Here is a 57,671-nt window from a genome sequence, read left to right on the forward strand (position 1 = left end):
TTCCTTCTCTCGTCTTTGACGTAAGTGCAGGCGCCTAGCGGCGCTTGCCCTTACGGTCGTCCTTGACATGGCCGCGGAATGTCCGCGTGGGAGCGAATTCGCCGAGCTTGTGCCCGACCATCGACTCGGTGACAAACACCGGGATGTGCTTGCGTCCGTCGTGCACGGCGATCGTGTGGCCGAGCATGTCGGGGACGATCATCGAACGGCGGGACCAGGTCTTGATGACGTTCTTGGTGCCCTTTTCGTTTTCCCTGGCTACCTTCACAAAGAGGTGCTGGTCAACGAAAGGACCTTTTTTCAGGCTGCGTGGCATGTGTCCAGGCTCCTATCGCTTGTTCTTGCCAGTACGACGGCGACGAACAATAAGCTTGTCGCTCTCTTTGTTGGGACGGCGGGTGCGGCCTTCGCGCTTACCGTTCGGGTTCACGGGGTGACGTCCACCGGACGTCTTACCCTCACCACCACCGTGCGGGTGGTCAACCGGGTTCATCGCGACACCACGGACGGTCGGGCGAACGCCCTTCCAGCGCATGCGGCCGGCCTTGCCCCAGTTGATGTTCGACTGCTCGGCGTTGCCGACCTCGCCGATCGTTGCGCGGCAGCGCACGTCAACGTTGCGGATTTCGCCGGAAGGCAGACGCAGCTGGGCGAAGCGGCCTTCCTTGGCAACGAGCTGGATCGATGCGCCGGCGGAGCGGCCCATCTTGGCGCCGCCACCCGGACGCAGTTCAACTGCGTGGATAACGGTACCCACCGGGATGTTGCGCAGGGGCAGGTTGTTGCCAGGCTTGATGTCAGCGTTGGCACCGGCCTCTACGAAGTCACCCTGGGACAGCTTGTTCGGGGCGATGATGTAACGCTTGGTGCCATCAACGTAGTGCAGGAGGGCGATGCGAGCCGTACGGTTCGGATCGTACTCAATTTCGGCAACGCGGGCGTCAACGCCGTCTTTGTCGTGGCGACGGAAGTCGATCAGACGGTACTGGCGCTTGTGTCCACCACCCTTGTGACGGGTCGTGATCTTACCGGTGTTGTTACGGCCGCCCTTTTTGGGCAGCGGACGTACCAACGACTTTTCCGGCGTCGACCGCGTGATTTCAGTGAAGTCCGCTACGCTCGAGCCACGACGGCCCGGGGTAGTCGGCTTGTATTTACGGATTCCCATAATTCATTTCCTCGTTAAAGTGGTCTCCGCTACGCGAGCGGACCGCCGAAGATGTCGATAGTGCCTTCTTTGAGGGTCACAATCGCACGCTTGGTGTTCTTGCGGGTTCCCCAGCCGAATTTGGTGCGCTTGCGCTTACCGGCACGGTTGATGGTGTTGATCGATTCGACCTTGACGGAGAAGATCTTCTCCACGGCCAGCTTGATCTCGGTCTTGTTCGAGCGGGGGTCCACCAGGAAGGTGTACTTTCCCTCATCGATCAGGCCGTAGCTCTTTTCCGATACGACGGGTGCAAGCACAACGTCGCGCGGGTCCTTGATGGTGGCTGCACTCACTTGGCATCCTCCTCGTTCTTTGCCTTGGCGGCAACGAATGCCTCGTAGGCAGCCTTGGTGAAGACTACGTCGTCAGAGACGAGCACGTCGTAGGTGTTCAGCTGGTCTGCGTACAGAACGTGAACATCTGCGAGGTTGCGCACGGACAGTGCTGCAACGTCGTTGGCGCGCTCGATGACAACGAGCAGGTTCTTGCGCTCGGACACGCCGCGCAGCGTTGCCAGTGCTTCCTTGGCGGACGGCTTGGTGCCGGCTACCAGTTCAGCAACAACGTGGATGCGGCCGTTACGGGCGCGGTCAGACAATGCGCCGCGCAGTGCAGCAGCAATCATCTTCTTGGGGGTCCGCTGGCTGTAGTCACGCGGGGTCGGGCCGTGGACAACGCCACCACCGGTCATGTGCGGAGCACGGATTGAACCCTGACGGGCGCGGCCGGTGCCCTTCTGCTTGAACGGCTTGCGGCCTGCACCGGAAACTTCAGCGCGGGTCTTGGTCTTGTGGGTACCCTGGCGAGCAGCGGCGAGCTGTGCAACGACGACCTGGTGCAGCAGCGGCACGTTGGTCTGTACGTCGAAGATCTCTGCAGGCAGGTCAACCTGGACAGTGTTAGCCATTGAACTAGGCTCCCTTCACGGCGGTGCGTACGAGGACGACCTGGCCGCGGGCGCCGGGAACGGCGCCCTTGATGAGGAGCAGCGACTTCTCGACGTCAACTGCGTGAACCGTGAGGTTCAGCGTGGTGTGACGAACGGCGCCCATGCGGCCGGCCATTTTCATGCCCTTGAAGACGCGGCTCGGGGTGGATGCGCCACCGATTGAACCGGGCTTACGGTGGTTCTTGTGTGCACCGTGGGAAGCTCCAACGCCGTGGAAGCCGTGACGCTTCATAACACCGGCGAAGCCCTTACCCTTGGTGGTGCCAACGACGTCGATCTTCTGGCCGGCTTCGAAGACCTCAACAGAGAGCTCCTGGCCCAGCTCGTACTCAGCAGCATCTGCGGTACGGAGTTCGACAACGTGGCGGCGAGGCGTGACGCCTGCCTTCTCAAAGTGACCAGCCAGCGGCTTGGTGACCTTGCGGGGATCGATCTGGCCGTAGCCGATCTGAACGGCGACGTAGCCATCAGCTTCTGCATTGCGCAGCTGGGTGATGACGTTTGAGTCAGCCTGGACAACAGTGACGGGGATGAGCTTGTTGTTCTCGTCCCAGACCTGGGTCATGCCGAGCTTCGTGCCCAGCAGGCCCTTTACGTTACGGGTTGCGGTCATAGTCTCTCAGCACCTCCCTACAGCTTGATTTCGATGTTCACGTCGGCCGGCAGGTCGAGACGCATGAGCGAGTCAACAGCCTTGGGCGTGGGGTCGATGATGTCGATCAGACGCTTGTGCGTGCGCATTTCGAAGTGCTCGCGGCTGTCCTTGTACTTGTGCGGAGAGCGGATAACGCAGTACACGTTCTTCTCCGTCGGAAGCGGCACGGGGCCAACTACCGTTGCGCCTGCGCGCGTGACCGTCTCAACGATCTTCCGTGCTGAAACGTCAATGACCTCGTGGTCGTATGACTTCAGCCGGATGCGGATTTTTTGTCCCGCCATGTCGCCTGACTCTCTTTCAGTCTGTGCTTCCCCTGATTGGGGCTGCCCTGTTCACTTACCTGTTGTATGGCTGCCGAAGCATTTGAAGTCGTAACTACCACCCGCCGCACAAGCTGAATCCGGAAGAATCCGGGTTCCTCAACCTGCCGGCGCAACCGACCCCCGCGGTCGGGCGTGTCGCGTAATGCACGCGTACTCGTCCGCAATTCCATGGGGAGTGGGTTATGTTTGGTCTCCTACCTGGACCCTGACACCCGGCATTATCCGGATCGGGACGCGAAGGAGCGCTTGAACAACTCATCTAGTATGCCGGATTTTGCGGGCAGAAGCGAATCAGGGCAAACCGGGTCATTGCCCTCAGCAACTGCCGAATGGATGATAGGGGCATGACAGTGCAGAACTCTGCGGCGCTGCAGAGCCTGGCCGAGCGACTGGACCCGGAATTCACCCTGGGTGTAGCCGCTGCCGCGTTCCAGATCGAAGGATCACTGAAGGCCGACGGACGCGGCCCCTCCGGCTGGGATGCCTTTGCCGAGAAGCCCGGCAGCATCCTGGATGGGCACTCCCCCGCAGTGGCCTGCGACCACTATAACCGCTCCGGCGAAGATGTTGCCCTGATGCGCGAGCTGGGGGTGGACTCCTACCGGTTTTCCATCTCCTGGCCCCGGATCCAGCCGGACGGCCGCGGCCCGTTCAACAGCCAGGGCCTGGATTTCTATGACCGGCTGATAGACCAGCTCCTCGCCGCCGGCATCTCACCAATGGCGACCCTATACCACTGGGACACTCCCCTACCGCTCGAGCAGGGCGGCGGCTGGATGAACCGGTCCACGGCCGACCGTTTCGCCGAATACAGCGCAGCCGCGGGAAAGCGCTACGGCGACCGCATTGTCCAGTGGGTCACCCTGAACGAGCCGGTTTCGGTAACCCTCAACGGATACGCCCTGGGCGTCCATGCGCCGGGCCACGATCTGCTGTTCAATGCCCTGCCATCAATCCACCACCAGCTGCTGGGGCACGGCCTCGCGGTCCAGGCCCTGCGGGGCGAAGGCGTCACCGGTGGCATCGGCGTCACCAATCTCCACTCCCCTGTCCGGCCGGCAACCGGCAAGCCGGGCGACAGGATGGTGGCCCGGATTTTCGACATTCTGATGAACCGTGTCTACGCTGACCCCGTGCTGCTGGGCCGCTACCCGAAGCTTCCGCTGGTGGTGCGGCCGTGGTTCCGTTCCATGGGCCGGATCTCCGACGCCGACCTCCGCACCATCCACCAGCCTTTGGACTTCTATGGGCTCAACTACTACTACCCGGTGAAGGTGGCCATGGGCCGGGGAACGGTCAGCATACCGGCGAACAATTCCGCAGTGGTTGCCCGCTTGCCGTTCCACGAAGTGGGCTATCCGGAGTACGAGACCACCGGGTTCGGCTGGCCCGTGGCCCCCGAACACCTCAGCATCCTGCTGCGCGAAATGAAGGACCGGTACGGCGATGCGCTGCCGCCGGTGTACATCACCGAGAGCGGGGCGAGCTTCCCCGAACCCGAGCACGTGACCGGCCCCATTGCCGACACGAAGAGAATTGAGTATCTGGCAAGCCACCTGGGCCACGCGCTGGCCGCGACGTCACCGGGCGGAGTGGCGGAGGACGTCAAACTCCTGGGGTATTACGTCTGGACGCTGCTGGACAACTTCGAGTGGGCAGCGGGGTATTCGCAGCGCTTCGGGCTGATCCATGTGGACTTCGAGACGCTGGAACGCACCCCCAAGGAATCGTTCTACTGGTTCCAGGCGTTGAGCAGGGCACGTTCCAGGCGTTGAGCAGGGCGCGGAAAGCCTGACGCCCGCTCTCTGTTACCGGCTCTTGTGGCTACTGGTTCTTGTTGGTTCGGTTGATGCGCTTGGCGCGGTCGATCTCGTGACGGAAATGCTTCTTGGCCCAAAAGACGCCGGCGACGACGGCCACGGCAACCAAGAGGAAAATGATCCAGCCCATGATGCTGTCCTTTCGTTGTCAGCAACCTTACCAAGGCTTCAGTACAAATGATCTTGCCGGCCGTCCGGGGCCGGCTGCCGTTCGGGCAGCGGTCCGCCCCCATCCGGTGCCGCCGGCTTGGCGCGTGCCAGCTTCCACAGGGCAAAGGCAATGAGCCCGACTGCTATCAAAGCCAGCAGCGCGAACGTGTAGGACCGAAGGGCCCACATCAGGCACAGTGCCACTCCGGCCGCACCCCACCAAACGAACATCCGCTCTCCGATGAGCAGTCCGGCAAGCAACAGCGCAGCGTGAAGGACCAGGACCCACAATTGTTGGCTTCCGGATCCGCCGAACAGTATGCCCAGGCCGCTCAGCCCAAGCAGTGCGGCCCCGGAGCCGAGAAGTGTGCGGCCCGCTGTCCTGAAGCCTGCGATGTATCGCAGCGCGGCCAGAACCGCGGCCAGCAGGACGTACCATTGCAGCGCCCAGAACGTGGCGTGCAGCTCGCCGTCCGTGAAAAGCACCGCCCGCTGCACCGCAATCGTCACCAGGAACGCGCCGGCTTCGAGGGTCAGTCTGCATATGCCGCGGGGCACCTCCCTCGCAACCAGGGCGACGGTCATGGCCACCAGCACGGCGGCCGTCTGGGAAGTGGCATCGTTCGGCGTTCCGGCGATGGCAGCAGCTGCCAGCCCAAGCGCCCCTGCACCGGCCAGTGTCCGCTGCCGCATGCCGTCATTCGTTTTGAGGACGAAGCTGCCACAGTAGAGGACCGACCCGCCGAGTCCGCAGCCGGCCAGCCACGGCAGATAGGCGCCCCAAACCCCCTCGGCGTCGCGGAACAGGGCGGCCGTGACCAGCGTGCTGCCCGCCAGGACCAGTACTGCCGCTGGCGGATACAGCATCGGCAAGCGTTCGACATGTGATGCGGTAAAGCCGGTTGCGGCCAGGACAAGGAGTGTGGCGCCGGTGATCCAGTCCGCAGCTTGGCCGGCTGTCAGCCCCGCCACAAAAGAGGGAACCACCGCTCCGGCCAGCCAGAACCACGCGTCCGCGCCGGCCACACGCACGCCGTCGGGGCGCCGTCGTCGTACGATCCCCGAGACGTTGAAGGCAAGTGATGCCGCGAGCAGCGTCAGGGGGACGCCGTCCCGACTGAGAAGCGGCTCGGCCAAAAGAGTGCCGGCGCCGAACTGTAAGGCCGGTCCCGACGCGACAACGCCGAATACGCCGGCGTACAAACACAGATAAATCGCGCCCCCCACTGCGAACAGCCGATGGGCTGCGAGTGCACCAAGAAGCAGCAACAGCAGCTCCACCAATACAACGCCACGGCCGCCCTCGCCAGGCAGGGTGGCGGACACGCCTCCGGCTTGAACGAGGTACAGGGCGGGCAGCAGCGCCTGCGCCCCCAGCGTGACCCAGACTGCGGCGTCCTGGAAGGGCACTTGCTCCAGCCGGTGGCGCATGGCCCAGCGGACAACGTGCTGGAAGGCCAATACGCCGGCGAACGTCAGCGATACCACCGTGACGGAGGTCGTGACGTCATAGCTGAGGACTATTGCCAACGCCGCGGTCAGCAAGCGTGCGGCGGCGAAGTACGTGCCCTTCAGCAGCGGCGGGTCCGCAGCGACAACCATGACGGCACTATAGACAGCGAAGATTCCCAGCAGGAGCTCGACGTCGGACAGGCGGCCGCCGCTGCTGACCAGCAGGACTGCGAGCATGGACGGCGCGAATGCTGCCGCCGCTGACAAGTCCCGGAAAACGTAACCGCAGGCCGCAGCGCTGAGTGCCATCACCGTGACAACGACAGTTCGCTGCCACTCCCCCGGCCCCGCTTCCATCGCCGCGGACGGGATGACCATGGACAGCGCCAGGGTGACGGTCTGCACCGCCAGGACCAGGGCGACGTCGGAAACCACGGCGTCCGGGGCGCGATCCCGGACTGCGGCGACCAGCGGGAAAACCAGCTGCAATCCCAGAACGGCGATCAGGACGGTGGCCACGGAGAGTTCTTCGCCGGCGAACATCAACGGACCGGAGACCTCCTGGAGCTGCACGTAAGCCATCACCAGCAGCAATGTTGCTGCGGCCCGGGCCATCCACCAGTATGCCCACCGGCGGGCGACGGCGGCGGACCGAAGCGCCGACGAACCCAGGTACAGGACCACCAGCAGCAGGAGCCCGTTGGCCAGACCCCGTGAAACGCCGGAGTAGGCAGTCAGGACAGCTGCGGCCGAGACTCCCAGCGGCAGAGCCTCGGCGACCGTAGGGCGCCAGGAAGTACCCGGGTCATCATCCGGGCCCGACTTAGGCAGCAGCAGGGTGCCAATCGCGAGCGAGGCCACAAGCTGAGCCGGCAGGGCTATGGTCGACAACAGGCTACCGGCCGTGGAGTCCGTGACGGACAGGGCCAGCAAGCACGCCGCCCCGGCGGCAGTGAACCCCGCCAGGGTGGGCACGGGGACCATGGCCATGGCGCCCATGCGCTCCGCCGCTGCCGACGCCAGCTGCTGCAGCACCAGGGCGAGCGAGAAAGCGAAGATGGCCGCGGCAAGCACTCCGTCGCTCGAGTCCATGATGGCAGCGGTCAGCGCCGGTACCGCCAACGTGCCAGCCAGCCGCCCGGCAAGGATAAAGTGCGGACGCAGGGGGGAACGGGGGTCCGCCAAACGCACGGCCCAAAAGAGTGTAGCCGCCGCCAGGATGTTAAAGACCAGCCACGGACCCAGAGTTGAGCCGGCAATCAGGCCTGTAGCCAGTGCTGCCGGAAGTGCCCATTCGGCCGTTTCACCGGCCGCCACAGCAATGATCATGCCCGTCGCTACGCTGGCAAGAACCGAAGTCAGCAGCAGATCTTCCCGGCCTCCGGATGCAGGAAGGAGCATGACCAAGATCAGTATCAGCTGCGCCCCCAAGGAGACGAACGAGTCCAGCGTCCAGTGCTGCCGTCCGCCCGGGGCGGGACACCAGCGCTGTAACCTGTCCGCCGTTGCGGCCACGGCAGCGGCCTGAATTGCGAGCAGGACCCCGGCCGTGAACAGGGCCCAGGTGACATTCCCGGTCAGATGCCACGCCCAAGCCGAGGCAGCCACTGTCAACGACAGCCGCGCGCCGTAGATCTTCAGGAGGCGGTGGCCGGCTCCCGGCGCTGCGGCTGCCAGACCCAAGTACGCTCCGCAGAGGGCCAGGATCAGCGCGAACTCGCCGCGGTCCAAACGGAGCGGCAAAACCGTTGCCGCAACAGCCACAGCGGGGACCACGATCGGATCCAGGACCATGATGGGACGCAGGAACAACGGTGCAACCCAGCCCGGCTTGGCCAGCGTCACCAGCGTCATCGCCACAGCGAAGCCGATCACCACCGCGAAGTACCAGACAAGGGAAGCACCCAACAGGGAGACGCCGGACCACGCCGTCGAAACCATAAAGGTGAAGGACAGGTACACCAGAACCCGGCTTTCGAGCCGTACCGCGGCCACGACGTATGCGAGCGTTCCAAAGACAGAAGTCAGGAGCCAGGCGAGTGGCCCGTCCTGCACGGCAAAGTTATACATGGCCAGGCCGGCGACGGGAACCAGTGCCAGTCCTGTTCCGGCGAATGCAACGGCGGCGGGCCGGAGCTTCGGCGCCTTGGCGTGCAGTGCCAATCCGGTTCCGTAGAACAGGGCAGTGATAAGGCAGACGCCGGCAAAACGCAGCACAGCCGGCAGCGCGGTCCCTACGAAGAGTGCGGCCGCTGCCACCAGCAAAAGACTGGCCACATAAAGAGTGACGTTGATGTTCTGGCGTTCGCGTCTCTCCTTGCGTGCCAGGAGTTCGGCCGGTGACTCCTTGTGGAGGGATCCGTAGCTGGGCGCCACGACGGGCGCGGGTGGTCCAATCCTGGTCCCGGAAAACTCCGTTCCGGCGAACCCGACCCGGGCCGGCTGCACTGGCGCGGGAAGGGTGGTGTCCAGCACGGCGGGGGCACCACTGTTGGGGGTCCGTTGCCCCGAGGCCGCGGCCACCGCGTCATGCCATCCCTGGACATGGCCGGCGTTGAAACCGGCCCGGTAGGCTTCGCCGGCTGTCGCTTTCAGCTGGCGGATGGAATTCCGGGAGCCTGCCAACAGCACCGCGGTGATGATGAGCAGAAGTGTGATGAAGGCAGGCCACATCTTGTTTCCTTTCGGTGTCATCGCCGCGGATCGGAGCCGTAAGCTACTTATCCAGCGATTGGATAAATAGTAGCCAAAAAACAGCCCCGCTGCGACATGCGCAGCGGGGCTGTTGATCAGTATCAGATGGCCGTCAGACGGCCAGCCGATTCTTCATCAAAACAGTTCAGCAAGTATTACTTGTTGATCTTGGTGACGCGTCCCGAACCAACGGTGCGGCCGCCTTCGCGGATTGCGAAGCCGAGGCCCTCTTCCATGGCGATGGGCTGGATGAGCGCAACGGTCATCTCAGTGTTGTCGCCAGGCATAACCATTTCCGTGCCTTCCGGCAGGGTGATAACGCCGGTTACGTCCGTGGTACGGAAGTAGAACTGCGGGCGGTAGTTGGAGTAGAACGGGTTGTGACGTCCGCCTTCGTCCTTGGAGAGGATGTAGACGTTAGCCTCGAAGTCGGTGTGCGGGGTGATGGAACCCGGCTTGACTACAACCTGGCCACGCTCTACGTCATCGCGCTTCAGACCGCGGAGCAGGAGACCACAGTTCTCGCCGGCCCATGCTTCGTCGAGCTGCTTGTGGAACATCTCGATACCGGTAACCGTGGTCTTCTGGACCGGGCGGATGCCGACGATCTCGACCTCAGAGTTGATCGCGAGGGTTCCACGCTCGGCGCGGCCCGTAACAACGGTGCCACGGCCGGTGATCGTGAAGACGTCTTCGATCGGCATCAGGAACGGCTTGTCGCGGTCACGTACGGGGTCCGGAACGGACTCGTCGACAGCAGCCATCAGGTCCTCAACGGACTTGACCCACTCCGGGTCGCCTTCCAGTGCCTTCAGGCCGGAAACGCGAACAACGGGTGCTTCGTCACCGTCGAAGCCCTGGGAGCTCAGGAGCTCACGAACTTCCATTTCAACGAGGTCGAGGAGTTCCTCGTCATCGACCATGTCAGCCTTGTTCAGTGCGACCAGCAGGTAGGGAACGCCAACCTGGCGGGCGAGCAGAACGTGCTCACGGGTCTGTGCCATCGGGCCGTCAGTAGCGGCAACCACGAGGATTGCACCGTCCATCTGAGCTGCACCGGTGATCATGTTCTTGATGTAGTCAGCGTGACCCGGAGCGTCTACGTGTGCGTAGTGGCGCTTCTCGGTCTGGTACTCAACGTGGGAGATGTTGATGGTAATGCCGCGCTGACGCTCTTCGGGAGCAGAGTCAATCGACGCGAAGTCACGCTTCTCGTTGAGAGTCGGGTACTTGTCGTACAGCACCTTGGAAATGGCGGCCGTCAACGTCGTCTTACCGTGGTCAACGTGACCAATGGTACCGATGTTAACGTGCGGCTTAGTCCGCTCGAACTTTGCCTTTGCCACAGGTTCCTCCTAGAACGTTTTCAAATGACTTACTCTCCGGCCGCGCTTGTCGCGGCAGAAACTCCAGTAAGTCTACTTGGGGGGCTTTGGATTGGTGAAATTGCAGATTCAGGAACTAATACTAGTCCCTCGAGCCTGTTCGTGCAGATGGCCGGCATCCGGGCTGGCCTGCTACCGGCCACCTGCACCGGGCTAGTTTCCGAATTCGGAAACGCACCCGAGTTTGTCGCTTTGAAAGTCCGGTGGACTACTCGCCGCGGGTCTTCTGGATGATCTCGTCGGCAAATGCCTTCGGGACCTCGGCGTAGCTGTGGAACGTCATGGAGTACACAGCGCGGCCCTGCGTCTTTGAACGCAGGTCGCCGATGTAGCCGAACATGCCGGACAGCGGGACGTGTGCGCGGATAACCTTGACGCCCTGGGCGTCCTCCATGGACTGCATCTGGCCACGACGGGAGTTGAGGTCACCGATAACTTCACCCATGTATTCCTCAGGGGTGCGGACCTCGACATCCATCAGCGGTTCGAGCAGGATGGGATTCGCCTTGCGTGCGGCTTCCTTGAAAGCCATACGGCCGGCGATCTTGAACGCCATTTCCGAGGAGTCAACATCGTGGTACGCGCCGTCGATCAGCGTGGCCTTGATACCAACAACCGGGTAGCCGGCCAGGACGCCGTCGTTCAGTGCATCCTGGATACCTGCATCAACAGACGGAATGTATTCGCGCGGGATACGGCCGCCAGTGACCTTGTTCTCGAACTCGTACAACTCGCCGTCGGAAGTGTCCAATGGCGCGATGGCGATCTGGATCTTTGCAAACTGACCCGAACCACCGGTCTGCTTCTTGTGCGTGTAGTCATGACGCTCTACACCACGCTTGATGGTTTCGCGGTAAGCAACCTGGGGCTTGCCCACGTTTGCCTCAACCTTGAATTCGCGGCGCATGCGGTCCACCAGGATGTCCAGGTGGAGCTCGCCCATGCCGGCGATAATCGTCTGGCCGGTGTCTTCGTTGAGGGAGACCTGGAAGGTCGGGTCCTCAGCGGAGAGCTTCTGGATGGCCGTGGAGAGCTTCTCCTGGTCACCCTTGGTGTTCGGCTCGATGGCAACCGAGATCACGGGCTCCGGGAAGCTCATGGACTCGAGGACAATCTGGTTGCTGGAGTCGCACAGGGTGTCGCCCGTGGTGGTGTCCTTCAGCCCGATCGCTGCGTAGATGTGGCCGGCGGTAGCGCCGTCGACGGGCATTTCCTTGTTGGCGTGCATCTGGAACAGCTTGCCGATGCGCTCCTTCTTACCCTTGGTGGAGTTGACCACCTGGGCACCTGCTTCGACGTGACCGGAGTACACACGGATGAAGGTGAGCTGGCCGAAGAACGGGTGGGCAGCGATCTTGAACGCCAGGGCCGAGAACGGCTCTTCGGAAGACGGCTTGCGCGTCAGTTCCTTCTCTTCGTCGCGGGGATCGTGACCGATCATCGGAGGGACGTCGAGCGGGTTCGGCAGGTAGTCGACAACGGCATCCAGCATCGGCTGCACGCCGCGGTTCTTGAAGGCGGAACCGCAGAAGACCGGGTAGATCTCGGAGTTGATCGTCATCTTGCGGATGCCGGCCTTGAGCTCGTCGATTGAGATCTCTTCGCCCTCAAGGTACTTCTCCATGAGTTCTTCGGAGGCCTCGGCAACGGCCTCAATGAGGGTTGCACGGTACTCTTCAGCCTTCGCCTGGAGGTCAGCCGGGATCTCCTGGACCTCGTACTTGGCCCCCATGGTGACGTCACCCTTGGCATCGCCGGGCCAGACCAGTGCACGCATGTACAGGAGGTCGACGACGCCGATGAAGTCGTTCTCGGCGCCGATCGGCAGCTGCATAACGAGCGGCTTGGCACCGAGGCGGCTGATGATGGTGTCGACGGTGAAGTAGAAGTCAGCGCCCAGCTTGTCCATCTTGTTGACGAAGCAGATACGCGGAACGTTGTACTTGTCAGCCTGGCGCCAAACAGTCTCGGACTGCGGCTCCACGCCTTCCTTGCCATCGAACACGGCAACTGCACCGTCGAGGACGCGCAGGGAGCGCTCAACCTCAACCGTGAAGTCTACGTGGCCGGGGGTGTCGATGATGTTGATCTGGTTGTTTTCCCAGAAGCAGGTCACGGCGGCAGACGTGATGGTGATGCCGCGTTCCTTTTCCTGTTCCATCCAGTCGGTGGTCGAAGCGCCGTCGTGCGTTTCGCCGATCTTGTGGTTCACACCTGTGTAGAACAGAATGCGCTCGGTGGTGGTGGTCTTGCCGGCATCAATGTGGGCCATGATGCCGATATTGCGGACCTTACTAAGGTCGGTAAGCACGTCCTGTGCCACGGTGTCTCCCTTTCGGATGGACTGCACGTTCGCCGCCGGCTCATCTGAGCCGGCGGCGTCCGGGAAGTATTACCAGCGGTAGTGTGCGAAGGCCTTGTTGGACTCGGCCATCTTGTGGGTGTCTTCGCGACGCTTCACAGCGGCACCCAGACCGTTGGAGGCATCCAGGATTTCGTTCTGGAGGCGCTCGGTCATCGTCTTTTCGCGGCGGGCCTTGGAGTAACCGACCAGCCAGCGCAGGGCGAGGGCGGTGGACCGGCCCGGCTTGACCTCAACCGGAACCTGGTAGGTGGCGCCACCGACACGGCGGGAGCGGACCTCAAGGGAAGGCTTGACGTTCTCCATGGCCTTCTTGAGGGCTGCAACGGGGTCGCCGCCGGACTTGGCGCGGGCGCCTTCGAGGGCACCGTAAACGATGCGCTCAGCGGTGGACTTCTTGCCGTCTACCAGCACCTTGTTGATGAGCTGGGTGACCAGCGGGGAGCCGTATACGGGATCTAGTACTAGCGGCCGCTTGGGGGCCGGACCCTTGCGAGGCATATTACTTCTTCTCCATCTTTGCGCCGTAGCGGCTGCGGGCCTGCTTACGGTTCTTCACACCCTGGGTATCGAGGGCGCCACGGACGATCTTGTAGCGGACACCCGGAAGGTCCTTCACACGACCGCCACGGACGAGCACAATGGAGTGCTCCTGGAGGTTGTGGCCTACACCGGGGATGTAGGCAGTGACTTCAACGCCACCGTTAAGGCGCACACGTGCAACCTTACGCAGAGCCGAGTTCGGCTTCTTCGGGGTGGTGGTGTAGACGCGGGTGCAGACACCGCGGCGCATCGGGCTGCCGTTAAGCGCGGGAGCCTTGGTCTTTTTGACCTTAGGCGTGCGGCCCTTACGGACCAGCTGGTTAATCGTAGGCACTCTCGTGTTCTCCGTTTTATCCGGAGCGGCCGCTGACAGCCGCTCTCCTTTTGCTTTGCCCCGCCGCCCGAGCTTTGAAGAATCTCCAGAGCAGCTGAGGCGAAGCCTTAATAGTCGGATCGCACACCGGGACTCTGACTTGCGTCATCATTGGCCCCTAGGCATGCAAAAATGTGGCACACGTTGCACAAGAACCCTGCAAACCGGAAACGTCGCTCTGGCCTAGCTTTTCAGCTCAGCCGGCGCACTCATCCACTGCCACAATAACAATTGGTATCCAGTCTAACATGGACGGCCGTCAGGCCTTAATCGGCGGTTAAACGGGGAGGGTCCCCCACCTTGCGGTGCGGGACCCTCCCTTGTCAGACTCTGCGGTTAGCGGAAGTCGCTGCCGAGATCGTAGTCATCCAGCGGGATGGCATGGAACTCGGGAGCTCCGTCGCCGCCCAGGGTGTCGTAGGAGAAGTCGCTGAATGCGCTGGGACCTGTGAACAGGTTGGCCTTTGCTTCTTCAGTCGGCTCCACCGTGACCTCCGTGTAGCGCGGGAGACCCGTGCCGGCCGGGATGAGCTTACCGATGATGACGTTTTCCTTGAGGCCGAGCAGCGGGTCGCTCTTGCCTTCCATGGCCGCCTGCGTCAGGACGCGGGTGGTCTCCTGGAAGGAAGCTGCGGACAGCCAGGACTCGGTGGCCAGGGACGCCTTGGTGATACCCATGAGCTCAGGACGTCCGGAAGCCGGAGTCTTGCCCTCGGACACTACACGGCGGTTGGCGTCTTCGAAGCGGCTGCGCTCGGCCAGCTCACCGGGGAGCAGGTCGGATTCACCCGATTCGATGACCGTCACGCGGCGCAGCATCTGGCGGACGATAACCTCGACGTGCTTGTCGTGGATACCGATGCCCTGGCTGCGGTACACGCCCTGGACCTCGTCCACCAGGAACTTCTGTGCAGCACGGGGGCCCATGATGCGCAGAACCTGCTTGGGGTCGACCGGACCGTTGATGAGCTTCTGGCCCACCGCGACGTGCTGGCCGTCTTCAATCAGGAGGCGTGAACGGCGCAGGACCGGGTAAGCGATCTCTTCGCTGCCATCGTCCGGGGTGATGACCAGGCGCATCTGACGCTCGGACTCTTCGATGGCGATGCGGCCGGCTGCTTCTGCAATCGGTGCGACACCCTTCGGAGTACGTGCTTCGAAAAGCTCCTGGATACGGGGCAGACCCTGGGTGATGTCTTCGCCACCGCTGGCGGAAACAGCACCACCGGTGTGGAACGTACGCATGGTCAGCTGGGTACCGGGCTCACCGATGGACTGTGCGGCGATGATGCCCACGGCCTCACCGATGTCCACGGTCTTGCCGGTTGCCAGTGAACGGCCGTAGCACAGGGCGCAGGTGCCGACGCTGGACTCACAGGTGAGTACGGAGCGGACCTTGACCTCGGTGATGCCGGCTGCGAACAGTTCGGCAATGACCACGTCGCCGCAGTCGGTGCCGGCCGGCGCCAGGACCTTGCCCGCGGAGTCAACGACATCCACGGCCAGGGTACGGGCGTACGCGCTGTTCTCGACATTCTCATCCAGCACCAGCTCGCCGTTGGCATCAGCCACGGCAATCGGAGTGACGAGGCCGCGCTCGGTGCCGCAGTCCTCTTCACGGACAATGACGTCCTGCGAGACGTCCACCAGACGACGGGTCAGGTAACCCGAGTTGGCGGTACGCAGGGCGGTGTCAGCCAGACCCTTACGGGCACCGTGCGTGGCGATGAAGTACTCCAGCACCGACAGGCCCTCACGGTAGGAGGACTTGATCGGACGCGGGATGATTTCACCCTTCGGGTTGGCCACCAGGCCACGGATACCCGCGATCTGACGGACCTGCATCCAGTTACCACGTGCACCGGAGGACACCATGCGGTTGATGGTGTTCATCGGCGAGAGGCTGTCGCGCATGACCTGGGCGATCTCGTTGGTCGCCTTGTTCCAGATCTCGATGAGTTCCTGGCGACGCTCGTCGTCGTCGATCAGGCCCTTGTCGTACTGGCCCTGGATCTTTGCGGCGCGCTCTTCGTAACCGGCAAGGATGACCGGCTTCTCGACCGGAACCTCGATGTCGGAGATGGCAACGGTGACGCCCGAGCGGGTGGCCCAGTAGAAACCGGCATCCTTCAGGTTGTCCAGCGTTGCCGCGGTAACAACCTTCGGGTAGCGCTCTGCCAGGTCGTTGACGATGCGGGACAGTTCGCCCTTATCGGCAACAGCCTCAACCCACGGGTAGTCCTCAGGCAGGGTCTGGTTGAAGATGACCTGGCCCAGGGAGGTTTCAACGAGAGCCGGCTGACCCTGCTCCCAGCCTTCCGGAGCTTCCCAGCCGGCGTAAGGGACAAAGCCCTCAAGCCGGATTTTGACCTGGGAGTTCAGGTGCAGCTCGTGCAGATCGAACGCCATGATGGCTTCCGAAACCGAGGAGAAGATCCGGCCTTCGCCAGCTGAACCGACACGCTTGGTGGTCAGGTGGTAGAGGCCGATGATCATATCCTGCGAAGGAAGCGTCACCGGGCGGCCGTCGGACGGCTTCAGGATGTTGTTCGAGGACAGCATCAGGATGCGTGCTTCAGCCTGGGCCTCGGGGCTCAGCGGCAGGTGGACTGCCATCTGGTCACCGTCGAAGTCAGCGTTGAAGGCGCCACAAACCAGCGGGTGCAGCTGGATTGCCTTACCTTCAACAAGCTGGGGCTCGAACGCCTGGATGCCGAGGCGGTGCAGGGTAGGTGCACGGTTCAGCAGCACGGGGTGTTCGGTGATGATCTCTTCGAGAACGTCCCAGACCTGCGGACGGTAACGCTCAACCATGCGCTTGGCCGACTTGATGTTCTGGGCGTGGTTGAGGTCAACCAGGCGCTTCATCACGAACGGCTTGAAGAGCTCCAGCGCCATCTGCTTGGGCAGGCCGCACTGGTGCAGCTTCAGCTGCGGACCGACGACGATAACCGAACGGCCCGAGTAGTCAACACGCTTACCGAGGAGGTTCTGGCGGAAGCGGCCCTGCTTGCCCTTGAGCATGTCGCTCAGGGACTTCAGCGGACGGTTGCCCGGCCCGGTGACCGGACGGCCGCGGCGGCCGTTGTCAAAGAGGCTGTCAACAGCTTCCTGAAGCATGCGCTTCTCGTTGTTGACGATGATCTCCGGAGCACCCAGGTCAAGCAGTCGCTTGAGGCGGTTGTTGCGGTTGATCACGCGGCGGTACAGGTCGTTGAGGTCGGAGGTCGCGAAGCGGCCACCGTCCAGCTGGACCATCGGGCGCAGTTCCGGCGGGATCACCGGGACGGCGTCCAGCACCATACCGAGGGGGCTGTTGTTGGTGGTCAGGAACGCGTTGACAACCTTGAGCCGCTTCAGGGCCCGGGTCTTGCGCTGGCCCTTGCCGTTGGCGATGATGTCGCGCAGTGAGTCCGACTCGGCCTGCATGTCGAAGCTCTCAAGACGCTTCTTGATGGCTTCGGCACCCATGGAGCCTTCGAAGTACATGCCGTAGCGGTCACGCAGTTCGCGGTAGAGGCCTTCATCACCCTCAAGGTCAGCGACCTTCAGGTTCTTGAAGCGGTCCCAGACCTGCTCAAGGCGCTCGATGTCGGCGTCGGCACGCTTACGCACGTTGGCCATCTGACGGTCCGCGGAATCACGGGCCTTCTTCTTGTCGGCAGCCTTGGCGCCTTCGCCCTCGAGACGGGCAAGCTCGTTCTCAAGGTCGCGGGCGATCGTGGCGATGTCGGAGTCGCGGTTGTCGACCAGCTGCTTCTTTTCGATGTCGTGCTCAACCTGCAGGTTGGGCAGTTCCTCGTGGCGGCTTTCGGTGTCGACGCTGGTGATCATGTAGGCAGCGAAGTAGATGACCTTTTCGAGGTCCTTCGGAGCCAGGTCAAGGAGGTAGCCCAGGCGGGACGGAACACCCTTGAAGTACCAGATGTGCGTTACCGGCGCAGCCAGTTCGATGTGGCCCATGCGCTCACGGCGCACCTTGGCGCGGGTGACTTCAACGCCACACCGCTCGCAGATGATGCCCTTGAAGCGCACGCGCTTGTACTTGCCGCAGTAGCATTCCCAGTCGCGGGACGGGCCAAAGATCTTCTCGCAGAAGAGGCCGTCCTTCTCGGGCTTGAGCGTGCGGTAGTTGATGGTTTCCGGCTTCTTAACCTCGCCGTAAGACCAGCCACGGATGTCTTCCGCGGTGGCGAGGCCGATCTGCATGAGGCCGAAGGAGGATTCGCTGGACATATGGTCCCTGTTCTCTCTTGTTCTCTAAATTCTGAAGTCTTGGGTTACGGGAAGAGGGAGGTGGGTACGACGGCGGGTGGTCACCCGCCGTCGTACCTCACCTGGCTAAACCTCTTCTACGGAACTGGGCTCTGCACGAGACAGATCGATGCCCAGTTCTTCCGCAGCCGTGAAGACTGCGTCATCAGAGTCACGCATTTCAATTGTGGTTCCGTCCGTGGAAAGCACTTCCACGTTCAGGCACAGCGACTGCATTTCCTTGATCAAGACCTTGAAGGACTCAGGAACACCCGGCTCCGGGATGTTCTCGCCCTTGACGATGGCTTCATAGACCTTCACGCGACCGTGGATATCATCCGACTTGATCGTGAGGAGTTCCTGGAGCGTGTAAGCGGCGCCGTATGCTTCGAGCGCCCACACTTCCATTTCACCGAAGCGCTGACCACCGAACTGGGCCTTACCACCCAGCGGCTGCTGCGTGATCATGGAGTACGGGCCGGTGGAGCGAGCGTGGATCTTGTCGTCCACCAAGTGGTGGAGCTTCAGGATGTACATGTAGCCGACCGAGATCGGATCCGGGAACGGTTCGCCGGAGCGGCCGTCGAACAGGCGGGTCTTGCCCGAGGAGTTGATCAGGCGGTCACCGTCGCGGGTCACGTTGGTTGAGTCGAGCAGGCCCGTGATTTCTTCTTCACGCGCACCGTCGAAGACCGGCGTTGCAACAGTGGTCTGGCCACTCTCGCGCGGCAGGTTCGGCAGCTGCTTGACCCACTCGGGCTCGCCTTCGATCTTCCAACCGGTTTTGGCAACCCAGCCGAGGTGCGTTTCGAGCACCTGGCCGACGTTCATACGGCCCGGAACACCCAGCGGGTTCAGGACGATATCAACGGGGGTACCGTCGGCAAGGAAGGGCATGTCCTCGATCGGAAGGATCTTGGAGATAACACCCTTGTTGCCGTGGCGGCCGGCGAGCTTGTCGCCGTCGGTGATCTTACGCTTGGCGGCCACGTAAACGCGGACCAGCTGGTTGACGCCCGGGGGCAGCTCGTCGTCGTTGTCGCGGTCGAAGACGCGGACGCCGATGACGGTGCCGGACTCGCCGTGCGGAACCTTCAGGGAGGTGTCGCGCACTTCGCGGGACTTCTCGCCGAAGATGGCGCGCAGCAGGCGCTCTTCCGGGGTCAGTTCGGTTTCACCCTTCGGGGTGACCTTTCCGACCAGGATGTCGCCGGCTTCAACCTCGGCACCGATGTGGATGATGCCGCGCTCGTCCAGGCCGGCCAGGACTTCCTCGGACACGTTGGGGATGTCACGGGTGATTTCCTCGGCACCAAGCTTGGTGTCGCGGGCATCGATCTCGTGCTCCTCGATGTGGATGGAGGAAAGAACGTCCTCGGCAACAATGCGCTGCGAGAGGATGATGGCGTCCTCGAAGTTGTGGCCTTCCCATGACATGAATGCCACGAGCAGGTTCTTACCGAGGGCGAGTTCACCCTGGTCCGTTGCCGGGCCGTCAGCGATGATGCCGCCGACCTCCAGGCGCTGGCCTTCGCTGACCAGGACACGGTGGTTGTAGCAGTTGCCCTGGTTGGAGCGGGCGAACTTGTTGATGCGGTAGTTGGTTTCCGTGCCGTCGTCGTTGAGCATGATGACGAGTTCAGCGGACACCTCGGTGACCACACCGGCCTTCTTCGCGATGACAACGTCACCGGCGTCGACTGCTGCGGCGCGCTCCATGCCGGTACCAACGAACGGTGCCTCGGAGCGGACCAGCGGCACGGCCTGACGCTGCATGTTGGCACCCATGAGTGCGCGGTTAGCATCGTCATGCTCGAGGAACGGGATCAGGGCCGTAGCCACGGACACCATCTGGCGCGGGGAAACGTCCATGAACTCGACCTCGGCGGCGGGAACCAGCACGGGCTCGCCTCCACCACCACGGGCGCGGACCAGGACGGTGTCCTCGGCGAACTTCTTGTTCTCGTCCAGCGGAGCGTTGGCCTGTGCGATCAGGACCTCTGCTTCGTCGTCGGCCGTCAGGTACTGGACGTCGTCGGAAACGACGCCGTCCTTCACGAGGCGGTACGGGGTTTCGATGAAGCCGAACGGGTTGATGCGGCCGTAGGATGCCAGCGAACCGATCAGACCAATGTTCGGGCCTTCAGGGGTTTCGATGGGGCACATACGTCCGTAGTGGGACGGGTGAACGTCTCGGACTTCCATGCCTGCACGGTCACGGGACAGACCACCCGGGCCAAGCGCGGACAGACGGCGCTTGTGAGTCAGACCCGACAGCGGGTTGTTCTGGTCCATGAACTGCGACAGCTGGGAGGTTCCGAAGAACTCCTTGATGGCTGCCACGACCGGGCGGATGTTGATCAGCGTCTGCGGCGTGATGGCCTCGACGTCCTGCGTGGTCATACGCTCGCGGACAACGCGCTCCATACGGGAGAGGCCGGTGCGGACCTGGTTCTCGATGAGCTCGCCGACGGCGCGGATGCGGCGGTTGCCGAAGTGGTCGATGTCATCGATCTCGACGCGCAGTTCGTGGTCCTGGCCGTCGCGCTTGCCCGTGAGGGTCTTCTCGCCGGCGTGCAGGGCAACCAGGAACTTGATCATGGCAACGATGTCTTCAACGTGCAGGACCGAGGCTTCCTTGTCGCCAAGGGAGCGGTCGATGCCAAGCTTGCGGTTGATCTTGTAACGGCCAACCTTGGCCAGATCGTAGCGCTTGGAGTTGAAGTACAGGTTGTCCAGCAGGGACTGGGCAGCCTCGACTGTGGGCGGCTCGCCCGGGCGCAGCTTCCGGTAGATGTCCAGCAAGGCGTCTTCGCGGGTTTCGGTGGCGTCCTTCTCCAGCGTTGCGCGCATGGAGTCGTACTGGCCGAACTCTTCGAGGATCTGGCCTTCGGTCCAGCCGAGGGCCTTCAGCAGCACCGTGACGGACTGCTTGCGCTTGCGGTCAAGGCGGACGCCGACCTGGTCGCGCTTGTCGATCTCGAGCTCGAACCAGGCGCCGCGGGACGGGATGATCTTCGCAGTGAAGATGTCCTTGTCGCTGGTCTTGTCGGCAGTGCGCTCAAAGTAGGCACCCGGGGAACGGACCAGCTGGGAAACAACGACACGCTCGGTGCCGTTGACGACGAAGGTGCCCTTCTCGGTCATCAGCGGGAAGTCACCCATGAACACGGTCTGCTGCTTGATTTCGCCCGTATTGTTGTTCATGAATTCGGCTTTAACGTACAGCGGAGCCGAGTACGTAGCGTCCCGGTCCTTGCACTCGGCCATGGTGTACTTGGGGTCAGCGAACTCCGGATCGGAGAAGCTCAGGGACATGGTGCCCTGGAAATCCTCGATCGGGGAGATCTCTTCGAAGATGTCGGACAGACCGGAGCTAGTGGCGACGCTGAGGTCACCTTCTTCGACGGCTTTCGCAACACGTGCCTGCCAGCGTTCGTTTCCGACCAGCCAGTCGAAGCTGTCCGTCTGGAGGGCAAGCAGATTCGGAACGTCAAGGGGTTCGTGAATCTTTGCGAATGAGAGCCGGCGAGTGGCACCATCGGTGCTGTCGGCATTGATAGCGGTAGCGTTGTTTACATTAGAGGTGCTCGAGGCGACCAAGAGGGATCCTTCCACAGACCTTCAGGCGTTTTCAGATCTCCCCCGTTGAAAGCCCTGCAGAATGACTCCGCAGCGCTACCAGTCCGGTTCCGCTATATGACCCGGGACCCACGCTGTCCATGGCGTTGCCCGTCCGGGACGGCACGTTGATGGAACAGCTGCTAGGCAAAGCCCACCGCTATATGAAGGCTGAAGGTAAACAGGGAAGACGCAAATATCTACGATACGGCAAAACTGCGCACGTGTCTACCCCACTTCCCCGCTTATTGCAAGCACTGTTGCCGAAGGCACCTAGTTACAGTCTTAAGGTCACACCTTCGGCCGTGCAGGTGCCGGCGTTGGCGAACACTGCGTCACGCACAGCATCCTTGGATTCCTGCTCCACTTCCCCACCGGATTCGACCGCCGCCGAGCGGTCGATGGCGAGCAGGCTCAGTGCGGAAAACAGGCCCTCGAGATCACCGGACACAGTCTCCTTGGCGTCTTCGGCCCGAAGGTAGATGTCCTCGTAGGCATTCGCGTCGGTGCCCGCGACAGCCTTATATTCAGCGAACAGGGTGTTGAACTTTTCGCATGCTTCCTTCGCACCGAGCGTTCCCGCCGCGTCCGCCGCCGCATCCGCGGTCGAGGCCGCCGACGAGGCCGACGTCGCATCCGCGGTTGCGGAGTCCGAGGCCGACGGCGAACCTGCCGGCGCGCTGGACGCCTCCATGGTGGGTGCACCGGTTTCGGCACCGGGACCCGCGGTGCCGGCGCAGCCCGTGAGCCCGGCCAGGCCGGCGAGTGCCAGGGCGGCAATTATCTTCTTCAACTGAACTCCTGCTTCCCCACGACGCATCTGCCCCGCGGCCGTGATTCCACCCCTACCGAAACCAGCCGTTCCCTTCGCCGCACGCCGAAACGATGGGTAGTTCTATCCGCCCATGCCGGAATGGACGCCGCCCCGCCAACGTTTGAATGGATAGGTGATTCGGCTCACGATAGCCTTGGCTTACATCGTCACTGATCGGAAGAGATAACCATGAGCAACTCGATAGACGACAACGATGTTGTCATCCTTGCTGCGGCCCGGACGCCGCAGGGCCGCCTCAATGGGCAGTTGGCGAGCTTCACCGCCGTCGAACTCGGGGCGCATGCGATCAAGGCGGCCCTCGCGGCGAGCGGCGTCGACGCCCATGAGGTGGACACGGTAATCATGGGTCAGGTGCTGCAGGCCGGAGCGGGGCAGAACCCTGCCCGGCAGAGCGCCATTGGCGCCGGCATCGGCTGGAGCGTCCCCACTGTCACCATCAACAAAGTGTGTCTTTCCGGCCTCACAGCCGTGATCGACGCCGCCCGCATGATCCGCAGCGGTGATGCCGCCGTCGTCGTCGCCGGTGGCCAGGAATCCATGACGCGCGCGCCGCACATCCTGCCGGGTTCCCGGCAGGGGTGGAATTACGGGGCCGTCCAGGCACTGGATGTCGCCGCGCATGACGGGCTGACCGACGCGTTCGACGGCCATTCGATGGGGCTTTCGACGGAAAGCAAAAACCTGGTCCTTGGCATCGACCGGACCTCCCAGGACGAGGTCGCGGCGATGTCCCACCAGCGCGCCGCCGCTGCAGCCGAGAGCGGAATTTTCGACGACGAGATCGCCCCCATCAGCGTCAAGCAGCGCAAGGGCGACCCGGTTGTGGCAGCTACGGATGAAGGCGTCCGTCCGGGGACAACGGTGGAATCGCTCGCCGGGCTGCGGGCTGCCTTTGTCAGTGACGGCACCATCACCGCGGGCAACTCCTCGCCACTGTCCGACGGCGCCTCCGCGCTGGTCCTGACCACCAGGAAATACGCGGAGGACAACGGGTTGGAATACCTTGCGGTTGTGGGAAAACCGGGCCAGGTGGCCGGCCCGGACAATTCTCTCCACTCGCAGCCGTCCAACGCGATCAAGAATGCCCTCGACCGCGCGGGCTGGACAACCGAGGATCTCGACTTCATCGAGATCAACGAGGCTTTCGGCTCTGTGGCGGTCCAGTCGCTCAAAGACCTGAAATACCCGCTGGACAAATGCAACATCCACGGCGGTGCCATCGCACTGGGGCACCCGATCGGTGCGTCCGGGGCGCGCCTGGCCGGGCACGCTGCCCACGAGCTGAAGCGGCGCGGCACCGGTAAAGCCGCCGTCGCCCTGTGCGGCGGAGGCGGCCAGGGCGAGGCCCTCCTCCTGTACCGGGACTGACGGATGGCTCGGAACGCCGACGGCGGCACGCCCGGCAACGGCGGCACCGGCGACGGCAGGGAGCGCTTCCTTGCCGACGCCGCCGCCCGCGGGCTGGAGGTCCAGCTCGTGGAGCGCCTCGCGGCGAAAAGCCTTGAGGACGCCGCGCGGATTCTGGGCATCACGCCGGCGGACATCGTGAAGTCCCTGGTGGTCAAGCACAAGGACGGCAGCTTCCTGTTTGCCCTGGTTCCGGGTGACCGCCAGATTTCCTGGCCGAAGCTCCGCTCCCTGCTCGGTGTCAACAAGCTCTCGCTGCCACCGGCCGACGTCGCACTGGAGGCTACGGGCTACGAACGGGGCACCATCACGCCGCTCGGCAGCAGCAATCCGTGGCCTGTTTATGCAGACATGGCAATCACAGGCCGACGCATCTCCATGGGGGCCGGCCAGCACGGCTACAGCGCCTTCGTGGATGCCGATGCCCTGACCACCGCGCTGGACGCCGTGGTGGCGGACATCAGCGATCCCGGGTAGAACGCAGGAAACCCCGCCCACCGGAGTGGACGGGGTTTCCCGGAGCAGGATGGAAAGCTAAAAGCCTTCCGGAGCTGCGAGTGTTACTTGAGGGTAACGGTGGCGCCGGCAGCCTCGAGCTGCTCCTTGGCCTTCTCTGCAGCTTCCTTGGTGGCGCCTTCGAGGACAGCCTTGGGAGCGCTGTCAACCAGGTCCTTGGCTTCCTTGAGGCCGAGGGAGGTGATGGCGCGGACTTCCTTGATCACTGCGATCTTCTTGTCGCCAGCAGCTTCGAGGACGACGTCGAAGTCGGTCTTCTCTTCAGCTTCTTCAGCGGCTGCGCCACCGGCGGGGCCGGCAACAGCAACAGCAGCTGCGGTAACTTCGAAGGTCTCTTCGAAGAGCTTGACGAACTCGGAGAGCTCGATGATGGTCAGTTCCTTGAAAGCTTCAATGAGCTCTTCGTTGCTGAGCTTCGCCATGGTGTGGCGTCCTTCCTATAGGTGGTGCTTGGCGGCCGGGGCCGTTGCCTCACACCGGAGTCTGGTTTGAAAGAGAGTTAGTTCTCTTCGGTGGCTGCGGCTTCGGCCGGAGCTTCGGTCTCTGCTGCTTCTGCGGCCGGGGCTTCTTCAGCGGCGGGAGCTTCGGCAGCTGCCGGTGCACCGTTCTCTTCTTCAAGCTTGATGCGCAGGGCGTCGATGATGCGTGCGGCAGCGGCAGCAGGAGCCTTGAGGATGCCTGCAACCTTGGCGAGCTGCAGCTCGCGGGACTCGAGTGCTGCCAGGGCAGCAACTTCGCTGGCGTTCAATGCCTTGCCCTCGAAGTAACCGGTCTTGATAACCAGCTGCTTGTTGGTCTTGGCAAAATCCGTCAGGCTCTTGGCAGCTGCAACTGCGTCACCCTTGATGAACGCGATTGCAGTGGGGCCGGCGAGCTGACCGTCGAATGCTTCGACACCAGCTTCCTTGGCTGCAATTGCGGTCAGGGTGTTCTTGACGACCGCGAACTTGGTGTCCTGGCCGAGAGAAACACGCAGCTGCTTGAGCTGTGCAACGGTGAGCCCACGGTATTCGGTCAGGACAGCGGCGTTCGATTCCTTGAAATCGTTAGTGATCTCAGCTACTGCTGAAACCTTGGTAGGCGTTGCCATAACCCTCCTTCCGGGGATAGTGCCGGTATTCCGGGTCCCCGCTCAGGTGAGCTAAAACTAAAAACGCCCCGCGCAGATGCACGGGGCTTGGCTCGACACGGTCCATGACTGTGGAGCCTTACTTCGTTCACCTGCGCTGGCCGCCCTATGTTCAGGGTCCTTCGTCCGGAAACCCACTGGCTCTCCCGCGCACAACTGCAGTATTGAGCAATGCCCTGGAGAGTGGATTTCCAACAACCGACGGTCTTTGGTAGTTCAAGCTTACGGGGAACGCCGCCCGTACTCCAAATCGGAGGCCTTAGCTGCTGCTCGGCCCGAGGTCCGGGAGATCCTTCTGCCAGATTCCCGTCACACCTGCCGTGGTGAACCCCAGCTGCTGGTTCACCTTGAGCAGGTACCTGTTCTCCGGGGCGTTCCACGTATAGATGACCCTGGCATCGGGGAACTGTTCGGTCAGGCGCTCCATGTTGGCCACCTTGATCAGCAGGCCAAGCTTGTTGCCCCGGTGTTCCTGCATCACCACGGTGTCGTCCTGGAACACCACGTCCTGCCGCTGGGACAGGACGCTGATGGTGGTCAGGCCCACCAGCGTTCCGGTGGCGATATGTTCGACGGCGGTGACCACCGTCCGCCGGCCCTGCGCGATGGTGGCCTCTTCCGCCTCCCTGATCATGGCGCCGTCGAACACCATCTGTTCTTCGGTACTCGAAGCCGGAACGGTGTCCTCGCCGGCCTGGTTTTCCAGCGCGGCCACTGCTTCGAGCCACCGGTCCGGGCACCTGTCCGTCCAGTGGTGCAGGCGGTAGCGGCCCGCGTTGGCTTGTTCAGCTTCGTCCGTGAGCTCCGCGACCAGCTTGGTGTCCAGCGGCAGCAGGCATGAGCTGAACTGCTCGATGTGCTGCAGCGTGTAGCCGGTCTTGCGGGCAAACTCCACTTCGCGGCTTCCCATCGGAACGAAACCCAGCCCGGAGCCGGGGACCAGCTGGTCGTCCAGGACGCTGCTCAGCGAGACTCCGGGATGGTTGGTGTCCACCAGGATCATGCTCCGGCCTTCGCCGCGGGCAAACTGCTCGGCCGCTTCCAGCAGCTGGCGGCCCACGCCCTGGCGCTGGAATTCCGGCAGGATGTCCAGCGTGAATTCGGCGAGGTCCAGGTTGTCAGCCAGGGGCAGTGCGATGTCCGCCGTGCCCACGATTTCGCCGTCCACCCTGGCCACGAGGATCACCTGGCGTTCGTAGGGATCGGCAAGTTCCAGGAGCTTCTCCAGCGGCGTGTACGCAAGATCGTCACTCCCCCACGTCTGCATCCGAACTTTCCGGCCCACTTCGACGGCGGCCAGGAAATCGGCGCTGTCCGGCCCGTCGAGGGAATCGGGAATCCAGAGTTGTTCGATCCGTACGTCTTGTGCCATAGAGGGCGTCATTCCAGTCGTTTCTGCCACTCACCTTCAAAGCCGGCGGGCTTGAATCCAAGCGAAATATTTATCGCCAGCATATGCCGGTTTTCGCTGGCATTCCATGTGATGACGGACGCGGCCGCTGGCCAGATCTCTTGGGCGCGCCGGATGTTTGCGATTTTGACCAGCAGGCCAAGGCGGTGCCCGCGGTGGGGTCCTGCCACAAGCGTGTCCTCCTGGATCAGCACGTGGGGCCGCTCCGGCCGGTAGCTGAGCACCGTGTACGCTGCCAGCTCCCCCGTGCCTGCATGCTGGACCGCCGCCACCAAGGGTATTACCCCGCTGCGCGCCCAGCGTTGTTCCTCGTCGCGCACCCTCGCTGCGTCCCACTCTTCGATCTCTGCTTCCAGCCCCGCTGTTGGCACGTCGGCACTCATCCGCCCCTTCAGGACTGCGTAGGCGTCCACCAGCGGCGCCGGACAGCTGCCTTCCCAGCCCACCACCCGGTATCCTCTGGCGTGTACCAGGGCGCCGGCCTCCAGCGTGGCCAGCAGTCCGGGGTCGACGGGCAGGGCAAGCCTGCTGGACCTTTCCACCTGCTCCAGTTCGTAACCGCAGGCCAGGGCGAAGCGGGTGGAGGCAAGGTTCAAGGGCACGCCGCCACTCCCCGATTTCGCCGGCAGTTCTTCATGGTCCGGCCCCACCAGCTCATCCCACGGCTGGACCGGCTCCTCACAATAGCCTTCAAAAACCTTGCGTTCGCGGCCGCGCCCCTTCTCCTCGGCAACCGCCAGCAAGCGCCGACCGATGCCCTGCCGCCGGAACCGGGCATCAACCAGCACTTCGATCCAGGCCACGCCAGTGTTCTCCTTGAGCGGCAGCACCACTGAGCAGGTTCCCGCCGGGACGCCATCCAGCCTGGCCAGGAACTGCAGGCGTTCCTCGTACTCCGTACCCCGCCAATACTCCTGGTCCTCCCGGAGGGTGGATCCTCGGTCCAGGTTTCCCCACTTGGCCAGATGGTGCGCATCGCGGAGGTCGCGGCAGGCACGCAGGTCCGCGCCACGTTCGGTCCCCTCGTCCCCGGGCTCGTGGACGGCGACGGCGGTGATCGCCAAGCCCTTCACACTGACTTCTGCCATTCGCCGTCGTACCCAGCGGGCCGGAATCCGAGCGCCACGTTGATGGAGAGCATGTGATCGTTTTCGGCGGCGTTGAAAGTAGTGATGCGCTCGACGTCCGGATAGCCGGCCAGCAGCCGGCGCAGGTTCAGGATTTTCACCAGCATGCCCAGCCGGTGCCCGCGGTGATAGCTGGCCACGAGGGTATCGTCCTGATTGGCTATCCAAGGCTTGGCCGGGGAAACCTGCAGCACTGAGTACGCGGCCAACTCGCCGGTTTCACGGTGCCGTGCACAGGCCACCAAGGAGTCCTGTCCGGCCTTCTTCCACTTGTTCTCCACGTGCCTGACCCTGGCAGCATCCCAGGCCTCTTCGTCGTAACTGAGGCCGCCGGCAGGTGAATCGGTGATCATCCGCGACATGAGGACCGCGAGCTGGTCCACGTATTCGTCCGGGCACGTGTCCGTCCAATGGAGGAGTTCATAGCGCTCCCCTGCCCGCTCGGCCGCCTCCTGCTCAAGCCGGTCCAGGGCGTCACCGTCCGGCGGCAGTGTAAGTGAACTGAACCGCGATACCTGTTCGAGCCGATAACCCGCCTTTAACGCGAACCGGACGCTGCGGGCATCCGAGGGCAGGACGCCGCTTCCTGTGCCGGGGCGGAGCAAGCCCGGACCGTCCGCGGCAAAATCGGCCGGGTGCTCCGTAAAGCTCTGCAATGTAGTACGGCCACGTGCTGCAGCGACTTCCTCGGCATGTGCGAGCAGCGTGCGGCCGATACCGCGGCCGCTGTAGGCCTTCAGGACGTCCACTCGAAGGATCGCAGTATGGACGTTGTCCTGGAGTGCGAGCCGGATCCAGGACCTGGCAACCATACGGCCGTCCTGCCGCACGTAGAAGAGCCGAAGCTGGCTGTATGGGCTCTCCCGCCAGTACTCCAGCCGGGCGCCTGGCGGTGAAGTGCGGTCAGGATTGCTCCAGGTCTCAAGCACCAGGGCATCGCTGAGCGCCCCGAATTCCAGGAACTCACCGGCGTCCGGTGCATCGATGGCGACGGGCAGGACGAGTGGTTCTATGACGTAGGGCGCTGTAGGCACGGGGACAGCCTAGCCGCCTGCCGGGCTCCTGCAAACGAGAGAAGTGCAGACGCAGAAAGACCGCCCCGCAGAAGCGGGACGGTCTTTCTGTTGTCCTGTGGACCTGGTGAGGATTAGACCTCGGTCAGGACCTTGGTGACGTTCGGGTCAACGGAGATGCCCGGACCGAACGTGGTGGCCACGGTGGCCTTCTGGATGTAGCGGCCCTTGGAAGCGGACGGCTTCAGGCGAAGAACCTCTTCCAGTGCTGCTGCGTAGTTCTCGGCCAGCTTGACGGCGTCGAAGGAAACCTTGCCGATGATGAAGTGCAGGTTCGAGTGCTTGTCGACGCGGAAGTCGATCTTGCCGCCCTTGATGTCGTTGACAGCCTTGGTGACGTCAGGGGTCACGGTGCCGGTCTTCGGGTTCGGCATCAGGTTACGCGGACCCAGGACCTTACCGAGGCGGCCAACCTTGCCCATGAGGTCAGGGGTGGCGACGGCGGCGTCGAAGTCGGTCCAGCCGGCTGCGATCTTTTCGATCAGATCATCGGAACCAACGAAGTCGGCGCCGGCAGCGATTGCTGCCTCAGCCTTGTCGCCCGTTGCGAAAACGAGGACGCGGGCAACCTTACCGGTGCCGTGCGGCAGGTTAACGGTGCCGCGGACCATCTGGTCAGCCTTACGCGGGTCTACACCCAAACGGAAAGCGACCTCAATGGTGGCGTCGAACTTGGACGGGTTGGTGTCCTTGGCGAGCGTCACTGCCTCGAACGGCGCGTAGGACTTCTCCGCGTCGATCTTGGCGGCGGCTGCCTCATATGCTTTGCTGCGCTTTGCCATGCTGCTTATTCTCCTTGTGCAGTTGTGGTCTGCGGACCGCGCTGGGCCCTGCCACAGTTGGTTTATCCGGCTGGTTTATCCGGACCGGAATTCCAACATTTCAATGTTTCTATGGTGCCGGTCTCCCGGCGGTGCCGTCCGGCGTCGTGATCGGTTGCTTATTTGTCCGATTCCCGAGCCGCATCAGCGATGGGGAATTAACCCTCGACGGTGATACCCATGGAGCGGGCGGTGCCGGCGATGATCTTCGCTGCGCCTTCGAGGCTCGTGGCGTTGAGGTCTTCCATCTTGGTGGAGGCGATCTCGTTGACCTGGGCCTGGGTCAGCTTGGCAACCTTGACGGTGTGCGGGGTAGCTGAACCCTTGGCAACGCCTGCAGCCTTCTTGATGAGCTCTGCAGCCGGCGGGGTCTTGGTGATGAACGTGAATGAACGGTCTTCGTAGACGGTGATTTCAACCGGAATAACGTTGCCGCGCTGGGCTTCCGTCGCAGCGTTGTACGCCTTGCAGAATTCCATGATGTTGACACCGTGCTGGCCAAGCGCAGGACCGATCGGCGGGGCCGGGTTGGCGGCACCTGCCTGGATCTGCAGCTTGATGAGGCCGGTGACCTTCTTCTTGGGAGCCAATGTAGGGTCCTTCTCTCAATTACGTCCTGGGACACAGGAGCGTGCCTCAGGTTGGTGGCCGCCATGGCGAGGCGGCCGGCCGCTTCGTGGCTGCTAAGCGGGCAGCCCCGGAGCGAATTCTGTGGGTGTTGCTAGATCTTGGTGACCTGGTTGAACGCCAGGGTGACCGGGGTCTCGCGTTCGAAGATGGAAACCAACACCACGAGTGTCTGGGAATCGACCTTGATCTCGGAGATCGTGGCGGGAAGGGTCTCGAACGGGCCTTCCTTGACGATGACGGACTCGCCAACTTCGAAGTCGACGTCCACGGGAGCCTGGTGCTGCTTGTTGACCGGCTTGCCCTTCTCGGCCTGCTCTTCTTCGAAGACCGGGGCGAGCATGGAGAAGACCTCGTCGAGGCGCAGCGGCACGGGGTTGTGGGCGTTGCCCACGAAGCCGGTGACACCGGGGGTGTGGCGAACGGCGCCCCAGGATGCATCCGTCAGGTCCATGCGGACGAGGACATAACCGGGGATGCGGACGCGGTTGATGACCTTGCGCTGGGCGTTCTTGATCTCCACGACTTCTTCCATGGGGACCTGGATTTCGAAGATGTAATCTTCCATGTCCAGGGTCTGGATGCGGGTTTCAAGGTTTGCCTTGACGCGGTTTTCGTAACCTGCGTAGGAGTGGATGACATACCAGTCACCTTCCTGGCGGCGCAGCTTGGCCTTGAATTCCTCAGCCGGATCGACGTCGGCCTTGGCGGCCGCTGCGGCCAGGACATCGCCCTGCTCTTCGTCGGAGTCGTCCTCGGACGCCTCGGCGGTCGCATCAGCGTCGTCATCAGCATCAGCTTCAGCATCAGCGTCGTCTTCGGCGTCGTCATCAGCGTCGGCTTCGGAGGAATCGTCGATGGAATCGGGCGCAGCAGAATCAGCCTCGGACTCTTCCCCGGCTACCGCCGCGGCGTCAGCTGCGCTGTCCGTGGACCCATCCAGCTCAGTCTCAGTTACCTCGAGCTCCTGCTCAGACACTTGGTCTCCTGCTTCCTCATTGCCTAACATGCCTATTTAAATGGCTCAATTCCGCACACCCCGTGAAAACCTCCGGATCACCGGAAAATCCACGCGGTCTGCGGACGGATCGCCTTAGCGGTCCGTGGGGCCTGTGCCGCCGAAGACCCAGCTCACTCCGGTCCCGAAAGCCAGGTCCAGGACGGTAACGATGAGCATCATAATGGTCACGAACACCAGCACCACGAGCGTGTAGTTGATCAGTTCTTTGCGGGTGGGTGCGACGACCTTCTTCAGTTCGCCGATGACCTGGCGGAAGAAAAGTGCGATGCGAGCGAAGAAGCCTGCCTTTGCGGCGTTCTTAGCGGGGCGGCCCTTGGAGCTGCTTGCAGCCGTTTCGGTCACCTGGTCCTCACTCATCCTCGCAAATCTCGGATACCCGGCTCTGAACTGAACCATGGTTGCTGCGCCGGCTCCGGCTAACCGCCGGAACCGCTTGCGCAGGGCAGACAGGACTCGAACCTGCAACCTGCGGTTTTGGAGACCGCTGCGCTACCAATTGCGCCACTACCCTATGGATCGAAAACCAACGGCACCACACTTCCCGCAGACTCCACGGGGCGCAGACCATCATCGTGTTTTCAACACCGGAGAACTAGTCTACGCAACAACTGCGCTTACGTCGAACCAGCCTCATTTTCGGACTTTCATTGCGGCTGCCGGGACTGCCTACCGGGACACGGTCACATTCCTGGCCATCACGCTGAACGATCCGCTGAACAGCATAGAGTAGATCTCGTCGAATCCCACATCCAGCCATCGAGCTGCAAGCGAAGAATGGACCCCGCCATGCCTGCCGCCCGCGTTTCCCAACGCATTTCCGCTATCGCCGAATCCGCCACCCTGGCAGTTGATGCCAAGGCCAAGGCACTCAAGGCAGCCGGACGGCCGGTCATCGGCTTCGGTGCCGGGGAACCCGATTTCCCGACGCCCGGCTACATCGTCCAGGCCGCCATTGATGCCGCCAGCCAGCCCAAGTACCACCGCTACTCCCCCGCGGCCGGGCTGCCGGAGCTCAAGCAGGCCATCGCGGACAAGACGTTCCGGGATTCCGGCTACAAGGCCGAGGCATCACAGGTTCTGGTGACGAACGGCGGCAAGCAGGCCGTCTACAACACCTTCGCCACGCTGGTTGATCCGGGCGACGAAGTCATTGTTCCCACACCCTTCTGGACCACCTATCCCGAAGCCATCCGGCTGGCCGGCGGTGTGCCGGTAGAAGTTTTCGCCGGCCCGGAGCAGGAATACCTCGTCACCGTGGAGCAGCTTGAAGCCGCCCTCACCGAGCGCACCAAGATCCTGCTGTTCGTCTCGCCGTCCAACCCCACGGGGTCCGTGTACTCTCCCGAACAGGTCCGCGAGATCGGCCTCTGGGCTGCCTCAAAGGGCCTGTGGGTTGTCACTGACGAAATCTACGAGCACCTGACCTACGACGACGTTCCGTTCACGTCCATTGCGACGGCGGTTCCCGAACTCGGCGACAAGGTGGTCATCCTCAACGGCGTTGCCAAGACCTACGCCATGACCGGATGGCGCGTGGGCTGGATGATCGGCCCGGCGGACGTCATCAAGGCGGCCACCAACCTGCAGTCGCACGCCACCTCCAACGTTTCCAACATTCCCCAGATCGCCGCCCTAGCTGCCGTGTCCGGCCCGCTCACCGCAGTGGACGAGATGAAGGTGGCCTTCGACCGCCGCCGGAAGGCTATCGTTGCCGGCCTGAACGCCATCGACGGGGTGGAATGCCCGACGCCGAAGGGCGCCTTCTACGTCTACGCGGATGTCCGCGGCCTGCTGGGCAAGGAGTTCGAGACGGAGAACGGAACGGTCCGTCCGCAGACTTCCGCTGAGCTCGCCGCGCTCATCCTCGACGAGGTGGAGGTTGCGGTTGTTCCGGGCGAGGCCTTCGGCCCGTCAGGCTACCTGCGTCTCTCCTACGCCCTTGGCGACGACGACCTTGCCACCGGCGTCGCGCGGCTCCAGGGCTTCCTCGGCAAGGCCAAATAGGCACGCTCTCTCACTTCCTGCAGGAAATACCCAAACGCTCTCTCACCCGGTGAGAGAGCGTTTGTGGTTAAGCGGCAGGAAGTGAGAGAGCATCCGGGGCGGGTTAGAGGAGCCGGCGCTCGGCCGCCCACTTGGTCAGTTCGTGGCGGCTGGAGAGCTGCAGCTTGCGCAGCACGGCCGAGACGTGGGTCTCCACGGTCTTGATGGAGATGAAGAGCTCCTTGGCCACTTCCTTGTAGCTGTAGCCCCTCGCAATGAGCCGCATGACCTCCAGTTCGCGGGCCGAGAGGCGGTCGAGTTCGTCGTCGGCGATGTCCGCCGGCGCAGTGCCGAAAGCGTCCAGGACGAACCCGGCGAGCCGCGGCGAAAAGACGGCGTCGCCGCCGGCCACGCGCAGCACGGCGTCGGTTATTTCGGCTCCGGAGATGCTTTTGGTCACATAGCCCCGGGCCCCCGCGCGGATGACGGAAACCACATCTTCTGCGGCATCCGAGACGCTCAACGCGAGGAACCTGGTGCTTGCCAGCAGGGCAGCAGATCCGGAAATTACTTCGCGTCCTCCGCCGCCCAATCCGCCCGGGAGGTGCACGTCCAGGAGCACCACCTGGGGCCGCGTCTGCGCGATCACGGCGATGGCCTGCTCGACTGTCCCGGCCTCCCCCACCACGGTGACCCGGTCGTCGAGGTCCGCTTTGAGCCCCGAACGGAAGATGGCATGGTCGTCCACGATGACCACGCGGATGGCTGGAACGCCTCCTGCATGCGCGTCCCCTGTGCCGATGTTGTTCACGACTTTCCCTCTCCGTTGTCCGCGGCGTCGGACGGCAGCCTGAGCCGCACTTCCGTCCCGTCCGCACTGCTGCTGATAACTGCGCTGCCGCCGTGGCGCTTCATCCGTCCGACGATCGATTCCCTGACCCCCATCCGGTCGGCAGGAACCGACTGCGGATCGAAGCCCGGGCCGCGGTCCTTAACAAAAACTTCGACGCCGCCGTCGGCCACTTCCAGGTAGACCGATACTGTGCAGCCGCCGTGACGGGAGGCGTTCACCATGGCCTCGCGGCTGGCTTGCACCAGTGCCTCGTGGCGCTCGGTCATGGCGGTGTCACCCACGGTGACCACGTCCACAGCGTTGCCCAGTGAGTCCTCAACTTCGGCAGCTGCTGCCTTGATGCGTTCCGAAAGCTGCCCGGCTTCCTTGCCGGGGTCCCGGTACAGCCAGCCCCGCAGCTCACGCTCCTGCGCGCGGGCCAGCCGCACGACGTCGTGCTCGTTGCCGGCGCGGCGCTGGATCAGCGCAAGTGTCTGCAGCACGGAATCGTGGAGGTGCGCGGCGATCTCGGCGCGCTCGGTGGCGCGGACCCGGCCCGCGCGTTCGGCCTCCAGGTCCCGCCAGAACTTCAGGCCCCACGGGAGCAGCACCAGCGCCACGCCGCCGAGGACCGCCACGGAGGCCAGGAGGGCCAGCCACGTCTGCTCCCAGGAGCCGGATCCGGACACCATCACGAGCACCCCGGCCACCACGAGAGCCAGCCCAGCGGCAAGCCTGGCCCAGCCGCCGGCCTGGTCCGCCTTCGTCTTGTCCACAAGGCCGGCACGGCGGGTTTCATCCAGCTGCATCCAGGCAATGGCTGCCCCGCCGAGAATCGCCGCGGCCGGGATCAGGGTGCCCAGCGGAACGTCCACTCCCAGCATCCGCGCGGTCAGGATGCCGCCGGCCAGCAACAGGCCGGCGCCCAGCAGGATTTCCTTGGCGAACGGCATGCGGCGGAAACGGAACCAGGCCGGGTTCGTCGGCGCCGTTCCCTGTGATGTGCCGCTTCCCGCGGGCAGTGGCTGTCCGACGTCCGCGAGGCCGTCCCGGCCGTCGGCAGGACGGGAGACGGGTTCCGCTAGACCGGCGGCGGGCGCCGGACCGGCGATAAAGCCGGGCGGTACCGGCAGCGGGCCGGGGGCGCTCACTGCCGGGGCAATGGGCGACGCCGGGCGCCGCGCGTTCCGCTTTGCGTTCTCGTCCGCGGTGGGAACCATGATCCAGAGCCATGCATAGAACGCCAGCCCGGCCCCGCCGGCGAATGCGGCCACCACCATGCCGATGCGGACCATCCGCACCGGCCAGCCCAAGTGGGCGGCAAGGCCCGCGCAGACACCGGCAATCATGCGGTCGCTGCTGCGGACCAGCGGAGGGCGGGAAAGGGCGGTTGTCATGTGTCAATCCAAACACGGATCAGGGTTACCGACGCCTGGTTTCGCAACGAACCGGGGGTCACTCAGGGATAGCTCAGGGTGTTCCCCAATAGAGCGCGCAGGCAACAAACGGGAGGATCGAAGTATGAACCAGCACAATGCACACCCCGACGAAGATCCACTCCCCGCCAGCCGTCCGGATCCCGGTTCCGCCGGCCCGGCGGAAGGCGCATCCGCGGACAGCACCGCCTCGGTCCAGGATGACTCCGGCACCACGCAGGGCAGCTTCCCGGGCGGCCCGCCGCCGCTTTACCCGAACGCCCAGGTCCCCGGCGACCAGATCCCCACTGACCACTCCGGGAGTTCCCGGTACGCCTACCCCCAGCCCCAGCCGCAGAACTTCTTCGACTGGATCCGGGGCCATGGCATCCAGCGCGGCCGGGACCGCTGGATCGGCGGCGTCGCCAGCGGCATCGCGCACCGGCTGGGCATCGACCCGCTGATCGTGCGCGGCATCTTCATTGTCCTCGCTATTTTCGCCGGCATCGGAGTGCTGCTCTACGGCATCGCCTGGGCATTCCTCCCCGAGCCCGACGGCCGCATCCACGTCCAGGAAGCAGGCGCCGGACGATGGTCCACCGGCATGACCGGTGCCCTCATCACCACCGTGATCGGCTTCCCCAGCCTGGGCAGCGGCTTCTGGGGCTGGGAGCGGAACGGTTTCGGCGGCTTCTTCTGGACAGTCTTCTGGATCGCCGGCGCCATCTACTTCATCTACTACCTCTCGCAGCGCAACAAGGCCCGGAACGGAGCCCCCATCATGAACACCAGCACGGATGCCGGCTCCGCAGCCGGCGGGACCGCCTTCGCAGCCACCGCGCCGGCCGGCACAGCCTTCCCGGCATCCGGCGCGCCGTATGAGTCCGGCCCCTTCACAGGAAACACCTACACAGGCGGCCCGTACGACGGCGGCGCCCCCGGCGGTTACGGCCCCACCCCGCCCTATGGCGGCGCTTCCGGCCCCGGCGGCTATGGCGGGCACGGCCCGTTGGCTCCCGCACCGAAGGCGCCTAACCTTGGCCCGGGAGCCCCCGCAGTCGCGGTAACGGCCGGCCTGGCCCTGCTGGTAGGCGGCGGTATCAAAGCCTTGGAGGCCCTCAACGTCATCAACCTCGGTGACGCGGTCAACGCGGTGGTCTGGGCCAGCGGCGCTGCCGTCCTCGGCCTCGGCATCCTGATTCTGGGCCTCAGGGGCCGGACCTCGGGAATCCTCGGTTTCTTTGCCGTGGTGGCGCTCATCATCGGCGGCATCTTCAACGTGGTTCCCAACGGTGACCGGTTCCGCTTCCAGGAAGCCAACTGGAACCCGGCCACTATCCAGCAGGCCGGCGAAGGCTTCGACATCACCGGAGGCAGCGGCACCGCTGACCTGACGAAACTGAACCTGACACCGCCTCTCAGTACCGACGTCGTGATTCCCCTGGATATCACGGCAAGCAACCTGACCGTCATCATCCCGGACACCGTTCCCGTGGAAATCAAGGCCGACATGACCATGGGCAACCTCAACGAAGGCGGCCAGCACCACGGCGGCATGAGCTCCCAGCAGAGCAGTTACAACACCGACAAGCCCGGCGCCGCGCTCATCCTCGAGATCGACGGAACGATGAGCAACATCACCATCCAGGAAGGAAACTGACATGAGCAGCTACGAACCCGATCCGGACACTGCGCCGCAGGCAAAGGCGCAGGCAAAGGCCCCGGCAAAAGCGCACCCGGCGGCCTCGACAACGGAACCGGCACCCGGCGCGGCGGCACGGCACGGCGGACCATTGTCGGCACGGGTCGGCACGGTGGTCTGGGGGCTCATCATCCTGGCACTGGCAGCGTTGATCATCATCGGACAGCTCGGCATCGTGGCGCTGAACGGGACCTACGTACTGATCGGCCTGATGCTCGGTGCGGGCGCCGCACTCGTGGTGGGCGGGCTGCTCTCGGCCCGCGGACGTGACAAAGAATCCACAACAGGGAAGTCTTGAAGCATGGATAAGTTCTACAGCATCGTTAGGGGCCTTGGCCTGAAGCGCGGACCGCAGCGGTGGTTGGGTGGCGTGTGCGGAGGCATCGCCGCAAAGCTCAATGTGGACGTCGCCTTCGTCCGGATCGCGTTCCTGCTCTTCAGCCTCCTGCCCGGCCCGGCCTTCGTGTTCTACCTGGCAGCATGGCTGGTCCTTCCGGACCAGCGGAACGCCATCATCCTCCAGTCCTTCCTGGACAAACGGTCAATCAACGGATCTTGACCACACGAATCCCAAGGCCCCTGCTCTCCGGAGCGGGGGCCTTTTCGTTCGCCATCCCGGCTGAGATTAAAGGGGCACCGTGTAACCAGTTTGTGTCGTAACCCACACTCACCACTAGAATCTAGGTGAGCTCAGCGTGGCGCTCTGCCAGAACACCCTCTCACCAGGATTTGAGCCGAGACATGAAAATTGGAATTCTCACCAGCGGTGGCGACTGCCCCGGACTGAACGCCGTTATCCGCGGCGCCGTCCTCAAAGGGATTGCCATCCACGGCCACGAATTCGTAGGATTCCTTGACGGCTGGCGCGGCGTCGTCGAAGGCGACATCATTGACGTTCCCCGCACCATGGTGCGCGGCATTGCGAAGCAGGGCGGCACCATCCTGGGAACTTCCCGGACCAACCCGTTCGAAAACAACGGCGGCCCCGAGGTCATCAAGGCCCACATGGACCGCCTCGGCATCGACGCAATCATCGCCATCGGCGGTGAGGGAACGCTGGCCGCAGCCAAGCGCCTCACCGACGCAGGGCTGAAGATCGTCGGCGTGCCCAAGACCGTGGACAACGACCTTGATGCCACCGACTACACCTTCGGTTTCGACACCGCCGTCCAGATCGCCACCGAGGCCATCGACCGCCTCCGCACCACAGGTGAATCCCACCACCGCTGCATGATCGCCGAGGTCATGGGCCGCCACGTTGGCTGGATCGCGCTGCACGCCGGCATGGCATCCGGCGCCCACGCAATCCTGATCCCGGAGCAGAAAGCCTCCATGGACCAGATCACCGAATGGGTGCAGGAAGCCCACGACCGTGGCCGCGCGCCCTTGGTGGTTGTTGCCGAAGGCTTCGTTCCCGAGGGCCAGGAAACGCCGCACTCCGAGCGCGGGCTGGACACCTTCGGACGTCCGCGCCTCGGCGGCATCGCCGAGATGCTCGCCCCCGAACTCGAGGCCCGGACCGGGATCGAAACCCGCGCCACCGTCCTTGGCCACATCCAGCGCGGCGGCGTCCCGTCCGCCTTCGACCGGGTCCTCGCGACGCGCCTGGGCATGGCCGCCATCGACTCCGTGGTGGACCAGCGCTGGGGCACCATGGTGTCGCTCAACGGCACCGACATCGTGCACGTCGGCTTCGACGCCGCCCTGGGCAACCTCAAGAGCGTCCCGCAGCACCGGTACGACGAAGCCGCCGTGCTCTTCGGATAGCAGCTTCGGACCGCGAGTAGAGCGCGAACGGACACTTGAGGCCCCCGCCACGGGGGCCTCAAGTGTCCGTTCGCGCTTGTGTTGTGCTGGGTAGGGTTGAGGCATGACTCTCGACTCCGGCTCCGCCGACATCATCCAGCTGGCATGGGCCCGGCATCTGGGCCTCGACGACGGGGTGTTTGCCGCGGCGCGCATGCTCGACGCCGATGCGGCAGTTTCGGGCGCCGGCTGGCCTCCCGCTGGCGGGCGGATCCTGAGGGCGGACGAGTCCCGGAAATCCGTGGATTTTGTGCGGCTGTTTGGCGCGTCGGCCCTCGTCGGACCCCAGTGGGCCCTCGACGCCGCCGAGGGCATCCCGGACGAGGAACTGGCCCAGCACGTGACCCTGCTGACAATCACACGGCACCACGGCGGCCATGGACTGGGCGCGGCCGCTCTCTTCTTCGCCGACGACCTCCCCCTGCTCCAGCCCGGGGAGGAGCTGACCGTTTCGCACGGCAACCCCGAGGCCATTGAGCTGGAAGGCTGCTGCCCGCCTGACGACGTCAATGAGGTGGGACTGTCCGAGCTGGAACACCGGTTCACAATCCTGCTGGACGTCCAGGGCCGCAAGGCTCCCGTGGCATGCGGCGCCTACACCGAATGGGAAGGCATCCTGGCCCACATGGGCGTGCTGGTGGACCCTGACTGGCGCCGCCGGGGACTCGGCTCGCTGGCGGCATCCATAGCCGCGCATGAAGCACTCACGGCGGGCCTGACCCTGCAGTGGCGCACGGACGTGAGCAACAAGGGCGCCTTGGCTATTGCCCGCAGCCTCGGGTTCTCGACGGGCGGCATCCAGACCAGCGTGCTGCTGGGCTGACGAAGGACCCGGCCCGGCTGGCCATCCTGGCAGGCGAATAACCAGGCGGATAGTCAGGCGGACTTGGCCGATGCAGAGTCGGAGGCCGGAGCAGCGGCGCCGCCCCAGTTTTCCACCGGCTTGGGCTTCGCGAAAAACAGCGCCATGGCCGCGCCCAGCACAATCACTGCTGCCGGCAACATGATGGACTGTCCCATCGCCGTCGAAAATCCTGCGTGCAGCGCTTGTGGCAGCTGTCCGCCGAAACTCATGGCGCCCGCCTCGCCCGCGGCGCCCCCGGGGGCCGCCGGAAGTTCTTCAGCCAGCCGTGCCTGCATGAGCACCGCGATGGCTGCACTACCCAGCACCGCGCCGATCTGGCGTGTGGTGTTGTAGACCCCTGCACCGGCACCGGCCTGGCGCGGCGGCAGGTTGCGCGTGGCCGTGGAACTCAGCGGCGCCCAGATGCCGGCATTCGCGAAACCGAGCACGGCGCTGGGCAGCAGGAAGAGCCAGATGGGCGTGTCCGGATGCATCAGCGCTGAGTTCCAGAACAGTGCCACGGACATGAGCGTGAGCCCGGCAGCCGTGATGTACTTCGGATTCACGCGGTCGATGATTTTGCCGACCACCGGTGCGAGGCCGCCCGAGATGAGCGCCATCGGGACCATCATCAGGGCGGACTGCGTGGGAGTGAGGCCGCGGACCATCTGGTAGTAAAAGATCAGCGGGAGGCCGAAGGCCGTGACCGTAAAGCCCACTGTGGTGATTCCCAGATTGGCCAGCGAGAAGTTGCGGTCCCTGAACAGGGCCAGCGGGAGCAGGGGTTCGCCTTTATTGAAGCGCTGCCACAGTACAAACGCCGCCAGCACCACAACCCCGGCGATGATGAGGCTCCATACTGTGACGGGCCCGGTGATGGTCCCCCAGTCGTAGGTCTCGCCCTCCTGGATGCCGAACACCAGCAGGAACAGCCCGACGGCGCTGAGCAGCACGCCGGGAATGTCGAACTTGTGCGGATGGGTGGTCAGGGAGGGAACGAAGCGGAGGGCCAGGATGAAGCCCGCGATTCCCACCGGCACGTTGATAAAGAAGATCCACTCCCAGCCGAGTCCGTCCACCAACACACCGCCAAGGATCGGTCCCACCAGGGTGGCCACGCCGGCGGTGGCGCCCCAGATCCCCATGGCCGCCCCGCGCCTGTCCGGCGGGAAGATGCGGGTAATCACGGCCATGGTCTGCGGCGTCATGATCGCGGCACCGAAACCCTGGACCACGCGGGCAAGGATCAGGGTCTGGACGTCGCCGGACACCCCGCACCACAGGGACGCGAGCGTGAATACCACCAGCCCCGTCAGGTAAAGCTTCTTGGGCCCGAACCGGTCGCCCAGCCGGCCGGTGATCAGCAGCGGCACGGCGTAGGCCAGCAGGTAGGCGCTGGTCACCCAGATCACGGAATTGATGTCAGCGTTCAGGCCTTCCATGATCCGGGGGTTCGCCACCGAAACGATGGTGGTGTCGATCAGGATCATAAAGAAGCCGATCACCAGGGACCAGAGGGCCGGCCACGGCCTCGCTACGTTTTCCATGTGCTTCCTTCTGATGGTTGTTGTGGCTGCTGCGCTACCACGGGAGTTCCCCGGAGCGCAGCTGGTCCTGCAGGCCGCGGATCCAGCCCATTTCGGACCCCAGCATGGTCTGTTGGTACTGGAGGTCGATCCAGTACTTGCGGGCCACGTCCTTTTTCCGGACCGCGGCCTCTCCCGCCTGCAGGTACTCGAGTTGTTCCTGCAGCAGTACCAGCCGGCGGTCAAGGAGCTCCAGGACGACGGCGACCGGGAGATTGTATGCCTCGGACACGGCCAGCGGGAAGGCCGGATATTCGTTCACCGGCTCGGCGAGCATGTCCTGCAGGCGCCCCGTGAGTGCCTCCCGCCCGGCGGACGTGATCCGGTATGTGGTCCGTTCCGGCCTGTTGCCTTCCCGGTCCGTTCCGGCGGTCTCCACCAGGCCGCGCTCCTCAAGCCGGCCCACGGCGTGATAGAGCGTTCCCGGGCGCACCTTGACCAGCCTGTCTTCATGCCTGGCCATGAGGAGCTGGTACATCTCATAGGGATGCATCGGCTCCTCAACCAGCAATGACAACGCAGCTATGCCGAGCGGTGTCAGCGGAGCAGGTCGGGGCATGGTTCCGGTTGCTCCCTCTCGATGGCGGATAACTGGCTTATTCCATGTCAACTATTCCACATGGAATATTGAGGGGCAAGAAAGCCCGCGGGTCGAATAACCCGCGGGCCGTCCGGCGGTCCGCTCAGCCCAGCAAGGCCTGGATGTCGGTCCGGGCAAACATTTCCGCCGCGGCCCGTGCCGAGGGGGTTCCGGCGTCGGGGTCTGCGCCTGCGCCGAGCAGAGCTTCAGCCACCTCGGTGTAGCCCTTGAAGGCAGCCCCGGCGAGCGGAGTCTGGCCGCGGTCGTTGACGGCGTTGGCGTCGGCTCCGTGCTGCAGGAGCAGCTGTACCGCCGGGGCATGTCCGTGGTAGGCCGCCAGCATCAGCAGGGAGTCGCCGGCCGAGTTGGTCATGTTGGGCGGGGCTCCGGCGTCCAGATAGGTTGCCAGCAGCGCGGCGTCGCCCTGCCGTGCTGCATCAAAGAGGGCGTGGGCAAGGGCCAGGGTCTGGTCGTCGGGACCAGCGGTGCTGTTGTCCCCCGTGGTGTCGGTCATCGGTGCGTTCCCTTCAGGAATCCGGTCTGGCGGCCCACCACCTGGCCGGCATCGGGAGCCACGATGACTTCCTGCGCGGCCGTGTATGGTTCGTCGCCGTCTACGACCGTCAGTATTTCATCCGGAGACACCGATCGCTTTATGACCGCCAGGGCCACCGGGCCCATTTCGTAATGCTGCACCACGGAGGTCACCGTGCCCACCTTCCGGTCCCCAAGGCGCACGTCGCTGCCCACTGCGGGGAGCGTGTGCTGGGAGCCGTCCAGCTGGAGGAAGACCAGGCGCCGCGGCGGGTGCCCAAGGTTGTGCACGCGGGCGATCGTCTCCTGGCCCTTGTAGCAGCCCTTGGCCAGGTGCACGGCGGTGCGCAGGAGGTCCAGTTCGTGCGGGATCGTCTTGTCATCGGTTTCCGCGCCAAGGCGGGGGCGCCAGGCGGCGATCCGCAGTGCTTCCGCGGCCCACATGCCGGCCAGCGGACGGTCACCCACGGTGGCTTCCAGTTCAGCGGCGGGCACCAGGTATTCAAACCAGGGCCGTTCGAGTCCGGGATGTGATTCTTCCCCGACCACGGAGTAGGCGTAGCCGCCGGCGCCCACATGCGGCCAGGGGTCCTCCCACACCTTCAGGTCCTGCCAGTCCTCCACCCGCCGTGTGGTTCCGAGGACGGCCCAGTTGCCCGAAACGTCGGCAATCTCAACGCGGAGCATGAACTTCATCCGGTTCAGCCACTCCGCCAGCGGCGCCGCTTCGGCGGCCTCCACAATCAGCCAGGTGGTCCCCCCGTCGTCGATTACCCGCGCGTCAAACTCGATGCGGCCCTGGACGCTGAGCAGCAGCAGTTCGCTGGACTCCCCGGGGGCAAGGTTGGTGACCTGCTGGGAGGATAGGGTGTTGAGCCAGCTCAAGCGGTCCGGACCGGTGACGGTGACCACGCCGCGGTGGGAAAGGTCGACGACGGCGGTTCCGGCTGCCAGGGCGCGCTGCTCGCGCAGCGGCTCACCGTAGTGCGACGCGACGCCGGCGTCCGCGCCGGCGGCCTCGACAGCGCCAGGGCGCGACAACAGGGGGCTCTTGATAGTCATATGTAGGGAACGTCCTTAACGGGGCAGGTATTCCGGCACCGGATGGCCCGGCGACCGGCACACTAAATGCTGGTGGGCTCAGCGGTACTCGGGGTTCTCAAAGTCGAAGCGGGTGCCGGCCTTCCATTGTTCCGGCAGGTTGCCGTAGGCCGGGATCCCGCCGGCGTCCTTCAGCGTTCTCGCCAGGTGCAGCAGGTTCCACGTCATGAAGGTGGTGTTGCGGTTGGTGAAGTCGCTCTCCGGACCTCCGGACCCTTTATCAAGGTAGCTGGGGCCGGGTCCCACGGGGCCTATCCAGCCGGCGTCGGCCTGCGGCGGGATGCTGAAACCGATGTGTTGGAGGCTGTAGAGAATGTTCATCGAGCAGTGCTTGATGCCGTCCTCGTTGCCGGTGATGAGGCAGCCGCCCACTTTCGGGTAGAAGGCCCACTGTCCTTTTTCGTTCAGTTCCCCGGAGTGCGCGTACAGGCGTTCGATCAGTTTCTTCGTCTGAGAAGAATTGTCCCCCAGCCAGATGGGCCCGGCCACCACCACGATGTCCGCTTCCTTGACTGCCGGGTACAGCTCCGGCCATTCGTCCGTAGCCCAGCCGTACTCGCGCATGTCCGGGTACACCCCGCTGGCGATATCGTGATCGACGGTCCGGATCACCCGGGTGGTGACGCCCTGCTTCTCCATGATGAGGCGGCTGACTTCGATCAGGCCCTCGGTGTTGCTGGTCTGCGGAGACTTCTTGAGTGTTCCGTTGAAGAAAACGGCCTTCAAGTCAGCGTAGCTCCTGCCCGGTGCTGAGTTTCCCTCGTCCGGCTGCTGGTTGTTCACGACCTTGCTCCCTGCACTCGTTGCGGACAACAAAAATCAGTGAGACCTGGGGCCGCGCCGGGCCAGCCGGCCTAGGACGCCTTGCTGAGGATGGCCGAAGCGTGGGCTTCCAGTCCGCCGCCGGGTGTGGACGACTTGCCGGTGGCAACGTCCCAGCGCCAGAGCAGCTTTCCTTCCACCAGCCCGAAGATCCGGGTGGCGGCGGTGTACTCCTTGGAATGGCTTCCGCGCATCACCATGTCGGTGCTGAGCCGGATCTGGGGTCCCTTGATCTGGCCGTAGTACAGCTCCGAGATCCCGCCGGGGTGCGAAATGGAAACGGAGATGTCAAAGCCGCCGTCGCTGTTGCGCAGCGCTTCGACTTCGTCAGCACTCTTCAGCACGGGAACGATGTCGGCCGGGATCAGGCCCGGGCCGCCGTCTTCCTCCCGCTGCTTGCGCTCCAACGCCCAGAAACCGGTCTCGACCGTCAGTGGCCGCAGCTTGGTTCCTTCGTCGTCGCTCAGCCAGCTTTCAGCGCGGTACTGAAGGTACGGCAGGCCGTTGTGCGTGAAGGACACGTGCTGGAGGAAGTGCTCCGAGTCCTCGTCGCCGGCCCCGAGCCGTCCGCTGCCCTCCCACTCACCGATGAGCCAGGACAACGGGACGAGCTCGGGCGTGAGGTCTGTAGGAATTTCAATCGGCACAGTAACTACCTCCGCAGGCAACTAGCTCTGGACTGGTATTACTTCTGGCCCTTGAAGAGGCGGTAAACCACAAAACCAGCGAACCAGGCCATGGAAAGGCTGGCGATGCCAAGCAGGACAAGGAAGAAAATCTCAAATGCAAGTACGGACATGATGCCATCCTAACGCTTTAGAAGATGAGTAGTTTGTCTATGAAGTAGGCGAGCGAACCCACCGCTGCCACGGGCGCCAGGCCCATGCCAAGGGCGGCTGCAAAGTTAAGCCGGTCCCCGCGGAGTATAACCAGTCTTCGCAGGCTGACCAGAACCGAGCCCACCGTAACTCCCACTGCGGCGGCGGGTATGACGGCGATGTTCGAGAAGATGAGTCCGGCCAGCGGAGCAGTGATGCCCGCAAGGACGATGCCCAGCGGCGCCACGATCCGGTCCGGCCAGCGGATAAGGCCGGCCAGCAGGGCAAAGGCGGCGCTGATCCCGGCCACCAGCACCATTTCCTTGACTCCGTTGAACCGGGAAGCCGCAATCCAGCCTGCGCCAAGGCAGGACAGCAGCACGCCGGCGCTCGAGCCCAGCGTCGACTCCAGCCGCTGCGCCTGGCCCGTGCCCCGCAGCAGCTGCATCAGGAAAACGGCCATGACGCCTGCCGCGATAAAGGCGGGCGTCCAGTCGAGGAAACCGGGCGCCGGGACATAGGTGGCAGCCACGGCAGAGCCTGCACCGGGGAGTCCGATGATGGCGGCGAGGGTCTTCTTAGCTGGGATGCCCAGGAAGTGGGGCCAGCCGATGCCGACAGCCAGTGCGACGAGGACGGCAACGCCGAGCAACACTTCCGGCAGGGCATAGGCGCCGGCGACGAAGACAGCAAGCCCGGCCAGCCCGATGGTTCCGATGGTCCACGGCTTCACTGTTTACCCGCGCTCACTCTCTGCTGACATCGTCTTCGCTTCGTATCCATCCGGCACCCGTCCTGACGGTCCAATCCTGCCTTATGTGACCTGCTTATGTCGCAAAACGGAAATTGAAACGAGCCGGATCAGTGTCTGTTTAGGGGCTATTAGGTATACTCAAAGCTCAGCTACGCTTCCTTCGGAGGATGCGGGCAGGTCCGGGAATCCGGGCCGGCCACTACCGACGCGGGCAGCCAGTACCGGCCGGTGGAAGCCCGGTTCAGACGCCCAATGATGCGCGGACAGCCCCTTGGAGGAACAATGTCGCACATCCTGCTACTGACGAACAGCACCGGGTCATCGGTGGACATCCTGCCTGCCTTGGAACTACTAAACCACCGCGTGCATATCCTCCCTGCCGAGCCCACCGCGCTGCTGGAGACCGACCCCTGCGATGTCGTCCTGCTGGACGCACGCAAGGACCTGGTGGGTGCCCGGTCCCTCACCCAGCTGCTCAAGGCCACCGGACTCAGTGCGCCGCTGATGCTGATCCTCACCGAAGGCGGCATGGCGGCTGTCTCCTCGGCCTGGGCCGTAGACGACATCCTGCTGGATTCGGCCGGTCCGGCTGAAGTGGAAGCCCGGATAAGGCTCTCCGTGGCCCGCGCCGTACCGGAGAAAGAGGATCTTCCCACCGAAATCCGCGCCGCCGGCGTCGTCATCGACGAAGCAAGTTACACGGCCAGGGTCAACGGGGCCCCGCTGAACCTGACCTTCAAGGAGTTCGAACTCCTCAAGTACCTGGCGCAGCACCCCGGCCGGGTGTTCACCCGCCAGCAGCTGCTCACCGAGGTGTGGGGCTATGACTACTACGGCGGCACCCGCACCGTTGACGTCCACGTCCGGCGACTCCGCGCCAAGCTGGGCGCCGACCACGAAAACCTGATCAGCACCGTCCGCAACGTGGGCTACCGCCTGACACTGGTGCGCCAGCCCGAAGAGGAGCTAACGGAGGCCTAGCCGCACCGCAGCGGCACGCCGCGGCGATCAACACGAGCATACGAAAAAACCCCGGACCAGCGGTCCGGGGCTTTTCTCTTGGCTTTTCGCCTGCAGTGGAGGACATACGGGTCGAACGTATCGAGGCCACCCCAGTGGTGGATCCCCCTCAAATCCCGCTTCAGGAAGCCGGGACAGGTAACGACTATACGTGCCGGATCCCGGAGCTTCAAATCGGCCCGAATCCCGCCGCCACCCGGGCTGGCCGTATAGCCTTACTCCATGAGTCCTGCGCATCCCGAGACCTGGCCCGTGCTCGTCATCAAAGGCGGAGTGGACGACGAACTCCTGAGGGACTTCACCGCCCTCGCCGCAGCCGCCGAAGAGTCCGACGGAAACCCCCCACTGTCCGAGCAGACCTTTGTAACGCTCCGTGCGGGCGTGTCCGGCAGCCACTCGCTCCTGTCTCTGGCCCTTTATGCCCCGGATGAGGATTCTGATCCTGCCACCGCCCAGGACCTGGCCGGGTTCGCAGTGGTCGTGGAGGAACCGGACGGCACCGGGGTGCTCGAGGTGGCGGTGCACCCGGCCTACCGGAACCAGGGCGTGGCGGACAGACTGGTGTCCACGCTCAAGGCGTCCCGCGGATTCGACGGACTGAAGGCCTGGTCGCACGGGAACCACGAGGCCGCCGCGGACCTCGCTGCCAAGTACGGCTACGGCCCCATCCGGGAACTGTGGAAGATGCGGCTGACCGCTTCCGACGCGGAACTGCCCGACACCGCCCTCCCGGAGAACGTGACCCTGCGGGCCTTCGTGCCGGGCCAGGACGAGGAGGCCTGGCTGGCTGCGAACAAGGCCGCCTTCAGCCACCACCCGGAGCAGGGCAACATGACCAGGAGCGACCTCGAAGCCCGGATGGCGGAGGACTGGTTCGATCCGGCCGGCTTCCTTCTGGCCGTGGACTCATCCGACCGGATCCTCGGCTTCCATTGGACCAAGGTGCACCCCCGCCACGGCAGTCATCCCGCGATCGGCGAGGTCTATGTGGTGGGCGTCACCCCCGAAGCCCAGGGCATGGGACTGGGCAAGGCCCTGACCGTGGCCGGCATCAGATACCTCCAGGACAAAGGTCTGCACGCGGTGATGCTGTACACGGATGCGGGCAACCTTCCGGCCGTGTCGCTGTACCGCCGGCTCGGGTTCACGCGGTGGGATGCGGACGTCATGTACGGGCCGTTGACCGGCAGTTAATCCAATCGGCTGACGGGCGCGCCACCGTTCAGGAAATCTAAGTATCCCCTGAAAGGAATGCTTGTAAGGTTGAAGGTAAACCGTGCCAGCAATAAGGAGTGACCATGCAACCGGAATCAGCCGGAATCGCCACGTCTGAGGCCAGGGTGCTGCCGGTGCGCGCCCGCTTCGGCTCCTCCGAAGTGCCGGCTTCCCGTGCCACGCAGGACCGGATCGACATTCCTGAGTTCGCGCCCAGCCTTGAGCCCGACGGCGACATCAGCCCGGACCGGTTCCTGGACCGTGAACTGAGCTGGCTGGCCTTCAACTCGCGAGTGCTGGAACTTGCCGAGGACCCCGATCTCCACCTGCTGGAGCGGGTCAGCTTCCTCTCGATCTTTGCCTCCAACCTGGACGAGTTTTTCATGGTCCGCGTTGCCGGGCTGAAACGCCGGATCGCCACCGGGCTTGCCGTCCCGTCCCCGGCGGGGCTGAGCCCGATGCAGGTCCTGGACCAGATCGGCGAAGCTGCGCACCGTCTGGCCCAGCGCCACGCGCGGGTCTATGCCGAACAGATCCGGCCGGCCCTCGCCTACGAGCACATCCACCTCATGCACTGGGATGAGCTCGATGACCAGGCCAAAGACCAACTCAGTGCCATGTTCGCCGAAAAGGTCTTCCCGATCCTGACGCCGCTCGCGGTGGATCCCGCCCACCCGTTCCCCTACATTTCCGGGCTGTCCCTAAACCTGGCAGTCGTGGTCCGCAACCCCGTCAGCGACAAGGAGCTCTTCGCCCGTGTCAAGGTTCCGGACCAGTTGCCCCGCCTCATTTCCATTGACGGCCCGCGCGCCGGGTCGGTTCCGGGCCGGGTGGCCCGGTTCATCGCGCTGGAAGAAGTCATCGCCGTCCACCTGGACCAGCTGTTCGCCGGCATGGAGGTCCTGGAACACCACACCTTCCGCGTTACCCGGAACGAGGACGTGGAAGTCGAAGAGGACGACGCCGAAAACCTGCTGCAGGCGCTTGAAAAGGAACTGCTGCGCCGCCGGTTCGGCCCGCCCGTGCGGCTCGAGGTCACCAACGACATCAACCCCAACATCCGGGCGCTCCTGATCCGTGAACTGGGCGTGGAGGAGTCCGAGGTCTACTCCGTTCCTGCACCCCTGGACCTGCGGGGCTTGTCCGTCATTGCCGGCATCGACCGCGCGGACCTGCACTACCCGAAGCACGTGCCGCACACCTCGCGGTACCTGAACGAATCGGAAACGTCGAAGGCCGCTAACGTCTTCGCGGCCATGCGCCGGCGGGACATCCTGCTGCACCACCCGTACGATTCCTTCTCCACCTCCGTCCAGGCCTTCCTGGAGCAGGCCGCGGCGGACCCGAAGGTCCAGGCCATCAAGCAGACCCTGTACCGCACCTCGGGCGACTCCCCCATCGTTGATGCCCTCATTGACGCAGCGGAGGCCGGCAAGCAGGTGCTGGCCCTGGTGGAAATCAAGGCCCGGTTCGATGAGCAGGCCAATATCTCGTGGGCACGGAAACTGGAGCAGGCCGGCGTGCACGTCGTGTACGGCATTGTTGGCCTGAAGACCCACTGCAAGCTGTCCCTCGTGGTTCGACAGGAAGTGGACGGCCTGCGCCGCTACTGCCACATCGGCACCGGCAACTACCACCCGCGCACTGCCCGCTACTACGAGGACCTCGGGCTGCTGACGGCCAACGATCAGGTGGGTGAGGACCTTTCCAAGCTCTTCAACCAGCTCTCCGGCTACGCCCCGAAGTCCACCTTCAAGCGCCTCCTGGTTGCGCCCCGTTCGGTACGGTCCGGCCTCATCGACCGGATCGAGAAGGAAATCCGCAACGCCAAAGCGGGCATCTCAGCAAGGGTGCAGATCAAGGTCAATTCAATGGTGGACGAGGCGATCATCGATTCGCTCTACCGCGCATCGCAGGCCGGCGTAAATGTCGACGTGATCGTCCGCGGAATCTGCTCGCTGCGCCCCGGCATCCCCGGTCTCAGTGAAAACATCACGGTTCGTTCCGTGCTGGGACGGTTCCTGGAGCACTCGCGTGTCTTTGCCTTCGCCAACGGCGGCGATCCCGTGGTCTACATTGGCTCCGCCGACATGATGCACCGCAACCTTGACCGGCGTGTGGAGGCACTGGTCCAGCTCACCAGTGGCGACGACACGTCGTACGTGCTGGACCTGCTCCGGCGCTACATGGACCCGGAAACGTCCAGCTGGCATCTGGACAGCGAGGGCGAGTGGATCAGGCACCACGTCGGCGATGACGGGCGGCACCTGGAAGACGTCCAGTCGTGGCTGCTCGCCTCGCGGTCGCGCCAGCGCCAGTCGATAAGGCGGTAGGACCCTGGCCTTGAATAGTGATGCGAAAAGCGCTGCCGTCGACGACTCGGCGAACGATTCGCTTGTTGCGGACCAGACGGACCATCCAGGGGAACCGATAGCAGTCACCGCGGCAGGCGCGCTGCCTTGGCGCGTCAATGAGGACAAGCTCGAAGTCCTGCTCATCCACCGGCCGCGCTATGACGACTGGTCGTGGCCGAAGGGAAAGATTGACGCCGGCGAGACCATTCCTGAATGCGCTGTCCGTGAGATCGAAGAGGAGATCGGGCTCAAAGCCACCCTTGGCATTCCGCTTCCACCCATCCACTACCATGTGTCTGCCGGCCTGAAGGTGGTCCATTACTGGGCCGTGGACGTGGACGGTGCCAGGCTTCGTCCGGACGGCAAGGAAGTGGACAGCGTGATGTGGTGTTCGCCGGAAAAGGCGGCCGCCCTGCTGAGCAACCCTGGTGATGTAGCGCCGCTTGAACACCTGGTTGACTCCTACACCCGCAACGAACTTGATACCTGGCCACTGCTGGTGGTCCGCCATGCCAAAGCCAAACCGCGCTCTTCCTGGACCAAGGCCGAAGGGGACCGTCCGCTCGCGGCCACCGGGCGGCGGCAGGCGCAGGCTGTCGGCAGGCTGCTGCATGTGTGGAAGCCGCTGCGCGTGCATTCGAGCCCGTGGCTGCGCTGCGTCGCCACGATTGCGCCGTACGCCAAGTCCGCGGACGCCAAGGTAAAGCTGCACGATGCCCTGACGGAACACCGGCACGCCCGCAACCCCAAAAAGACCGCCGCGGTGGTCGAATCACTCTTTGACAAGCAGCGCGCCATTGCCCTCTGCACCCACCGTCCCGCGCTGCCCACGGTCATCAATCAGCTCGCGGAACACATGAATGGATCGCTGCGAGCCCTGCTGCCATCCTCCGACCCCTACCTTGCTCCCGGGGAAATCATCGTGTGCCATGTGGCCCGGGGCAATAACCACAAAATTGTCGCAGTGGAACAGTTCAGGCCTTTCGACGACTAGCGGCCCTCCGCCTCCGGCGGAGCCAAACTCCGGCCGCCTTGACCCGGACCTTTTTGTATCAAATACTCAGTACATTGATGCAAATTCTGGGGGATAATGCCGGTCCAATTCAAACTGCCGCCGATGCTGCTGCTGGGACCGCTGGTTGCCGCCGTCGTTCTCTACCTCATCCTGAGGTGGGTGGTGTGGGAACCCAAAACGGGGGCCTCGCCGGAGACGGTTTCCCAGCACGCGCTCTGGGTCGGCGTGATCGGCTGGATGGCCAGCTCATTGCAAGGCGCCATGAATATAGGCATCATCCCTGCCGGCTCAGTCGGCAATCCGGCCATAGGCCCCTCGCTCCTCACCCCGGATGCCATCATCCCTGCCCTGGCCTGGCCGATCCTCGGGACCCTCGGGGTACACGCCGTGGGCCAGCTGAGCTATCCGCGCCCCAAACGCCTCCGCCGCACCGCCACGCTCCAGGTGCGGAGAATCAGGGACTTCCTCCCCCGGCCGCTCGCGTGGACAACGCTGGCCATCTTCGCGGCCGCGGCGACTTTCATCGCCTGGACAGCCACGCTGCCGGGATTTAGGCCTGTCCCGTACGGGACGGCGCCGTACGGGACAGGGCCGGACGGGACAGTGCCGGACGTGACAGGGCAGGATCCGTACCGGTATTTCGGCGGCGATGGCCGTATCCCGGGCACCGAGCTGGCCGTCTGGCTGGGAACGGCACTAGCCGTCCTGGCGGCAGGCACCTGGCTGGTGCTCCTCCTGATCTCCCGGCGGCGGCAGCTCGAGCCGCTGTCGGACTATAACAACGCACTGCTTCGGACCATAGCGATGAACAGGCTCCTCCGCACCGTGGCAACCATTGCGTCGGGTCTGGCGGTCATTGCCGGGAATTTCGTGGCGAGGCCGGACCCTGGTAGCGGCAGCATGTCGTGGACCAACTTCGCCGCGATTCCCGGCATCGCCGTGCTGCTGGCCATGCTGGTCTGGGCGCCGCCAAAGCTGGCCGGGGCGGACGGCACCAAGGCAAGGCCGGCGGCACCGTCCGGAGGCTCACACCCCGCAGCACGGCTGGTTTCTTCGGTCGGTGCAGCGCTCGGTGTCGCCGCGGCGCTTCCCCTCCTCGCCGGGGTCTTCTTTGTGCCCGCCCTCATGGCCGCGCCTGGCGGCTACGGTCCGCCCGGATTCACCGCTACGGTGGCTGTGCTGGTGCTGTTGGTCCTCGCCGCCGGCGAGCTCCTGCTGCAGCGCAACTACGCCAAGGCCGGCGAGCCGCGCACCTGGCCCCGGCAGCCGGTGGCACCCGGCCTGCTCACTGCCGCGATCCTCGCACTGCTCGTTTTCCTGGCCGTACTGGTGGTGACAGGGCACGGCAATTCGCTGCTCGGCCGGGACGGCGGCTGGGTTCCCGCTGCGCTCGCCAGCTCCGCCGCCGTTGCTGCGGCAATCCCCGCTTTCTGCGCCGCGCGTTTCCGGCATGGAATACCGGACGCTCCCCCCGGGCTCGACGCTGCGCTGCGGGCAGTCACCCTGTACCGGCTGGTGCGGACCCTTGCGGCCATGCTCACGGCACAGGCCGGCCTCCTGCTGATGGCCAACAGCCACGCGTGGGCGGCGGTCTTCGGTACGGCGCCGTATCCGCCATCAATCCCGTGGTGGCCCGCTTCCCTCGCCGGGTCAATCCTGGCCGCCGCCGCCGTCGTCATGACGGTGGTGCCGGTGGGGACGTCAGCGGCTGCCAAAAGAGGCACTGCTCAGCTGCCCGAGGTTCCGCGGCGCAAAGTTCCCGGAGCAGGCAAGGACTGCGTCACATGACGGCGAGCCTTTCGGTGGACCTCGGCTCCGCGGTGCCGCCCTATGAGCAGATCCGCACCCAGCTCTCTTCGCTGATCGCCGTGGGCTCCCTGGCTGCGGGAACCAAGCTGCCCACCGTGCGCAGCCTGGCGGCGGACCTGGGCATTGCGGCCGGGACAGTGGCCCGCGCTTACAAGGAACTCGAGCAGGCCGGCCTGATCGAGGCGCGACGGCGGAACGGCACCATCGTCGTCGGGGTGCCTGACGCCGGCCTGCCCGCGGACGGCGCGGTGACCGCGGACCTGATTGCCGCCGTCGACCGTTACATCGCGGAAGGGCGCGCCGCAGGACTCGACGACGGCACGCTCGAGGGCATTCTGCACGTGCGGCTCCACCATCCTCAGTAGACTGGGACAGTGAGCATTCCAACGCCCTATGAAGACCTCCTGCGTGACGTCCTTGCCAACGGCACGCACAAATCTGACCGCACCGGAACCGGCACCCTCAGCGTATTCGGTCGGCAGATGCGCTTTGACCTCAGCCAAAGCTTTCCGCTGGTCACCACCAAGCGCGTGCATTTCAAGTCGGTGGCGGTGGAGCTGCTGTGGTTCCTTCGCGGCGAGACCAATGTGAAGTGGATGCAGGACCAAGGCGTCACCATCTGGAACGAATGGGCCGATGCCGACGGCGAGCTTGGCCCGGTCTACGGTGTCCAGTGGCGCAGCTGGCCGACGCCCGACGGCGGCCACATCGACCAGATCGCCGAGCTGGTGGAGAACCTCAAGTCCAACCCGGACTCGCGCCGGCACATCGTCTCCGCCTGGAACGTGGCCGAGCTGCAGGACATGGCGCTGCCCCCGTGCCACGCCTTCTTCCAGTTCTACGTTGCGGACGGGAAACTGTCCTGCCAGCTTTACCAGCGCTCCGCGGACACCTTTCTGGGCGTCCCGTTCAATATCGCGTCCTATGCGCTGCTGACGTGCATGCTGGCACAGCAGGTGGGCCTGGAGCCGGGCGAGTTCGTCTGGACCGGCGGCGACGTGCATATCTACGACAACCACATGGACCAGGTGCTAAAGCAGCTGCAGCGGGAACCGTACGAATACCCGCAGCTGAAGATCCTGCGCAAGCCGGACTCAATCTTCGATTACACGCTGGACGACTTTGAAGTGGTCGGCTACCAGCACCACCCCACGATTAAGGCGCCGATCGCAGTATGAGCACTGATAACGCCATGGATCCCCTGGCCTTCACGGAAAAAATCGCCGACGGCACCACCGGAGTGGGGCTCGTCTGGGCCCAGACCACTGCCGGGGTGATCGGCAAGGACGGCGACATGCCGTGGCACCTGCCTGAGGACATGAAGCACTTCACCCGGCTCACCACCGGGCACCCGGTGATCATGGGGCGCAAGACCTGGCTTTCCTTCCCGGACAAGTACCGTCCGCTGCCGGGGCGCACCAACATCGTGGTGACGCGGCAGGACGGCTGGGGTGACACTGCCGAAGCGCAGGGTGCCCTTGTGGTGAAGTCGCTCGACGACGCCCTGCTGGAATCCCAGTTCGTGCCCGGCCACGAAACCGTATGGGTGCTGGGCGGCGGGGAAATCTTCGCACAGACCCTGGACATCGCCGACGTTGCGGTAGTGACGTTCATCGATTCCGAGGCCGACGGTGACACGTACGCCCCCGAGCTCGGCTTCGAGTGGAAGCTGGCTGCGAGCGAGCCGGCGACCGGCTGGCTGACGTCCGCCAGCGGAACGCGGTACCGGTTCACCATGTGGCGCCGGACAGAGGCGTAAAGGCATGCTGAAGAGACCGGAAACACTCTTTGTCCTGGGCTACATGCTGCTCCCGCTGCTGGCGCTCCTCTCTGCGATCGTGGGCCTGACCATGATTTTGGGCGGCAACAAGATCGCCGGCGCCATTGTTCTGGTGGTGGTTACCCAAGCGTTCGCGTTCGGGGCCTTCTATGCGCTGCGCCTCCGCAAGGCGGCGGTTCTCGAACAGCACGACGCCGACTAGCGTCCTGAGGGGGTCCGCAGCCGCGATGGGGAGCTGTGCCCATCGCGGTCCTGCCGGGCAGCTATTAGAGTAATGCGAGCAGCCTGGCGAAAGCCTGCTGCTCGGACATTTTGGGGGATGATGCCTTGTGGCAGGAAACTTATGGGGCGCGGACGTTGCCCAGCTACGGACGCTCGCGCAGCAGTTCGGAAAAACATCGGACAACCTGCTGCTGCAGTCGTCGCAACTCAGCAACCAGATCAACAACAACCCTGCTTGGAAGGGCGACGACGCGGTCAAGTTCCGCTCCGAATGGAACGGAAGCCACCGGGCGCTCATCCAGAAAACGGCATTCGCACTCAAGCAGGAGTCCAAGAAGCTGCTGACCCAGGCCGAGCAGCAGGAGAAGGCGAGCCAGTCCGGCGGCGCCGGCGTCTCCGCTGGTACTCCGGGCCCCACTGGCGGAAGCACTCCTTGGGGCCCCGGTTGGATGTCGGACGGAGATTCGCCGTTCCGCAGTGGCTGGGACGCCTACAACGGCGTCCTCGGGCTGAAGGCAGTTCCCTTGGGGCTGAGGGACATCACTCAGTTCGTCACTCGGCACGGCGAAGAAGTCGGAGACCTGTTGATCGCTGGGGACGACATGGCCGCAATCAAGCAATTCTTCAACAAGGACCTCTGGGAGGCATCGGCCCGTTCAGACGACCTTCGGGGCGCATTTTCCGGTACCGGGGACCTGCTCAGCGGTAAATTCGGGGACTTCACCGAGATGGCGCGGGGGGCCGGGGCAACGGACTTGGGTCCGTGGGCAAAGTTCGGATTGAACTCCGCAGGACACATGCTTGGCGGAATAAGTGTGGGCTTGGATGGTCTGGACACCGTAAATGCAATCCGTAATGGGGAGACTGGGGATGCAATGAAGTCAGGCCTCAAGACCGCACTCGGCGTCGGTTCATTCTTCCCGCCGCCAGTAGGGGTTGCCTGCATGGTGGCCGGAGGCGCCTGGGCCGCCGTCGAGCTGATCCCAGGAGCCAAGGATACGATAGACGGCGCCTTCGATGTGGTTGGAAACGTCGCGGAAGATGGTGCAGAGATGATCGGCGAGGGCGTCAAAAACTTCTTCGGTTTTTAGCCAAAGCACTCTCATAGGATGATAAATATGACTACAGCACAAACCACGGTGGACACGTCCATAGGATTTGGCCTGGCTGAAATGGCCTACCTTCTGCACTTGCAATCGACCGCCGGATCGCAGGCAAGTGCTTCATGGCTAAGGCTCACGGAAGAGTCTGAAAACCAGGAAATGGTCCGCGCCGGGCTTTCTTCACTCATTGCGCGCGGATTGGCATCGGTAACGGGTTCGGACGTTGAATTCGATGAGCGCGTCGATGTTGTCGCCTACACCATGGCCAACGCAGTTAGATGGTCACAGTTGGATTTGCTCCTTGATGCCAAGGGAGGCGATTCAGTCCTGCACGCCGAGTCGGATCGGACCAAACTGATTCTGCAGCCGAGAACGATGATGAGCTGGTTTGCGCTGCCCCAGGACCCGGCCATCTCCGCGGAAGCAGCAGAAGCCATTATTGTCCGTAGTCATTTGAATCAGAATCCGGGCGGCGGCGTCAGAATCCGCTCCGGACTTCACCGCAGCTCACGACAGATGCTGGTCCGCAAGGAGGATCACGGCTGGATCCACGCCCTAGCCCTCGATGATGTGGTTGGAATCGAAGCATTGGCCCGGAGCGATGACGACCTCACG

53 protein-coding genes and 1 tRNA gene (1 of these 54 only partly in view) are annotated in these 57,671 nt (G+C 64.0%); 20 read left to right on the forward strand and 34 right to left on the reverse strand.

Annotated elements, in window-relative coordinates:
• Window positions 1–34: 34 nt before the first annotated feature.
• From rpsS to rpsJ, 6 genes are read right to left on the reverse strand one after another with little or no spacing between them, the layout of a single operon-like run.
• On the reverse strand, window positions 35–316 hold the full coding sequence (gene rpsS / locus J7I92_RS04025) for a 30S ribosomal protein S19 (protein ID WP_018773666.1): 282 nt from the start codon (window positions 314–316) through the stop codon (window positions 35–37).
• Between the two features lie 12 nt (window positions 317–328).
• A complete protein-coding gene (gene rplB / locus J7I92_RS04030) occupies window positions 329–1,168 on the reverse strand; it encodes a 50S ribosomal protein L2 (protein ID WP_104172031.1) in 840 nt (279 codons plus the stop codon).
• Window positions 1,169–1,197: 29 nt separating this feature from the next.
• Window positions 1,198–1,503, reverse strand: a complete 306-nt coding sequence (gene rplW, locus J7I92_RS04035; protein WP_011692807.1) for a 50S ribosomal protein L23 — start codon at window positions 1,501–1,503, stop codon at window positions 1,198–1,200.
• Window positions 1,500–2,117, reverse strand: coding sequence for a 50S ribosomal protein L4 (gene rplD, locus J7I92_RS04040; RefSeq protein ID WP_214837619.1), 618 nt, complete (start codon window positions 2,115–2,117; stop codon window positions 1,500–1,502). Before rplD ends, rplW begins: the two co-directional genes overlap by 4 nt.
• A 4-nt stretch (window positions 2,118–2,121) precedes the next feature.
• The gene (gene rplC, locus J7I92_RS04045) at window positions 2,122–2,772 is read right to left on the reverse strand and encodes a 50S ribosomal protein L3 (RefSeq protein ID WP_214837622.1); all 651 of its coding nucleotides are present in this window, start codon (window positions 2,770–2,772) and stop codon (window positions 2,122–2,124) included.
• 17 nt (window positions 2,773–2,789) lie between these two features.
• On the reverse strand, window positions 2,790–3,098 hold the full coding sequence (rpsJ, locus tag J7I92_RS04050) for a 30S ribosomal protein S10 (protein WP_003803825.1): 309 nt from the start codon (window positions 3,096–3,098) through the stop codon (window positions 2,790–2,792).
• Between the two features lie 386 nt (window positions 3,099–3,484).
• Between rpsJ and J7I92_RS04055 the strand changes: the two genes are divergently transcribed.
• A complete protein-coding gene (locus tag J7I92_RS04055; RefSeq protein ID WP_214837624.1) occupies window positions 3,485–4,915 on the forward strand; it encodes a GH1 family beta-glucosidase in 1,431 nt (476 codons plus the stop codon).
• A gap of 49 nt (window positions 4,916–4,964) precedes the next feature.
• On the opposite strand, the gene J7I92_RS24185 is transcribed toward J7I92_RS04055, so the two are convergent.
• The 9 genes from J7I92_RS24185 to J7I92_RS04095 form a co-directional block, all read right to left on the reverse strand.
• The gene (locus tag J7I92_RS24185) at window positions 4,965–5,090 is read right to left on the reverse strand and encodes a hypothetical protein (protein WP_285290057.1); all 126 of its coding nucleotides are present in this window, start codon (window positions 5,088–5,090) and stop codon (window positions 4,965–4,967) included.
• 38 nt (window positions 5,091–5,128) lie between these two features.
• Window positions 5,129–9,235, reverse strand: a complete 4,107-nt coding sequence (locus J7I92_RS04060) for a hypothetical protein (protein WP_214837627.1) — start codon at window positions 9,233–9,235, stop codon at window positions 5,129–5,131.
• A 176-nt stretch (window positions 9,236–9,411) separates the two neighbouring features.
• Window positions 9,412–10,602 (reverse strand): elongation factor Tu, encoded by a 1,191-nt coding sequence (gene tuf, locus J7I92_RS04065; RefSeq protein WP_102973690.1) that lies wholly within the window; start codon window positions 10,600–10,602, stop codon window positions 9,412–9,414.
• A 247-nt stretch (window positions 10,603–10,849) separates the two neighbouring features.
• Window positions 10,850–12,964 carry an elongation factor G gene (gene fusA / locus J7I92_RS04070; RefSeq protein WP_214837629.1) on the reverse strand — a complete coding sequence of 705 codons (2,115 nt, stop codon included), beginning with the start codon at window positions 12,962–12,964 and terminating at the stop codon, window positions 10,850–10,852.
• 69 nt (window positions 12,965–13,033) lie between these two features.
• Window positions 13,034–13,504 carry a 30S ribosomal protein S7 gene (gene rpsG / locus J7I92_RS04075; protein ID WP_011692813.1) on the reverse strand — a complete coding sequence of 157 codons (471 nt, stop codon included), beginning with the start codon at window positions 13,502–13,504 and terminating at the stop codon, window positions 13,034–13,036.
• Between the two features lies 1 nt (window position 13,505).
• The gene (rpsL, locus tag J7I92_RS04080) at window positions 13,506–13,880 is read right to left on the reverse strand and encodes a 30S ribosomal protein S12 (protein ID WP_011692814.1); all 375 of its coding nucleotides are present in this window, start codon (window positions 13,878–13,880) and stop codon (window positions 13,506–13,508) included.
• Between the two features lie 375 nt (window positions 13,881–14,255).
• Window positions 14,256–18,155 (reverse strand): DNA-directed RNA polymerase subunit beta', encoded by a 3,900-nt coding sequence (locus J7I92_RS04085; RefSeq protein ID WP_214837632.1) that lies wholly within the window; start codon window positions 18,153–18,155, stop codon window positions 14,256–14,258.
• A 105-nt stretch (window positions 18,156–18,260) separates the two neighbouring features.
• On the reverse strand, window positions 18,261–21,776 hold the full coding sequence (rpoB, locus tag J7I92_RS04090; RefSeq protein WP_214837635.1) for a DNA-directed RNA polymerase subunit beta: 3,516 nt from the start codon (window positions 21,774–21,776) through the stop codon (window positions 18,261–18,263).
• 295 nt (window positions 21,777–22,071) lie between these two features.
• Entirely contained in the window at window positions 22,072–22,587 is a 516-nt protein-coding gene (locus tag J7I92_RS04095) for a hypothetical protein (RefSeq protein WP_214837638.1), read from the reverse strand.
• 210 nt (window positions 22,588–22,797) lie between these two features.
• On the opposite strand from J7I92_RS04095, the gene J7I92_RS04100 reads away from it, so the two are divergent.
• Entirely contained in the window at window positions 22,798–23,997 is a 1,200-nt protein-coding gene (locus tag J7I92_RS04100) for an acetyl-CoA C-acetyltransferase (RefSeq protein WP_214837641.1), read from the forward strand.
• A 3-nt stretch (window positions 23,998–24,000) separates the two neighbouring features.
• Complete coding sequence (locus tag J7I92_RS04105) at window positions 24,001–24,513, forward strand: aminoacyl-tRNA deacylase (protein ID WP_214837643.1); 513 nt, start codon at window positions 24,001–24,003, stop codon at window positions 24,511–24,513.
• A gap of 83 nt (window positions 24,514–24,596) precedes the next feature.
• Here the strand turns inward: J7I92_RS04105 and rplL are convergent, their stop codons facing one another.
• The 10 genes from rplL to J7I92_RS04155 form a co-directional block, all read right to left on the reverse strand.
• The gene (rplL, locus tag J7I92_RS04110; protein WP_214837646.1) at window positions 24,597–24,974 is read right to left on the reverse strand and encodes a 50S ribosomal protein L7/L12; all 378 of its coding nucleotides are present in this window, start codon (window positions 24,972–24,974) and stop codon (window positions 24,597–24,599) included.
• A gap of 77 nt (window positions 24,975–25,051) precedes the next feature.
• Window positions 25,052–25,642, reverse strand: coding sequence for a 50S ribosomal protein L10 (gene rplJ / locus J7I92_RS04115; RefSeq protein ID WP_214837648.1), 591 nt, complete (start codon window positions 25,640–25,642; stop codon window positions 25,052–25,054).
• A 298-nt stretch (window positions 25,643–25,940) separates the two neighbouring features.
• Window positions 25,941–27,053, reverse strand: a complete 1,113-nt coding sequence (locus tag J7I92_RS04120) for a GNAT family N-acetyltransferase (RefSeq protein ID WP_214837652.1) — start codon at window positions 27,051–27,053, stop codon at window positions 25,941–25,943.
• Window positions 27,054–27,061: 8 nt separating this feature from the next.
• Window positions 27,062–28,180, reverse strand: a complete 1,119-nt coding sequence (locus J7I92_RS04125) for a GNAT family N-acetyltransferase (protein ID WP_214837655.1) — start codon at window positions 28,178–28,180, stop codon at window positions 27,062–27,064.
• Window positions 28,162–29,253 carry a GNAT family N-acetyltransferase gene (locus tag J7I92_RS04130; RefSeq protein WP_214837659.1) on the reverse strand — a complete coding sequence of 364 codons (1,092 nt, stop codon included), beginning with the start codon at window positions 29,251–29,253 and terminating at the stop codon, window positions 28,162–28,164. The genes J7I92_RS04125 and J7I92_RS04130 overlap by 19 nt, the downstream gene beginning before the upstream one ends.
• Window positions 29,254–29,366: 113 nt before the next feature.
• Window positions 29,367–30,074 carry a 50S ribosomal protein L1 gene (rplA, locus tag J7I92_RS04135; RefSeq protein WP_214837662.1) on the reverse strand — a complete coding sequence of 236 codons (708 nt, stop codon included), beginning with the start codon at window positions 30,072–30,074 and terminating at the stop codon, window positions 29,367–29,369.
• A gap of 197 nt (window positions 30,075–30,271) precedes the next feature.
• Complete coding sequence (gene rplK, locus J7I92_RS04140; RefSeq protein WP_003803853.1) at window positions 30,272–30,703, reverse strand: 50S ribosomal protein L11; 432 nt, start codon at window positions 30,701–30,703, stop codon at window positions 30,272–30,274.
• Window positions 30,704–30,834: 131 nt separating this feature from the next.
• Entirely contained in the window at window positions 30,835–31,719 is an 885-nt protein-coding gene (gene nusG / locus J7I92_RS04145; protein WP_214837665.1) for a transcription termination/antitermination protein NusG, read from the reverse strand.
• 114 nt (window positions 31,720–31,833) lie between these two features.
• Complete coding sequence (secE, locus tag J7I92_RS04150; protein WP_214837668.1) at window positions 31,834–32,118, reverse strand: preprotein translocase subunit SecE; 285 nt, start codon at window positions 32,116–32,118, stop codon at window positions 31,834–31,836.
• A gap of 81 nt (window positions 32,119–32,199) precedes the next feature.
• Window positions 32,200–32,272: transfer RNA gene (locus J7I92_RS04155), tRNA-Trp, on the reverse strand.
• Between the two features lie 275 nt (window positions 32,273–32,547).
• Between J7I92_RS04155 and J7I92_RS04160 the strand changes: the two genes are divergently transcribed.
• Window positions 32,548–33,765 (forward strand): pyridoxal phosphate-dependent aminotransferase, encoded by a 1,218-nt coding sequence (locus J7I92_RS04160; protein WP_214837671.1) that lies wholly within the window; start codon window positions 32,548–32,550, stop codon window positions 33,763–33,765.
• Between the two features lie 103 nt (window positions 33,766–33,868).
• On the opposite strand, the gene J7I92_RS04165 is transcribed toward J7I92_RS04160, so the two are convergent.
• Both J7I92_RS04165 and J7I92_RS04170 read right to left on the reverse strand, forming a co-directional pair.
• Entirely contained in the window at window positions 33,869–34,501 is a 633-nt protein-coding gene (locus tag J7I92_RS04165; protein ID WP_396020352.1) for a LuxR C-terminal-related transcriptional regulator, read from the reverse strand.
• 50 nt (window positions 34,502–34,551) lie between these two features.
• Window positions 34,552–35,973 (reverse strand): ATP-binding protein, encoded by a 1,422-nt coding sequence (locus J7I92_RS04170; protein ID WP_214837675.1) that lies wholly within the window; start codon window positions 35,971–35,973, stop codon window positions 34,552–34,554.
• 124 nt (window positions 35,974–36,097) lie between these two features.
• Between J7I92_RS04170 and J7I92_RS04175 the strand changes: the two genes are divergently transcribed.
• The 5 genes from J7I92_RS04175 (at window position 36,098) to J7I92_RS04195 (ending at window position 40,322) form a co-directional block, all read left to right on the forward strand.
• Window positions 36,098–37,651 (forward strand): PspC domain-containing protein, encoded by a 1,554-nt coding sequence (locus tag J7I92_RS04175; RefSeq protein ID WP_214837676.1) that lies wholly within the window; start codon window positions 36,098–36,100, stop codon window positions 37,649–37,651.
• A 1-nt stretch (window position 37,652) separates the two neighbouring features.
• Window positions 37,653–37,991 (forward strand): hypothetical protein, encoded by a 339-nt coding sequence (locus tag J7I92_RS04180; protein WP_214837678.1) that lies wholly within the window; start codon window positions 37,653–37,655, stop codon window positions 37,989–37,991.
• A 3-nt stretch (window positions 37,992–37,994) separates the two neighbouring features.
• The gene (locus tag J7I92_RS04185) at window positions 37,995–38,252 is read left to right on the forward strand and encodes a PspC domain-containing protein (protein ID WP_214837680.1); all 258 of its coding nucleotides are present in this window, start codon (window positions 37,995–37,997) and stop codon (window positions 38,250–38,252) included.
• Window positions 38,253–38,434: 182 nt separating this feature from the next.
• On the forward strand, window positions 38,435–39,460 hold the full coding sequence (locus tag J7I92_RS04190; RefSeq protein ID WP_214837682.1) for a 6-phosphofructokinase: 1,026 nt from the start codon (window positions 38,435–38,437) through the stop codon (window positions 39,458–39,460).
• A 103-nt stretch (window positions 39,461–39,563) separates the two neighbouring features.
• Window positions 39,564–40,322: a GNAT family N-acetyltransferase gene (locus tag J7I92_RS04195; RefSeq protein WP_214837685.1), complete on the forward strand. Its 759-nt coding sequence runs from the start codon at window positions 39,564–39,566 to the stop codon at window positions 40,320–40,322.
• Between the two features lie 53 nt (window positions 40,323–40,375).
• Here J7I92_RS04195 and J7I92_RS04200 read toward each other — a convergent pair whose 3' ends face one another.
• From J7I92_RS04200 to J7I92_RS04230, 7 genes are all read right to left on the reverse strand, one after another.
• The gene (locus J7I92_RS04200; RefSeq protein WP_214837687.1) at window positions 40,376–41,890 is read right to left on the reverse strand and encodes a DHA2 family efflux MFS transporter permease subunit; all 1,515 of its coding nucleotides are present in this window, start codon (window positions 41,888–41,890) and stop codon (window positions 40,376–40,378) included.
• Between the two features lie 34 nt (window positions 41,891–41,924).
• The gene (locus J7I92_RS04205) at window positions 41,925–42,488 is read right to left on the reverse strand and encodes a PadR family transcriptional regulator (protein WP_214837689.1); all 564 of its coding nucleotides are present in this window, start codon (window positions 42,486–42,488) and stop codon (window positions 41,925–41,927) included.
• Window positions 42,489–42,612: 124 nt separating this feature from the next.
• Window positions 42,613–43,023, reverse strand: coding sequence for an ankyrin repeat domain-containing protein (locus J7I92_RS04210; RefSeq protein WP_214837691.1), 411 nt, complete (start codon window positions 43,021–43,023; stop codon window positions 42,613–42,615).
• On the reverse strand, window positions 43,020–44,105 hold the full coding sequence (locus J7I92_RS04215) for a folate-binding protein YgfZ (RefSeq protein WP_214837693.1): 1,086 nt from the start codon (window positions 44,103–44,105) through the stop codon (window positions 43,020–43,022). The genes J7I92_RS04210 and J7I92_RS04215 overlap by 4 nt, the downstream gene beginning before the upstream one ends.
• Window positions 44,106–44,183: 78 nt before the next feature.
• Window positions 44,184–44,927 (reverse strand): flavodoxin family protein, encoded by a 744-nt coding sequence (locus J7I92_RS04220; protein ID WP_214837695.1) that lies wholly within the window; start codon window positions 44,925–44,927, stop codon window positions 44,184–44,186.
• A 71-nt stretch (window positions 44,928–44,998) separates the two neighbouring features.
• On the reverse strand, window positions 44,999–45,613 hold the full coding sequence (locus J7I92_RS04225; protein WP_214837697.1) for an FABP family protein: 615 nt from the start codon (window positions 45,611–45,613) through the stop codon (window positions 44,999–45,001).
• A gap of 169 nt (window positions 45,614–45,782) precedes the next feature.
• Window positions 45,783–46,517, reverse strand: coding sequence for a permease (locus J7I92_RS04230; RefSeq protein WP_214837699.1), 735 nt, complete (start codon window positions 46,515–46,517; stop codon window positions 45,783–45,785).
• 303 nt (window positions 46,518–46,820) lie between these two features.
• On the opposite strand from J7I92_RS04230, the gene J7I92_RS04235 reads away from it, so the two are divergent.
• The 11 genes from J7I92_RS04235 to J7I92_RS04285 all read left to right on the forward strand — a co-directional run.
• On the forward strand, window positions 46,821–47,519 hold the full coding sequence (locus J7I92_RS04235; protein ID WP_011692843.1) for a response regulator transcription factor: 699 nt from the start codon (window positions 46,821–46,823) through the stop codon (window positions 47,517–47,519).
• A gap of 261 nt (window positions 47,520–47,780) precedes the next feature.
• Window positions 47,781–48,752, forward strand: a complete 972-nt coding sequence (gene mshD / locus J7I92_RS04240; RefSeq protein WP_214837703.1) for a mycothiol synthase — start codon at window positions 47,781–47,783, stop codon at window positions 48,750–48,752.
• Between the two features lie 104 nt (window positions 48,753–48,856).
• Complete coding sequence (locus J7I92_RS04245) at window positions 48,857–51,106, forward strand: RNA degradosome polyphosphate kinase (protein WP_214837706.1); 2,250 nt, start codon at window positions 48,857–48,859, stop codon at window positions 51,104–51,106.
• A gap of 10 nt (window positions 51,107–51,116) precedes the next feature.
• Entirely contained in the window at window positions 51,117–52,121 is a 1,005-nt protein-coding gene (locus tag J7I92_RS04250) for an NUDIX hydrolase (RefSeq protein ID WP_214837709.1), read from the forward strand.
• 96 nt (window positions 52,122–52,217) lie between these two features.
• Window positions 52,218–53,930, forward strand: coding sequence for a hypothetical protein (locus tag J7I92_RS04255; RefSeq protein ID WP_214837712.1), 1,713 nt, complete (start codon window positions 52,218–52,220; stop codon window positions 53,928–53,930).
• Window positions 53,927–54,316: a GntR family transcriptional regulator gene (locus J7I92_RS04260; RefSeq protein WP_214837715.1), complete on the forward strand. Its 390-nt coding sequence runs from the start codon at window positions 53,927–53,929 to the stop codon at window positions 54,314–54,316. The genes J7I92_RS04255 and J7I92_RS04260 overlap by 4 nt, the downstream gene beginning before the upstream one ends.
• A gap of 9 nt (window positions 54,317–54,325) precedes the next feature.
• On the forward strand, window positions 54,326–55,129 hold the full coding sequence (locus J7I92_RS04265) for a thymidylate synthase (protein ID WP_214837718.1): 804 nt from the start codon (window positions 54,326–54,328) through the stop codon (window positions 55,127–55,129).
• Window positions 55,126–55,710, forward strand: coding sequence for a dihydrofolate reductase (locus tag J7I92_RS04270; RefSeq protein WP_214837721.1), 585 nt, complete (start codon window positions 55,126–55,128; stop codon window positions 55,708–55,710). The genes J7I92_RS04265 and J7I92_RS04270 overlap by 4 nt, the downstream gene beginning before the upstream one ends.
• A 4-nt stretch (window positions 55,711–55,714) precedes the next feature.
• Window positions 55,715–55,933: an NF038396 family protein gene (locus tag J7I92_RS04275; protein ID WP_214837724.1), complete on the forward strand. Its 219-nt coding sequence runs from the start codon at window positions 55,715–55,717 to the stop codon at window positions 55,931–55,933.
• Between the two features lie 127 nt (window positions 55,934–56,060).
• Entirely contained in the window at window positions 56,061–57,044 is a 984-nt protein-coding gene (locus J7I92_RS04280; RefSeq protein ID WP_214837727.1) for a WXG100 family type VII secretion target, read from the forward strand.
• Window positions 57,045–57,062: 18 nt separating this feature from the next.
• Window positions 57,063–57,671: the 5' portion of a hypothetical protein gene (locus J7I92_RS04285; protein ID WP_214837730.1), read on the forward strand. It continues 51 nt past the right edge of the window; 609 of the gene's 660 nt are visible here — the first part of the coding sequence; its start codon is at window positions 57,063–57,065; its stop codon lies off the right edge, out of view.

Source organism: Arthrobacter sp. ISL-72 (genome assembly GCF_018613755.1).
Taxonomy (GTDB): Bacteria; Actinomycetota; Actinomycetes; order Actinomycetales; family Micrococcaceae; genus Arthrobacter.

Coding starts and splice junctions, on each gene's coding strand:
- rpsS (WP_018773666.1), bottom strand. CDS start 316: ATGCCACGCAGCCTGAAAAAAGGTCCTTTCGTTGACCAGCACCTCTTT.
- rplB (WP_104172031.1), bottom strand. CDS start 1,168: ATGGGAATCCGTAAATACAAGCCGACTACCCCGGGCCGTCGTGGCTCG.
- rplD (WP_214837619.1), bottom strand. CDS start 2,117: ATGGCTAACACTGTCCAGGTTGACCTGCCTGCAGAGATCTTCGACGTA.
- rplC (WP_214837622.1), bottom strand. CDS start 2,772: ATGACCGCAACCCGTAACGTAAAGGGCCTGCTGGGCACGAAGCTCGGC.
- rpsJ (WP_003803825.1), bottom strand. CDS start 3,098: ATGGCGGGACAAAAAATCCGCATCCGGCTGAAGTCATACGACCACGAG.
- J7I92_RS04055 (WP_214837624.1), top strand. CDS start 3,485: ATGACAGTGCAGAACTCTGCGGCGCTGCAGAGCCTGGCCGAGCGACTG.
- J7I92_RS24185 (WP_285290057.1), bottom strand. CDS start 5,090: ATGGGCTGGATCATTTTCCTCTTGGTTGCCGTGGCCGTCGTCGCCGGC.
- J7I92_RS04060 (WP_214837627.1), bottom strand. CDS start 9,235: ATGTGGCCTGCCTTCATCACACTTCTGCTCATCATCACCGCGGTGCTG.
- rpsG (WP_011692813.1), bottom strand. CDS start 13,504: ATGCCTCGCAAGGGTCCGGCCCCCAAGCGGCCGCTAGTACTAGATCCC.
- J7I92_RS04085 (WP_214837632.1), bottom strand. CDS start 18,155: ATGTCCAGCGAATCCTCCTTCGGCCTCATGCAGATCGGCCTCGCCACC.
- J7I92_RS04100 (WP_214837641.1), top strand. CDS start 22,798: ATGAGCAACTCGATAGACGACAACGATGTTGTCATCCTTGCTGCGGCC.
- J7I92_RS04105 (WP_214837643.1), top strand. CDS start 24,001: ATGGCTCGGAACGCCGACGGCGGCACGCCCGGCAACGGCGGCACCGGC.
- rplL (WP_214837646.1), bottom strand. CDS start 24,974: ATGGCGAAGCTCAGCAACGAAGAGCTCATTGAAGCTTTCAAGGAACTG.
- rplJ (WP_214837648.1), bottom strand. CDS start 25,642: ATGGCAACGCCTACCAAGGTTTCAGCAGTAGCTGAGATCACTAACGAT.
- J7I92_RS04120 (WP_214837652.1), bottom strand. CDS start 27,053: ATGGCACAAGACGTACGGATCGAACAACTCTGGATTCCCGATTCCCTC.
- J7I92_RS04125 (WP_214837655.1), bottom strand. CDS start 28,180: ATGGCAGAAGTCAGTGTGAAGGGCTTGGCGATCACCGCCGTCGCCGTC.
- rplA (WP_214837662.1), bottom strand. CDS start 30,074: ATGGCAAAGCGCAGCAAAGCATATGAGGCAGCCGCCGCCAAGATCGAC.
- secE (WP_214837668.1), bottom strand. CDS start 32,118: ATGAGTGAGGACCAGGTGACCGAAACGGCTGCAAGCAGCTCCAAGGGC.
- J7I92_RS04160 (WP_214837671.1), top strand. CDS start 32,548: ATGCCTGCCGCCCGCGTTTCCCAACGCATTTCCGCTATCGCCGAATCC.
- J7I92_RS04170 (WP_214837675.1), bottom strand. CDS start 35,973: ATGACAACCGCCCTTTCCCGCCCTCCGCTGGTCCGCAGCAGCGACCGC.
- J7I92_RS04175 (WP_214837676.1), top strand. CDS start 36,098: ATGAACCAGCACAATGCACACCCCGACGAAGATCCACTCCCCGCCAGC.
- J7I92_RS04180 (WP_214837678.1), top strand. CDS start 37,653: ATGAGCAGCTACGAACCCGATCCGGACACTGCGCCGCAGGCAAAGGCG.
- J7I92_RS04185 (WP_214837680.1), top strand. CDS start 37,995: ATGGATAAGTTCTACAGCATCGTTAGGGGCCTTGGCCTGAAGCGCGGA.
- J7I92_RS04190 (WP_214837682.1), top strand. CDS start 38,435: ATGAAAATTGGAATTCTCACCAGCGGTGGCGACTGCCCCGGACTGAAC.
- J7I92_RS04195 (WP_214837685.1), top strand. CDS start 39,564: ATGACTCTCGACTCCGGCTCCGCCGACATCATCCAGCTGGCATGGGCC.
- J7I92_RS04200 (WP_214837687.1), bottom strand. CDS start 41,890: ATGGAAAACGTAGCGAGGCCGTGGCCGGCCCTCTGGTCCCTGGTGATC.
- J7I92_RS04205 (WP_214837689.1), bottom strand. CDS start 42,488: ATGCCCCGACCTGCTCCGCTGACACCGCTCGGCATAGCTGCGTTGTCA.
- J7I92_RS04210 (WP_214837691.1), bottom strand. CDS start 43,023: ATGACCGACACCACGGGGGACAACAGCACCGCTGGTCCCGACGACCAG.
- J7I92_RS04215 (WP_214837693.1), bottom strand. CDS start 44,105: ATGACTATCAAGAGCCCCCTGTTGTCGCGCCCTGGCGCTGTCGAGGCC.
- J7I92_RS04235 (WP_011692843.1), top strand. CDS start 46,821: ATGTCGCACATCCTGCTACTGACGAACAGCACCGGGTCATCGGTGGAC.
- mshD (WP_214837703.1), top strand. CDS start 47,781: ATGAGTCCTGCGCATCCCGAGACCTGGCCCGTGCTCGTCATCAAAGGC.
- J7I92_RS04245 (WP_214837706.1), top strand. CDS start 48,857: ATGCAACCGGAATCAGCCGGAATCGCCACGTCTGAGGCCAGGGTGCTG.
- J7I92_RS04255 (WP_214837712.1), top strand. CDS start 52,218: ATGCCGGTCCAATTCAAACTGCCGCCGATGCTGCTGCTGGGACCGCTG.
- J7I92_RS04260 (WP_214837715.1), top strand. CDS start 53,927: ATGACGGCGAGCCTTTCGGTGGACCTCGGCTCCGCGGTGCCGCCCTAT.
- J7I92_RS04270 (WP_214837721.1), top strand. CDS start 55,126: ATGAGCACTGATAACGCCATGGATCCCCTGGCCTTCACGGAAAAAATC.
- J7I92_RS04275 (WP_214837724.1), top strand. CDS start 55,715: ATGCTGAAGAGACCGGAAACACTCTTTGTCCTGGGCTACATGCTGCTC.